General features: G+C 37.4%; 47 protein-coding genes and 1 pseudogene (2 of these 48 cut by a window edge). 15 read left to right on the top strand and 33 right to left on the bottom strand.

All coding sequences use genetic code 11. From position 1 onward, the window contains the following. Positions 1-2089, top strand: partial view of an EAL domain-containing protein gene (locus ACFIJ7_RS02970; RefSeq protein ID WP_375644570.1) — the 3' portion only. The gene continues 797 nt to the left of window position 1, outside the view; the window shows 2089 of its 2886 coding nt (coding positions 798-2886); its start codon lies beyond the left edge, outside the window; its stop codon occupies positions 2087-2089. Positions 2090-2131: 42 nt separating this feature from the next. Here ACFIJ7_RS02970 and ACFIJ7_RS02965 read toward each other — a convergent pair whose 3' ends face one another. Continuing rightward, a complete protein-coding gene (locus ACFIJ7_RS02965) occupies positions 2132-2716 on the bottom strand; it encodes a YqgE/AlgH family protein (protein ID WP_012754832.1) in 585 nt (194 codons plus the stop codon). Between the two features lie 71 nt (positions 2717-2787). Here ACFIJ7_RS02965 and ACFIJ7_RS02960 point away from each other — a divergent pair, with 71 nt between their 5' ends. Continuing rightward, a complete protein-coding gene (locus tag ACFIJ7_RS02960) occupies positions 2788-3666 on the top strand; it encodes a protein-disulfide reductase DsbD domain-containing protein (RefSeq protein WP_375635764.1) in 879 nt (292 codons plus the stop codon). A 27-nt stretch (positions 3667-3693) separates the two neighbouring features. On the opposite strand, the gene rnhA is transcribed toward ACFIJ7_RS02960, so the two are convergent. The 4 genes from rnhA to cyoE all read right to left on the bottom strand — a co-directional run bounded on the left by rnhA (position 3694) and on the right by cyoE (position 7299). Next, a complete protein-coding gene (gene rnhA, locus ACFIJ7_RS02955) occupies positions 3694-4161 on the bottom strand; it encodes a ribonuclease HI (protein ID WP_375635765.1) in 468 nt (155 codons plus the stop codon). A gap of 5 nt (positions 4162-4166) precedes the next feature. Then, a complete protein-coding gene (locus ACFIJ7_RS02950) occupies positions 4167-5126 on the bottom strand; it encodes a homoserine kinase (RefSeq protein ID WP_375635766.1) in 960 nt (319 codons plus the stop codon). Next, a complete protein-coding gene (gene ispH / locus ACFIJ7_RS02945) occupies positions 5126-6181 on the bottom strand; it encodes a 4-hydroxy-3-methylbut-2-enyl diphosphate reductase (protein WP_375635767.1) in 1056 nt (351 codons plus the stop codon). The genes ACFIJ7_RS02950 and ispH overlap by 1 nt, the downstream gene beginning before the upstream one ends. A gap of 182 nt (positions 6182-6363) precedes the next feature. Further along, positions 6364-7299, bottom strand: coding sequence for a heme o synthase (cyoE, locus tag ACFIJ7_RS02940; RefSeq protein WP_375635768.1), 936 nt, complete (start codon positions 7297-7299; stop codon positions 6364-6366). Between the two features lie 311 nt (positions 7300-7610). Between cyoE and ACFIJ7_RS02935 the strand changes: the two genes are divergently transcribed. After that, complete coding sequence (locus tag ACFIJ7_RS02935) at positions 7611-8186, top strand: invasion associated locus B family protein (protein ID WP_375644569.1); 576 nt, start codon at positions 7611-7613, stop codon at positions 8184-8186. A gap of 109 nt (positions 8187-8295) precedes the next feature. Beyond that, the gene (tldD, locus tag ACFIJ7_RS02930) at positions 8296-9720 is read left to right on the top strand and encodes a metalloprotease TldD (RefSeq protein ID WP_375644568.1); all 1425 of its coding nucleotides are present in this window, start codon (positions 8296-8298) and stop codon (positions 9718-9720) included. A gap of 545 nt (positions 9721-10265) precedes the next feature. Here the strand turns inward: tldD and ACFIJ7_RS02925 are convergent. The 8 genes from ACFIJ7_RS02925 to ACFIJ7_RS02890 all read right to left on the bottom strand — a co-directional run bounded on the left by ACFIJ7_RS02925 (position 10266) and on the right by ACFIJ7_RS02890 (position 18888). Next, entirely contained in the window at positions 10266-11519 is a 1254-nt protein-coding gene (locus ACFIJ7_RS02925) for a class I SAM-dependent RNA methyltransferase (protein WP_375644567.1), read from the bottom strand. Further along, positions 11516-12259 (bottom strand): TlyA family RNA methyltransferase, encoded by a 744-nt coding sequence (locus ACFIJ7_RS02920; RefSeq protein WP_375644566.1) that lies wholly within the window; start codon positions 12257-12259, stop codon positions 11516-11518. Before ACFIJ7_RS02920 ends, ACFIJ7_RS02925 begins: the two co-directional genes overlap by 4 nt. Before the next feature lie 16 nt (positions 12260-12275). Further along, positions 12276-14183 (bottom strand): 1-deoxy-D-xylulose-5-phosphate synthase, encoded by a 1908-nt coding sequence (gene dxs, locus ACFIJ7_RS02915; protein ID WP_375644565.1) that lies wholly within the window; start codon positions 14181-14183, stop codon positions 12276-12278. 237 nt (positions 14184-14420) lie between these two features. Continuing rightward, positions 14421-14675: an exodeoxyribonuclease VII small subunit gene (locus tag ACFIJ7_RS02910; RefSeq protein WP_273787907.1), complete on the bottom strand. Its 255-nt coding sequence runs from the start codon at positions 14673-14675 to the stop codon at positions 14421-14423. A gap of 7 nt (positions 14676-14682) precedes the next feature. Further along, positions 14683-15786: a 3,4-dihydroxy-2-butanone-4-phosphate synthase gene (gene ribB / locus ACFIJ7_RS02905; RefSeq protein WP_375644564.1), complete on the bottom strand. Its 1104-nt coding sequence runs from the start codon at positions 15784-15786 to the stop codon at positions 14683-14685. A 15-nt stretch (positions 15787-15801) separates the two neighbouring features. Next, positions 15802-16890, bottom strand: a complete 1089-nt coding sequence (aroC, locus tag ACFIJ7_RS02900; RefSeq protein WP_375644563.1) for a chorismate synthase — start codon at positions 16888-16890, stop codon at positions 15802-15804. 148 nt (positions 16891-17038) lie between these two features. Next, positions 17039-17857 carry an enoyl-ACP reductase FabI gene (gene fabI / locus ACFIJ7_RS02895; protein ID WP_273787904.1) on the bottom strand — a complete coding sequence of 273 codons (819 nt, stop codon included), beginning with the start codon at positions 17855-17857 and terminating at the stop codon, positions 17039-17041. 128 nt (positions 17858-17985) lie between these two features. After that, the gene (locus tag ACFIJ7_RS02890; RefSeq protein ID WP_012754817.1) at positions 17986-18888 is read right to left on the bottom strand and encodes a DnaJ C-terminal domain-containing protein; all 903 of its coding nucleotides are present in this window, start codon (positions 18886-18888) and stop codon (positions 17986-17988) included. Between the two features lie 293 nt (positions 18889-19181). Between ACFIJ7_RS02890 and pdxH the strand changes: the two genes are divergently transcribed. After that, positions 19182-19805 carry a pyridoxamine 5'-phosphate oxidase gene (gene pdxH / locus ACFIJ7_RS02885; protein ID WP_273787902.1) on the top strand — a complete coding sequence of 208 codons (624 nt, stop codon included), beginning with the start codon at positions 19182-19184 and terminating at the stop codon, positions 19803-19805. 252 nt (positions 19806-20057) lie between these two features. Here pdxH and ubiA read toward each other — a convergent pair whose 3' ends face one another. Continuing rightward, complete coding sequence (ubiA, locus tag ACFIJ7_RS02880; protein WP_375635778.1) at positions 20058-21062, bottom strand: 4-hydroxybenzoate octaprenyltransferase; 1005 nt, start codon at positions 21060-21062, stop codon at positions 20058-20060. Positions 21063-21152: 90 nt separating this feature from the next. On the opposite strand from ubiA, the gene purD reads away from it, so the two are divergent. After that, positions 21153-22427: a phosphoribosylamine--glycine ligase gene (gene purD, locus ACFIJ7_RS02875; protein WP_375635779.1), complete on the top strand. Its 1275-nt coding sequence runs from the start codon at positions 21153-21155 to the stop codon at positions 22425-22427. A 1162-nt stretch (positions 22428-23589) separates the two neighbouring features. On the opposite strand, the gene ACFIJ7_RS02870 is transcribed toward purD, so the two are convergent. The 7 genes from ACFIJ7_RS02870 to ACFIJ7_RS02840 all read right to left on the bottom strand — a co-directional run bounded on the left by ACFIJ7_RS02870 (position 23590) and on the right by ACFIJ7_RS02840 (position 30450). Then, positions 23590-24117: a DUF6101 family protein gene (locus ACFIJ7_RS02870; protein WP_012754813.1), complete on the bottom strand. Its 528-nt coding sequence runs from the start codon at positions 24115-24117 to the stop codon at positions 23590-23592. A gap of 144 nt (positions 24118-24261) precedes the next feature. Further along, on the bottom strand, positions 24262-25671 hold the full coding sequence (locus ACFIJ7_RS02865) for an FAD-binding oxidoreductase (RefSeq protein ID WP_375644562.1): 1410 nt from the start codon (positions 25669-25671) through the stop codon (positions 24262-24264). Then, the gene (locus ACFIJ7_RS02860; protein WP_375635781.1) at positions 25656-26636 is read right to left on the bottom strand and encodes an L-threonylcarbamoyladenylate synthase; all 981 of its coding nucleotides are present in this window, start codon (positions 26634-26636) and stop codon (positions 25656-25658) included. Before ACFIJ7_RS02860 ends, ACFIJ7_RS02865 begins: the two co-directional genes overlap by 16 nt. Further along, entirely contained in the window at positions 26633-27274 is a 642-nt protein-coding gene (locus ACFIJ7_RS02855; RefSeq protein ID WP_375635838.1) for a ribonuclease HII, read from the bottom strand. The genes ACFIJ7_RS02860 and ACFIJ7_RS02855 overlap by 4 nt, the downstream gene beginning before the upstream one ends. Before the next feature lie 198 nt (positions 27275-27472). Further along, complete coding sequence (locus tag ACFIJ7_RS02850; protein WP_375635782.1) at positions 27473-28381, bottom strand: 4-(cytidine 5'-diphospho)-2-C-methyl-D-erythritol kinase; 909 nt, start codon at positions 28379-28381, stop codon at positions 27473-27475. 240 nt (positions 28382-28621) lie between these two features. Further along, positions 28622-29470 (bottom strand): S49 family peptidase, encoded by an 849-nt coding sequence (locus ACFIJ7_RS02845; protein ID WP_375635783.1) that lies wholly within the window; start codon positions 29468-29470, stop codon positions 28622-28624. A 191-nt stretch (positions 29471-29661) separates the two neighbouring features. Further along, positions 29662-30450, bottom strand: a complete 789-nt coding sequence (locus tag ACFIJ7_RS02840; protein ID WP_375635784.1) for a tRNA1(Val) (adenine(37)-N6)-methyltransferase — start codon at positions 30448-30450, stop codon at positions 29662-29664. Positions 30451-30630: 180 nt separating this feature from the next. On the opposite strand from ACFIJ7_RS02840, the gene ACFIJ7_RS02835 reads away from it, so the two are divergent. The 4 genes from ACFIJ7_RS02835 to glyS all read left to right on the top strand — a co-directional run bounded on the left by ACFIJ7_RS02835 (position 30631) and on the right by glyS (position 36753). Continuing rightward, positions 30631-31707, top strand: coding sequence for a polyprenyl synthetase family protein (locus ACFIJ7_RS02835; protein ID WP_375644561.1), 1077 nt, complete (start codon positions 30631-30633; stop codon positions 31705-31707). 95 nt (positions 31708-31802) lie between these two features. After that, positions 31803-33497 carry a tetratricopeptide repeat protein gene (locus ACFIJ7_RS02830; protein ID WP_375635786.1) on the top strand — a complete coding sequence of 565 codons (1695 nt, stop codon included), beginning with the start codon at positions 31803-31805 and terminating at the stop codon, positions 33495-33497. 92 nt (positions 33498-33589) lie between these two features. Next, entirely contained in the window at positions 33590-34531 is a 942-nt protein-coding gene (locus tag ACFIJ7_RS02825; RefSeq protein ID WP_375644560.1) for a glycine--tRNA ligase subunit alpha, read from the top strand. After that, positions 34531-36753 (top strand): glycine--tRNA ligase subunit beta, encoded by a 2223-nt coding sequence (gene glyS, locus ACFIJ7_RS02820; protein WP_375644559.1) that lies wholly within the window; start codon positions 34531-34533, stop codon positions 36751-36753. The genes ACFIJ7_RS02825 and glyS overlap by 1 nt, the downstream gene beginning before the upstream one ends. Before the next feature lie 124 nt (positions 36754-36877). Here glyS and ACFIJ7_RS02815 read toward each other — a convergent pair whose 3' ends face one another. From ACFIJ7_RS02815 to ACFIJ7_RS02780, 8 genes are all read right to left on the bottom strand, one after another. Then, positions 36878-37372: a F0F1 ATP synthase subunit B gene (locus ACFIJ7_RS02815; protein WP_375638709.1), complete on the bottom strand. Its 495-nt coding sequence runs from the start codon at positions 37370-37372 to the stop codon at positions 36878-36880. 11 nt (positions 37373-37383) lie between these two features. Then, a complete protein-coding gene (locus tag ACFIJ7_RS02810) occupies positions 37384-37950 on the bottom strand; it encodes a F0F1 ATP synthase subunit B (protein ID WP_375644558.1) in 567 nt (188 codons plus the stop codon). Positions 37951-38081: 131 nt separating this feature from the next. Beyond that, a complete protein-coding gene (locus tag ACFIJ7_RS02805) occupies positions 38082-38312 on the bottom strand; it encodes a F0F1 ATP synthase subunit C (RefSeq protein ID WP_005773968.1) in 231 nt (76 codons plus the stop codon). A gap of 54 nt (positions 38313-38366) precedes the next feature. Beyond that, the gene (locus ACFIJ7_RS02800) at positions 38367-39125 is read right to left on the bottom strand and encodes a F0F1 ATP synthase subunit A (RefSeq protein WP_375635839.1); all 759 of its coding nucleotides are present in this window, start codon (positions 39123-39125) and stop codon (positions 38367-38369) included. 7 nt (positions 39126-39132) lie between these two features. Beyond that, positions 39133-39567, bottom strand: coding sequence for an AtpZ/AtpI family protein (locus tag ACFIJ7_RS02795; protein WP_375638711.1), 435 nt, complete (start codon positions 39565-39567; stop codon positions 39133-39135). A gap of 1078 nt (positions 39568-40645) precedes the next feature. Continuing rightward, positions 40646-42070 carry a ribosome biogenesis GTPase Der gene (gene der, locus ACFIJ7_RS02790; RefSeq protein ID WP_375644557.1) on the bottom strand — a complete coding sequence of 475 codons (1425 nt, stop codon included), beginning with the start codon at positions 42068-42070 and terminating at the stop codon, positions 40646-40648. Positions 42071-42074: 4 nt separating this feature from the next. Further along, positions 42075-42746, bottom strand: coding sequence for a tetratricopeptide repeat protein (locus ACFIJ7_RS02785; RefSeq protein WP_012754797.1), 672 nt, complete (start codon positions 42744-42746; stop codon positions 42075-42077). A gap of 582 nt (positions 42747-43328) precedes the next feature. After that, positions 43329-45101, bottom strand: coding sequence for an SLC13 family permease (locus tag ACFIJ7_RS02780; protein WP_375635792.1), 1773 nt, complete (start codon positions 45099-45101; stop codon positions 43329-43331). 379 nt (positions 45102-45480) lie between these two features. On the opposite strand from ACFIJ7_RS02780, the gene ACFIJ7_RS02775 reads away from it, so the two are divergent. Both ACFIJ7_RS02775 and nhaA read left to right on the top strand, forming a co-directional pair. Continuing rightward, the gene (locus ACFIJ7_RS02775; RefSeq protein WP_375635793.1) at positions 45481-47187 is read left to right on the top strand and encodes a hypothetical protein; all 1707 of its coding nucleotides are present in this window, start codon (positions 45481-45483) and stop codon (positions 47185-47187) included. 146 nt (positions 47188-47333) lie between these two features. After that, a complete protein-coding gene (nhaA, locus tag ACFIJ7_RS02770; RefSeq protein ID WP_375635794.1) occupies positions 47334-48692 on the top strand; it encodes a Na+/H+ antiporter NhaA in 1359 nt (452 codons plus the stop codon). Positions 48693-51117: 2425 nt separating this feature from the next. On the opposite strand, the gene ACFIJ7_RS02765 is transcribed toward nhaA, so the two are convergent. Beyond that, positions 51118-52374 carry an aspartate kinase gene (locus tag ACFIJ7_RS02765; protein WP_012754793.1) on the bottom strand — a complete coding sequence of 419 codons (1257 nt, stop codon included), beginning with the start codon at positions 52372-52374 and terminating at the stop codon, positions 51118-51120. A 189-nt stretch (positions 52375-52563) separates the two neighbouring features. Here ACFIJ7_RS02765 and ubiG point away from each other — a divergent pair, with 189 nt between their 5' ends. Further along, positions 52564-53307, top strand: coding sequence for a bifunctional 2-polyprenyl-6-hydroxyphenol methylase/3-demethylubiquinol 3-O-methyltransferase UbiG (gene ubiG / locus ACFIJ7_RS02760; RefSeq protein ID WP_375628238.1), 744 nt, complete (start codon positions 52564-52566; stop codon positions 53305-53307). A 20-nt stretch (positions 53308-53327) separates the two neighbouring features. Here the strand turns inward: ubiG and grxC are convergent, their stop codons facing one another. Together grxC and ACFIJ7_RS02750 are read right to left on the bottom strand one after the other, a co-directional pair. Then, complete coding sequence (gene grxC, locus ACFIJ7_RS02755; RefSeq protein WP_273787883.1) at positions 53328-53582, bottom strand: glutaredoxin 3; 255 nt, start codon at positions 53580-53582, stop codon at positions 53328-53330. Positions 53583-53629: 47 nt separating this feature from the next. Next, positions 53630-54415: a ComF family protein gene (locus ACFIJ7_RS02750; RefSeq protein WP_012754790.1), complete on the bottom strand. Its 786-nt coding sequence runs from the start codon at positions 54413-54415 to the stop codon at positions 53630-53632. A 197-nt stretch (positions 54416-54612) separates the two neighbouring features. Here ACFIJ7_RS02750 and ACFIJ7_RS02745 point away from each other — a divergent pair, with 197 nt between their 5' ends. Next, a complete protein-coding gene (locus ACFIJ7_RS02745) occupies positions 54613-55491 on the top strand; it encodes a methyltransferase (protein WP_375635795.1) in 879 nt (292 codons plus the stop codon). A 7-nt stretch (positions 55492-55498) separates the two neighbouring features. Here ACFIJ7_RS02745 and ACFIJ7_RS02740 read toward each other — a convergent pair whose 3' ends face one another. Further along, a complete protein-coding gene (locus tag ACFIJ7_RS02740) occupies positions 55499-56854 on the bottom strand; it encodes an L-cystine transporter (RefSeq protein WP_012754788.1) in 1356 nt (451 codons plus the stop codon). Positions 56855-57586: 732 nt separating this feature from the next. Between ACFIJ7_RS02740 and ACFIJ7_RS02735 the strand changes: the two are divergent. Further along, positions 57587-57671 (top strand): annotated as a pseudogene (locus tag ACFIJ7_RS02735) (type ISP restriction/modification enzyme); its annotated part runs 1094 nt beyond the window's last position; the annotation flags it as partial.

Raw genomic sequence — 57671 nt, 5'->3', positions numbered from 1 at the left:
TACCTATCTCAGCCTTAACCGCTGGCATTATCATTTTAGTTACGGTGCTATCGCTTGGACCATTGCCTTTTGCAGTCTAGGAGCCTTTGCTATTTATGATCCAATCAGAGCAGCTGGAATTGCGCGTTTGTCTTTTGGTCTTACCGCTGTGCTTGGTATAATATTAATCATCTATTTCTCAATCAGAAGCTATGACCGCGCCATTATGCTTATCCCAACATGGTTGCTCATTAGCTTTTGGTGTGTTGGAGCCTATGCCTGCATAGCTGGATATTTAAACAATGATATTATCCAGCCAGCATTAGCGGGAGGATTAGTGCTCATTGTTCTTCTCATCAGCTTTACTGTCCTGCAACAAACTTTTTCTAATGACGCTTTCCATGAAGGAATATTTTCCGATCTTGAACAACAAGTACTCGCAGCAAAGGGAGCTGGAAATATTATTTGGGATTGGAATATTGAGCGTGACCGTATTGTTGTACATCCAAACATGGCAACCCTTTTTGGTACTGAAATTCATAACCTCAATGGACCTATGCGCAACTGGATTTCAGCCTTGCACCATGATGATCGTGAACGCTTTCAAGCCGTATTAGATATCATTCTTAAAAATAAAAAAGGGCGCATTGATCAAATTTTTCGGCTTTCTTCCGGTGGTGGTTATTATCATTGGTTTTCTCTTCGTGCACGTCCGGCTATGCAAAAAGATGGGAAAATCACACGTGTCATTGGAACCATTGTCAATATTACTAACCACAAAAAATCCGAAGAACGCTTATTGCATGATGCAATCCACGACAGCTTAACCGGCCTTCCTAACCAACAAATTTTCTTCGATAGACTACAAAATTATACCTCTTTGGCGAAAGCAAATATCAAAATTAGACCGACTGTCTTTATGATTGATTTTGACAATTTTCGCCAAATTAATCGCAAATTAGGCATAGCAGTTGGGGATACTGTACTGCTTATAATCGCACGTCGTTTAAACCGTCTCATTAATTTTCAAGACACCTTATCGCGCCTTTCAGCAGACCGCTTTGCAATTATTTTACTCAGTGAAACTGAACCACAAAAAATTGCAGCATTTGCAGATCATTTGCACAAAACAATTTCAGCACCTATTTCACTTTCAGAAAACAAAATAATCCTTTCAACGTCTATCGGATTGGTTACATGGAGTGAAAGCCGATCGACGGCTAAAGATATTTTTAATGATAGTGAATTAGCGATGATTCGTGCAAAACAAATGGGTGGAAACCATATTGAACCTTTTCGTCCTAATTTTCGCACTTTGGGTCTCGAACATAATACTCTGGAGAAAGATGTTCATTATGCCATAAAACGTAATGAGATAAAAATCCTCTACCATCCTATTCTTAATTTATCAGACGGACATATTATTGGTTTTGAAACAATTGTAGAATGGCATCATCCCACTTATGGAAATTTAAATGTCTCTGATTTCATAAAAATCGTAGAAAACGAACAAATTGTTATGAATTTGTCACAATTTATCATCGATAATGCCATTATCGATCTTATAAATGTACAAGAAAAGTTTTCCCAACAATCTTTCTTTATTTCAATTAATTTACCAAGCGCAGAAATGATTCATCCTCGTTTTATCAGTCAATTGCGCGCCGCTTTGCTTCGTCATCCGCTCCACAAAGGACGTTTGATGATTGAAATATCTGAATTTGTCTTAAGAAATAATCCTGAACAATCAGCGCACTTTCTCGAACAAATTAAAACACTTGGAATGAATCTCGCACTCGATAATTTTGGAACAGGTTATTCGTCTCTGACCTATCTCGTACGTTATCCATTTGATATGGTTAAACTTGATCGTTCACTTATTTCAATCGACTCCCTTAAGAAGAAAATTGTTCTCAAGTCTATCATTAATATGGCAACAGATCTTAATTTGCAAATTATCGCAGAAGGTGTTGAAAATGAAAAAGAAGCGATCTTCCTCCGTCAAGAAGGCTGTAAATATGTTCAAAGCACACTTGTAACGAAACCGATTGCCATAGAAGAATTAATTACGCTCGTTCAGAGCCATTTCCCTTATAAAGTAAAAACATAAGGGATAAAATAACGTGTAAAGTTAAAAAGCTTAGAAAAAACTCTATGCATGTCCCATTTCAGAAGCAAGATAAGTTGGATCGATACCCATGCGTGTTAAACTTTTATCATACTTGCAGCTTAAATCGCTTTCAAAAAGAAAACTAGGTGATGTAGAACTGATTAGCCAACCATTTGTAGAAATTTCTGCCTCAAGTTGCCCCGCTTTCCATCCAGCATAACCTAATGCTACCAGTGCATGTTGCGGACCTTGTTCGCAACTGATCGCTTTTAATATATCAATTGTCGCAGTAAAACAGACCTTATCTGCAATAAAAACAGTTTCTTCACAAGCATAATCATCTGAATGAAGGACAAAACCACGCGAAGGATCAACAGGACCACCATAGCGAACTGGAAACTGTTTTATTGGTTCAGAAAGACTTTTTTTTTGGCCACTGTCTATGACTCCCAAGTGAAGCAAAAGCTCTGGAAAATCAATATGATGCAATTGATTGAGAATAATGCCCATCGCACCGGCATCAGAATGCGCGCAAATGTAAATAACAGAACGAATAAAGCGTTTGTCATTCATCCCAGGCATTGCTATGAGTAATTGTCCACCTAAAAAGCCATTACACCGCTTCATTAATTTGTTATTCTCCATAATTTACATGATAAAAGTTTGTTCATTTAGTACACTAGGAAAATAAAACTCCAATGAAAAAAAGTCATATATTTACAAATTTACAAAATATCGCAACTTTCTTTTATAAAAATCTTTTAGTTACTTTAAGCTTAACATTCATAGTTTTAGAATTACTTAACATTCCTGTAAATGCTCAAAAAGGACAAAAACTCCAGCTTTTCGCAACATCTTGGTATGAATCAGATGGTGGTCGTATCCGATTAGCGATCACCGAACCTTCTCTTTCTGGAATAAGAGAAGGCATTATTGAGATTGTGCTTAAACCAGGATGGAAAACTTACTGGCGTAATCCAGGTAATTCTGGCATGGCACCGTTTTTTAATTTCAACCAACAGGTTTCTTATGAAATCTTTTATCCTACCCCACAGCTTTTTGAAACAGAAAATGATTGGTCATTAGGCTATAAAGATAAAGTAATATTGCCCTTCAATCTTTCTGGTTCAAGCAAAAATTTAAGTGGTGCTTTCACTCTTGGATTATGTAATAAAATCTGTCTTCCATTTACTGTTAACTTTGATTTTTCGCCATCTGCTCTTAAAAATAAACATCTTCCTGCTTCCTTCTTAAAAAATGCCCAAGATTCTTTGCCCCGCATGATGCAGAATGCACTAAAAATAAGTGCCGAAAAAAATAACAGTACCCTTCTTATAAAAATACAAAATAACAACAAAACCACTCCTTCCTCTCTCTTTTTAGATGGAGGAGAAATGCAAATTGGAGCAGCAAAAAAAGTCAGTGATAACGCAGAATATACACTCTTCAGTGCTCCACTCTATTTCGCTCCAGAAGAAATAAACCAAAAAATTTTTTATACAGTTTCTTTTAAAGATTACGCCTTAAGTGGAACATTCATATTCCATACGCAGCCAACCCCTCTTGTGACTCCGTAATAAAAGAAAAAAGCTATCAAACAGCAATTATGCTGTAAAATGTCCATTTTCGCGATATTGAGTAATTGCTTTGCGAGCAAGGGCATCTGCGCGTTCATTTTCTGGATGTCCCGCATGCCCTTTTACCCAGTGCCATCTGACTGTATGACAAGAACAAGCATCCTCAAGAGCTTGCCATAGCTCCATATTTTTAACAGGCTTTTTTGATGCGGTGCGCCAATTATTCTTTTTCCAATCTTCAATCCACTTAGATATACCGTTACGCACATAAACTGAGTCTGTATAAAGGTCGACCAAACAGGGCTCTTTAAGCGCCTTTAATGCACAAATTGCCGCCATGATTTCCATTTGATTGTTTGTCGTATGGACCTTACCGCCATAAAGCTCACGTTCATGACCATTCCAGCGTAAAATTGCTCCCCATCCTCCAATTCCAGGGTTCCCTGAGCAAGCACCATCTGTATAAATTTCAACGACTTTTTGTTGAGTTGCCATAAAATTTAAAAACCTAATTCACTTAGCGAATTTACATTACTGAAAAAACAAAGCTTGTGCCAATACTCCCATGGATCTTTCTTAATAACAAAGCTATTAGGCGGTGTATTAAACCAATCATAAAGACGTGTGAGTAAGAAACGTAAAGACGCACCACGAGCTAACAAAACAATCTTGTCCAATTCTAAAGGGATCAATGGTCTTATTTTTTGATAATTTTCCAATAACTTACGTGCTTTGGCCAGATTATAGGAATGATCAGGCTCAAAGCACCAAGCATTTAAACAGATCGCTAAATCATAAGCAAAAAAGTCATTACAAGCAAAATAGAAATCTATCATCCCAGAAAGACGATGATTCACAAAAAAGACGTTATCATTAAATAAATCTGCATGGATAATGCCTATTGGTAAATTGAGCGGCCAATTTTCCTGTAAAAAAGCCAATTCAAACTCAATTTTTTGTCCAAATTCTTTTAATAATGCATCTTCTTTTGTTTGACAACGTTGCCACAATACCTGCCAATCCATAACAGAAAGAGTATTTTTACGACTGAGTGTAAAATCCTGTCCTGCTAAATGTAATTGTGCGAGCCCCGTCCCCACTTCACCACAATGATCTATAGTGGGCTGGCGGACCCACTCTCCTTCCAGAAAAGTAATAATAGCAGCAGGGCGTCCTGCTAATTCACAGATCATCATTCCATCATTTTGAATAACAGGTTGAGGACAAGGAATTCCACGCTGTCCTAAATGCTGCATCAAGCGACAAAAAAAAGGTAAATCATCTTTTGAAATACGTTTTTCATAAAGTGTTAAAATAAATCGCCCTTGTGTTGTCTCTAACATAAAATTAGAATTTTCAATCCCCTCCTCTATACCTTGATAAGACAAAAGTGACCCTATTGCATAACGTGTTAAAAACACTTTTAAATCATTTGAATGAATATCTGTATAAACGGCCATTATTCTGCTTTCGTTGTAGACATGTCTGTATTCTGATTTTCATTTTTTGCATTATTTGCTTGACCATTGACGAAAGCCATATCTTGAGACGTTAAAATGACGTCACGTAATTCGCGACTCACTAAAAATTTTTCCGTTTCTACCGCTGTTTCAGCTAATTCTATTGTGACATCATAACGCTCACGAAACGCTGAAATAATTTCATCAATAATAATTTCAGGAGCCGAAGCCCCTGCTGAAAGACTGACAATAGAAAGAGCTTTTAGGTTTTCAAAATTAATTTCATCAGCGCGCTGAACTAAAATAGCTTGCCGCGCACCAGACTTTTCGGCAACCTCTACTAAACGTCGTGAATTAGAAGAATTTGGCGCTCCAACAATCAAAAACAAATCACTCCCCTTTGCTGCTGCCTTAACCGCATCTTGTCGATTCGTTGTAGCATAGCAAATTGACTCAGCCGCTGGGGCCGCTAATGTAGGGAAACGTTGTTGTAATATATCGAGAATTCCTGCAGTATCTTCAACAGAAAGCGTTGTTTGTGTAACAAATCCTAATTTATCTGGATCATTGGGTTGGTAATGCAAAGCATCTTCTATCGTTTCAATAAGCGTCACAGCCCCTTCTTCAAGCTGTCCCATTGTCCCTATCACCTCAGGATGACCAGCATGACCAATCAATATAACATGACGACCATGACGTTGATGTCGTATCGCTTGTTTATGAACTTTCGAGACCAACGGACATGTTGCATCGAGATAAAACAAATTATAGCATCGTGCTTCTTCTGAAACAGATTTTGGTACACCATGAGCAGAAAAAACAACCGGTTGATTGCGATGTTCTTCTGGAATCTCATCAAGTTCTTCAACAAAAACGGCTCCCCGTTGTTGTAATCCCTCAACCACGTAGCGGTTGTGTACAATTTCATGACGAACATATACTGGAACACCATATTTTTTTAATGCAAGGAGAACAATCTGGATAGCACGATCAACCCCTGCACAAAATCCACGTGGACCACAAAGACGTATCGTTAAAGGGGGAAGTCCAGACATAAATCATCCTTAATCTCTACAGTTTTAGCTATATATTCAAACAACCTATCGTTATACACGAATAAGCAATGTAAAAAAACTGGCAATACCATCTTTTGCATAAGAACACACTCTATCGTGTTTTCTTACAATATGTTCTTGCAACAAAGCTCTTTTAAAATTTGTTCTTTCATTTTACGCGACTAAAGAGCGATAAAATACCAAACAAGAGATTCAATCAAAAGAACTCCAAAGATAGCTGCCAAATAAAGTAATGAAAAGAAAAACAGTTTTTTTGCCATCAAAATAGTTTCATTATGTGTATCAGCTTTCCACAAACGATAGGCAAAATAAACAAAGATAATGCTTAAAATTGTTGAAAAAATACCATAAAAAATTCCACCAAGACCAGTAAAGCAAGGAGCAGCTGCGCATAATGCCATCAAAATAGTATAAAATAAAATCTGTTTTTTTGTTGAATGTTCACCTCGTACATTAGGCATCATAGGGATACCTGCTGCCTCATAATCAAGAGATGAAAATAAAGAAAGAGACCAAAAATGAGGGGGGGTCCACATAAAAATGATTAAAAATAATAAAAAGCTATCAATACTCACTGTCCCTGTTGTCACGGCCCATCCAATCATTGGTGGAAAAGCCCCAGAAGCACCACCAATAACAATATTTTGTGGTGTGATACGCTTTAACCAAATTGTATAGATAACAACATAAAAGAAAATCGTAAACGCAAGAAAAAATGCCGCAAACCAATTAATGAAGCTCCCCATAACCAATACCGAAAGCATAGAAAGAACCATGCCAAAAATAAATGCTTTTCGGGAACTGATTTTACCCATAGGAATAGGACGCTTTTTGGTCCGTTCCATCACGGCATCAATGTCAGCATCATACCACATATTCAGTGCTCCCGCACCGCCACCACCGATAGCAATACATAAAATCGCTAAAAAACCATACAACGGATTGATAGGAACAGGCGATACAAGCAAACCAACCAGAGCCGTAAAGACCACAAGAGACATAACACGTGGCTTTAATAACGTGATATAATCACCAATACCGGATTTTGGTGGCGTTGATTTACCATTCACAACCGATAACTCTCCTGAAACTGACATTCCGCTCAAAGCCCTTTTCCATTTCTGTCATTCACAAACCAATATTATCTGACAAATATTATCTAGCGTATGGAAATGATCAATTAAGACCAATCGTATTTTTGAGAAAATATGAAATACCTCGTTCGCACGTATCCCCTAAAAATAGATGGAAATATTGGCAACAAAAATACATTTTTTCAATCAACATTCTCTCCTACATTACAAATGTATCATAAAAATATATCCTATGGATTAATATATTTGGGTAAATACTGATTTTGTGTTATAGTTTTTATGTGGGGAATTCATTTTTTTATGTAAATCTATGCATGGTTGTGTGTGTGTTGAGTCGGATAGGATTTTCTGTGATACTTCATAAATTACTCAAAAAAAGTTTTTTTATTGGTGCTGTTCTTTACACACTTTATAGTAGTTTTATCAATCATGCATTTGCACAAACACCCTATGCGCAAAATGTCCCTGCTCCACAAACCTATGGTGCATGGACAAAAGTTTGTGCTCTACCGCCAGGTACACCTAACATGCAGTGTGAAGTTGTACAAAACGTTCATACACAAGGTCGTCATGATATTACCTTGCGTGTTACATTTTATAAACTTCCTCAAAAGCAAGGTGCTTTGATGCGTGTTTTTGTTCCAATTCGCGTTGAATTACGTCCTGGCGTTGGAATTAAAATTGACGATAAAAATATGGGCAGAATGGAATATCGTCGTTGTCTTGGTGATAATTGTGTTGCTGAAGCCTTTCTTAAAGAAGACATATTGCAGCTCTTTTTAAAAGGAAAAATGGCAACCTATTTTATTTTTACAACTCCTGAACAAGGGATTGGAGGTTTCGTTGACCTTCATGGTCTTGCCGACGCCTATACAACCTTACCTACATGAATGAAATCGATACACTTTAGACGATTAAAATCTCATTGTATATTTTGAAAGCTTCTTAAATTAGATTAATAAAAATCTTCTAAGTCCCCATAAAAATAGGATAATTCTTATGAAATCGCTGATTGATCATTTTGATATTACTTCCTCTAAAGTGCAATCACTTGTACAAGAAACGCTTCATCATGCTGATGACGGTGAGCTTTACCTTGAGTATACAGAAAGCGAAGCTCTTTTATTTGATAATGGACAGCTTAAAAACGGCTCTTTCCATCAAGATATGGGATTTGGTCTGCGTGTCGTTGCTGGAGAAGCTACCGGATATGCATATTCTAGTGAATTATCAGCTGCTGCACTCAAACGTGCCAGTGAAGCAGCTAAAGCTATTACCTATAATAATCATGCAGGGACTTATAGCATAGCACCTCAACAAACAAACAAGAGACTTTATCAACCGCATAATCCCCTTGATGCTCCATCATTTGAAGAAAAAAGTGCTCTTTTGCAAAAAATTGATGCCTATTTACGTGCTAAAAATGATAAATTGCATCAAGTGACTGCTTCTCTTTCCGGCTCGCTACAACATGTTGAAATTTTACGTGCAGATGGTTATTTGGTTCGTGATATTCGTCCCCTTGTGCGGCTTTCTATATCTGTAGTCGCAGCTGAAGGCAATCGACGTGAAAATGGTTTTTATGGATGTGGAGGGCGACAAGCATTTGACCAATTTATTCATGAAGACAATTGGAAAAAAGCTGCGGATGAAGCCTTACGTATGGCTTTAACAAATTTAGAAGCAGAAGCAGCACCTGCAGGATCTTTTGATGTTGTCTTAGCCAATGGATGGCCTGGCGTTATGCTCCATGAAGCCGTAGGTCATGGTTTAGAAGGTGACTTTAACCGTAAAAAAACATCCGCTTTTGCTGGACTTTTAGGACAACAAGTTGCGGCAAAAGGTGTTACAGTTGTTGATGATGGAACAATTCCACAATGCCGTGGTTCTCTCACTGTCGACGATGAGGGGACCCCTTCAGGATATAACGTCCTTATTGAAGATGGAAAGCTCGTTGGTTTTATGCAAGACAGGCTTAATGCACGGCTTATGGGAGGTAAATCAACTGGGAATGGACGGCGTGAATCTTATGCTCATGCACCAATGCCACGAATGACCAATACAATCATGCTAGGAGGAGATAAAACACCTGAAGAAATCCTTTCTTCACTCAAACATGGTATCTATGCTGTTTCATTTGGTGGAGGACAAGTTGATATTACTTCTGGAAAATTCGTCTTTGAATGTACTGAAGCATACCGAGTAGAAAATGGTAAAATTGTAGCACCAATCAAAGGCGCAACTCTTATTGGAAATGGACCGGATGCTATGAAACGTATTACAATGATTGGTAATGATAGTAAACTTGATAATGGTATCGGTCTCTGTGGAAAAGCTGGCCAAAATGTCCCTGTTGGTGTTGGTCAACCTCATCTTCGAATCAATAATATGACAATCGGTGGAACTGCGCTTATAAAGGAATAAGCGTTCTCATTCCTTCCCAATATTGCCTCCTTCTCGTCTATCACGACCACTTTGTGAGGGGGGGGGTACAATGCGTTGATTTATAAAGATAATCTATCGTTTTTCATATTGAATTAGAACCTTGAATTCCATAAGATTCTCTCATTTCAAATCTGTTCCATGTTGAATCAATCAAAATCTTTCGTTTGTACGTTACAGGTGGGGGGAGTTATATGAATAAAAACTGTAAAAGACAGGACCAAAGATTCCTCTTATGTCCCCTCTCAAGTACCAAGAGTTGTAGAAACATTGAGAGATGGCAAATATAACACTAGCACCGGCTTGTTCAGATACATCTTCTTCGTAATACATTAGTCTTTTGTGTGGGATAATTTACCTTTTATATTTCATAATAAAAAAGTTTAAAATAAAAAACACTTTCTACATTCAGTGCTCTTAATTCAACGAGCAAAAGGTTATTATTATAGAGAAATTTTGGAGAGATTTTTATAATAATACTCAAGTAAACTTTTAAAAAAGTCTTCATGGCATTAAAAAATTTTAGGCTAAAGCTTCCAAGCTTTCTTTTTTTTCTTTTTGCTCAAAACAGCAACAATTTCGACATGTGGTGACCATAAAAATTGATCAATCGGTATGATTTTTTCTACTGTATACCCCCCTGCAACAAGAAGAGATAAATCACGAGCAAATGTAGTAGGATTACAGGAAATTGCCACAACACGTGATACTGTTGTCTTCGCTAATTCACGTACTTGTTGCTCTGCACCAGCACGGGGAGGATCAAAAACAACACTCTCAAAACACTCAAGTTCCTTTACAGAAAGGGGATGTCGGAAAAGATCACGTTTTTCACAAGTGACCGTTTTTAAACCAGTTGCAAAACGTGCTGCTGTATTTAGATTTCTTAATGCATCTTCATTATCTTCTACTGCATGAACATTCATCTTTTTTGCCATACGCAAGGTAAATGTTCCTATCCCTGAAAACAAATCAACAGCATTCTTTGCTTTTTGTAAATGAGTCAAAATAATATTGCCCATTATATTTTCAGCTTCGCAAGTTGCTTGAAGAAAACCACCAGAAGGAAATTCAACACGGACATCTCCAAAGTAAATCTCTGGTTTTTCTCGTTCAACCAAAACTTCACCGTCAACAGATAAACGTATAATCCCATATGAAAGAGCAGCACTGATCATTTTCTGACGAAGTGATTCATGGTGTACAATGCAACCGCTTAAAGCAACATCTAAACCATTTTCAACACGTGTTATTGTAACATGAAACCGTTTGGCAGAGCTGCTTAGAAAAGCACAGAGCTCTCTAATATTATGCAACTGAGAAATAAGCTCTGGACGGCTTACTGGACATTCCTCAAGAGCTACAATCTCATGAGAGAGATAACGGTTAAAACCAACTTTTTGCCCCTGTGGGGTCATAGATGCTGTTAGAGTAATCCGCCGTCGGCTATAAGGTTTACATTCTATTAAAGGCGCAACAACATTATTAAGTCCATACTTTTTAAGCGCATCAACAACCAATTGTTGTTTCCATACGCGATAAGCATCCATATGCCAATGCTGAAGAGTACACCCTCCACATTCTCCAAAATGCTGACAAAGAGTATCAATGCGTTCTAATGATTTTTCTTTTAATGCTATACATGTTGCATATTTTCCATGAACAGTAATTTCAGCACACTCTCCTGGTAAAGTAAAAGGAACATAAACGAAGCCGTGAGACGTCCTAGAAGTACCATACCCATTTGCTCCGATATGGTCGATTATGACATTGTCACTCACTCTTGTTTTTCTCCGAATAGTAAATATTCCACGTTGCCATCACCACCTGTAATAGGGGAAGAAATTAAACCTTTTGCACTCCACCCTGTTTGTGTATTTAACCAAACAAAAAGCGCCTCAGCAGTTTCTTTAGCTATTGATGGATTTAATATTCCCCTCTTGCTAAAGCGTTTACGACCAACCTCAAACTGAGGCTTTACCAGTAAAACAGCTTGGGCACCCTTCTTGGCTAAAGACAAAACGGGAGGCAATGCAAGTTTGAGAGAAATAAAGCTAACATCTGAAACGATAAGATCAATTTCTCGCCCACCTAAATGTTTATGTTGAAAATCTCTAACATTCAAGCCTTCTAATAACGTTATAGCACTGTTGCCCAATAAACGTTTATCAAATTGATGATGCCCAACATCAACGGCAATTACATGAGCCGATCCACGCTCTAAGAGAACTTGTGTAAAACCACCTGTTGATGCACCAACATCAATGGCCGTCACTTTATCTGTTATAATCGGAAATGCATCAAGTGCAGCAATCAATTTTAACGCTGCCCGAGAAACATAATTCTGCGCTGGATCACAAACAGCAATCTCTGCATCATCAAAAACGATTTGCCCAGCTTTAAAAACGATTTCGCCGTTAACTTTAACAGTTTGACGCATAACAGCATCACGTGCGCGTGAACGTGTCGTAAAAAAGTTTTTTTCAACTAAGAGAATATCGAGCCTTTTTCTGGCAGCCATATCATACTCGAATTTTTTATCCTGTTCGAATCTCGCGGCCTAAAGCAGCAAAAACCGTGTTGACAATACCCATAGCATCAAGTCCGATACGTGAAAGAACTTTTTCTGGTGCACCATGATTCAAATACTCATCAGGAAGTTTTAGTGTACGAGCTTTCAAACCATGCTCTAAGAGCCCTTCTTGCGCTAAAAATTGTAATATGTGCGCTCCAAAACCACCGATTGCCCCTTCTTCAATTGTCACCAATACTTCATGCTCACGTGCCAAACGACACATCAAATCCTTATCTAAAGGTTTCGCAAACCGTGCATCTGCAACCGTCGTAGATAATCTTTCAGCCTCCAATGCATCAGCAGCTTGTAACACTTCTGACATCCGCGTTCCAAAACAAACCAAAGCGATCCTATTTCCTTCACGCAGAACACGCCCTTTTCCAATTTCTAATAACTCACCACGTTGCGGTAAATCTATACCAATGCCCTCACCACGTGGATAACGAAAAGAAATTGGTCCCTGATCATAAGCTGCAGCTGTACGCACCATATGCATCAGTTCAAGCTCATCAGAAGGTGCCATAACAACAAACCTAGGAAGAGTGGACAAAAAAACAATATCAAAACTTCCAGCATGTGTTGCACCATCTGCCCCCACAAAACCTGCACGGTCAATAGCAAAACGTACCGGTAATTTTTGAATTGATACATCATGAATAATTTGATCATAAGCACGCTGTAAAAAAGTAGAATAAATTGCAACAAAAGGCTTGTACCCTTCACAAGCAAGTCCTGCCGCAAAAGTTACGGCATGTTGCTCAGCGATACCAACATCAAACATTTTTTCAGGAAATTTTTTCGCAAAAGAATCAAGACCTGTCCCTGTTGGCATCGCTGCTGTTATGCCAACAATCTTATCATCATGGCGAGCTTCTTCTATTAAAGCTTTAGAAAATACCTTGGTATAGGGTAGAATATTACTTGATGCTTTAACCTGTTTTCCTGTCGTGACATCAAAACGATTAACACCATGATATTTATCAGGTGAGGCTTCTGCAGGTGGATATCCCTTTCCCTTATGTGTGACAACATGCACCAAAACAGGACCACTAGGATATTCACGAACATTTTTTAAAACAGGCAATAAATGCCCCAAATTGTGCCCATCTATGGGGCCAAGGTAATAAAAGCCAAGCTCATCAAATAAAGTTCCCCCAACCAAAAGTCCACGCGCAAATTCCTCTGAACGACGCGCCTTATCCAAAAAAAACTTTGGCAATTTTTCGCTCAACATCTTTACGCGTTCACGCAAATGACGATAAGAAGGACGAGATACTAATCGTGCAAGATGTGCACTCATAGCACCTGTAGGTGGTGCGATAGACATATCGTTATCATTAAGAACAACAATCAAGCGTGCATCCAAAGCACCAGCATTGTTCATTGCTTCATAAGCCATGCCCGCAGACATTGCACCATCACCGATGACAGCTATGATATTGCGTCTTGTCTCTGCTTTCAAAGCACTTGCCACCGCCATGCCAAGCCCCGCTGAAATAGAAGTAGACGAATGACCCGCTCCAAATGGATCATACACACTTTCTGAACGTTTTGTAAAACCTGATAATCCGCCCTCTTGACGTAATGTGCGAATTTTTTCTCTACGCCCCGTTAAAATCTTGTGTGGATAGGTTTGATGACCAACATCCCAAATAATCCTATCCTCTGGTGTATTAAAAATATAATGTAATGCAACAGTGAGCTCAACAACACCAAGTCCCGCCCCAAGATGACCACCTGTTACAGAAACCGCATCAATTGTTGCAGTCCGCAACTCATCAGCCAACTGTACCAAATCAGACTCAGGCAATGCCCGCAAATCTTGCGGAAAACGAACACTGTCAAGCAATGGTGTTAAGACCTGAGACAAAAAAAAACCTTTCTATTATCTTAACTCAAGAAAACGCAACGATAAAAATATATCTTCTCTACTCTTATTTACAGTTTTGCATCTTTTTTACTGAAAAATGTTCTTTTCTATTTGAGATGAGCTATAATTTCCTCATTTTTTACTTATTTTATAAAAAAGAAATCAATCGATTTAATTTTCTATAAAAAAGGTTATTATATCTCCTCGTTTCACAATAAATATCCAAAATATTTAATATTATTTAGCATCAAGTGGTTCTACTCCTTCTGGAGAACCGTCTTCTGAAAGCTGTATTTTTTCAACTTTAGCTTCAGCAACTCTTAAGAGTTTTTCACAATGCTTTTTAAGCGCTTCACCGCGTTCATAAATATCAATGGATTGTTCCAAAGGTACATCGCCACGTTCCAAATTTTCGACAATAACTTCAAGTTGCTTAAGCGCTTGCTCAAAGCTTAAGGTCGTAATATCCCCCTCTTGTATCTCTTTTTTCATATGAACCTCAAAAAATATCTGTTCTGGATATACGAATTCCAAAACCTTCTAAACCTACATAATGATGCTCTTTAGCAGCATAAACAATAACAGAGCCTATTCCTAGATATTTTAAAATTTGTGATCCTAAACCAATTTTGCGCCATTCTTCTTCGCGTTCAATTGCCTGCACATGGTTTTCTGAACTGTCTCTTGCCATATTTTGAATATCAATAGTTGATTGCATAACAGATCCTTTACGCAAATAAATAAATACGCCACGTTTTTCTTTTTCCATCATACGCCGCATCACCACCATAATATCTGAAGATTGACAAAAAACGTCATTTATAATGTTTTCATGATGTAAATACACAGGAATATCCTCACCCTCACGGACATCACCAAAAACAATTGCAATATGCTGAACGGCTTCCCAAGGGAATTGATAACTTTGAACAATAGCGGGACCTACAGATGTTTCAATAGGCATTTCTCCAACATGCTTGATCAATATTTCCTTACGTTGGCGGTAAGCAATTAAATCTGCAACCGTTATCATATGTAACCGATGTTCTTGTGCAAATTTCATGATCTGATCGCCATGTTTAACGCTGCCATCATCATTGACCAACTCACCAATAACACCAACTGGTGGCAAACCAGCTAATTTACATAAATCAACAGCGGCCTCCGTGTGACCTGAACGCATGAGCACCCCCCCTTCATGCGCAATCAAAGGAAAAATATGTCCTGGACGGACAAAATCGTGAGCACCAGCATTTGGATTAGCAAGATTACGAACTGCCAATGTGCGGTCATGTGCAGAAATACCCGTTGTTATCCCATGTTTAAAATCCACAGTAACAGTAAATTGCGTCCCATGTGCAGAGTTATTATCTGGTACCATAGGAGCAAGATTAAACCGTTGTGCTTCTTTTTTTGGCATAGGTGTACACACAATACCTGTTGTGTGACGAAGAATAAACGCCATCTTTTCTTCTGTACAATGCGCTGCAGCAACAGTTAAATCACCCTCATTTTCACGGTCATCATCATCTGTCACCACAACAATTTCACCGCGTTCAAAAGCTTTAAGTGCAGAAACAATTTTTTTTTCATCATACGCCATTGTTCACCTTTTCAATCACCCAATTTGACCGCGATGTCTTAGATAATGGTCAGCAATAGCACAAGCAACCATCGCTTCACCAACAGGAACGGCACGAATCCCAACACATGGATCATGACGTCCCTTCGTTATAACATCTATATCATGACCATCAACATCAATGGAGCGACGAGGCGTTAAAATTGATGAAGTAGGCTTTACAGCAAAACGTGCAACTATTGGCTGTCCACTCGATATTCCCCCTAAAATACCACCAGCATGATTGGATAAAAAAAGCGGTTTTCCATCATTTCCCATTCGCATTTCATCGGCATTTTCTTCTCCCCTCAGGCGGGCTGCCGCAAAACCATCACCAATTTCCACACCTTTTACCGCATTAATCGACATAAGTAACGATGCAATATCTTGATCAAGCTTTGCATAAATAGGGGCTCCTAAACCTGCCGGAACATTTTCTGCAACGATCTCAACAACCGCACCAACAGATGTTCCCTCTTTACGGAGTTTACTGATATAATCACTAAAAATGGGAACCATCTCTGCATCAGCTGTAAAAAAAGGATTATTATCAACCTCTGACCAATCCCACCGATCACGATTAATATTATGAGGACCAATTGCTATCACTGCTCCTCGTACAATCAAACCAGGAACGATTTTACGAGCAAATGCACCAGCTGCAACACGTGCTGCCGTCTCCCGTGCTGAAGCACGTCCCCCACCTCGAAAATCACGAATGCCATATTTAATATCATAAGTATAATCCGCATGTCCTGGACGATACTGATGAGCAATCGAGCTATAATCCTTCGAACGCTGATCTGTGTTTCGAATCAACAGAGAAATTGGTGTACCTGTCGTCACCAATGTTGTCCCATCGTCTTGAACAACAACTCCTGAAAGGACCTCTACTTCATCTGGTTCTCGGCGCTGCGTTGTATATTTTGATTGTCCTGGTTTGCGTTTATCAAGATAAGCTTGAACTTCTGCAAGAGTAAAAATAATTCCAGGTGGACAACCATCAATGACACAACCAAGAGCAGCACCATGACTTTCACCCCATGTTGTTACACGAAACAAATGACCAAATGTATTATGCGACATGAAAAAAGATCCGTTTCTCTGTCAAATATATACAACGACAACGTATGTTGTGTGCTATAAAAAAGGTAGCTCTTTGCTCCCAAATACCCTTAGCCACTTTAAAGTTGGTCAAATTACTGCTGTCCAATAAAATCCTATAAACCAAACTTTATTCTTTAACGACAGAAATGTCTGGTGCATCAACTGCTTTCATACCTATGATATTATAACCCGAATCGACATGATGGACTTCACCGGTAACAGAACGAGACAAATCTGAAAGAAAATAAAGCGCAGAATCACCAACCTCTTCAATTGTTACCGTACGACGTAATGGAGCATTATATTCATTCCATTTTAAAATATAACGAAAATCACCAATACCAGAAGCCGCTAACGTTTTAATTGGTCCAGCAGATATAGCATTAACACGAATATTTTGAGGACCTAAATCTACCGCTAAATATTTCACGCTCGCTTCAAGAGCTGCTTTGGCAACCCCCATTACATTATAATTGGGAACAACCTTTTCTGCACCATAATAGGTCAGTGTCAAGATTGACCCACCATCTGGCATCAATTTCTCTGCACGCTTCGTTAGAGCTGTTAGGGAATAAACGGAAATATTCATGGTCATCATAAAATTTGATTCGCTGATATCAATATAACGACCACTTAATTCGTCTTTATCAGAAAAACCAATAGCATGAACTAAAAAATCGAGTTTTCCCCATTTCTTCTCTATTTCTCTAAAGACCGTATCAATAGAGACACTGTCAGAAACATCACAATGTCCACAAACAAACCCCTTTAATTCTTCAGCCAAAGGCTCAACACGCTTTTTCATTGCTTCACCTTGATAGGTAAAAGCAAGCTCTGCCCCTGCGCTACTTGCCGCTTTAGCGATTCCCCAAGCGATGGAGCGATTATTGGCCAACCCCAAAATTAAACCACGCTTACCGTACAATAAACCATTACCCTTAGCCATCAGCACTGCCCCATTGTTACTTAAAATTAATATTATTCATCTGCCTATGACACAGGTCAACTTTTTCTTCAAGCAATTGGTTTAAAATCAAACAAAAACTACGCTTTTGTATATAAAAAATTTTAAAATTAATCTTGTTGCATTTGCAAAAACTGTTCTAGCGCGGCATTTTCACCTTCCGGCAACATAATGCGAACATGCACATAAAGATCATCTCTTGTACCATTTTTTAAACGAAGCCCTTTTCCTTTCAACCGTAAAACGCGATCAGAACTTGACCAAGCAGGAATCGTTAAAACCACACGTCCCTCCAACGTCTCAACTTCTTCTTTTGCTCCCAAAACAGCATGTTTAAGAGAAACTGGTAAATCAAGATGAAGTGCTCTTCCTTCAACCCGAAAACGAGGATGTTTTTGAATCTGAATGGTTATCAACGCATCTCCTGCTTGCCCGAGAGGTACCTCTTCTCCCTGACCTTTTAAACGAATAGTCTGTCCGTCTTCAATATAATCTGGAAGTTTAATTTTTAACTTTTTTCCATTTGGAAAAACAGCTTCCACCTTTTCTGCGCCAACCATCTGCTCTAATGTTATGGCAAGATTAGCACGAACATGTGCTCCTTGTTGGGGACGGTTATAGTGTGTGGAATTCGAAAAGCTACTACCTCCTCCAAACAGATCCCGAAAAATATCACTCGCATCAAAACCTGCACCACCTGAAGAGGAAAAATCAAATCCCTTTGCTCTTCCTGAAAAGGGATTTTGTTTATTGCTAAAATTTTCACCAGTACCATAAGCTTGATAAAGCGGTTTTCCTTCCATATCAATTTCACCGCGGTCAAATTGTGCCTTTTTATCCTTATCACCTATAATTTCATAAGCTTGATTAATTTCAGCAAATTTTTCTTTAGCCTTTGTATCATCTTTATTATGGTCTGGATGATACTTCTTTGCTAATCTTCTAAATGCCGATTTAATCTCTTGCGATTTTGCGGTACGTGCCACACCCAGAATCGTGTAGGGATCACGCATATTGCCCTCTTTTCAATTTTTTCGTTTTCAAAATATCAACTGATCCGTTGCTCAATATCCCTTATATCTTCATCAGTCTATTCTAGAGAATAATTTCTTCTTTCCTTTTTATATGTCTATCAATAAACTAAAATACCAGATAAAATGAGACATTTATTTAATATAGCTCATTGTAGCCTATGCTAAAGTAAAAATAATTAAACTACCATAGAAATACACAATAGCATTGGCTTTTTGATGATAAAGTAAATGAGAAAATGCCTCGCCCATGCTCACTGATATTTGGAGAAACTATGAGCAACAAAATACCAACAGATGATCATTTTATGAAAATGCAAAAACCTTTTGAACTTTTCGCAAAGTGGCTTGAAGAGGCAACGATAAGTGAAATAAATGATCCAAATGCTATGGCATTAGCAACAGTTGACGAAACAGGACTCCCTAATGTTCGTATGGTTCTCCTCAAAGACTACAGTCCCCAAGGCTTCGTCTTCTATACCAATTATGAAAGCTGTAAAGGACAAGAAATTTTAAAATCAATGAAAGCATCTTTAGGTTTTCATTGGAAATCGCTCCGTCGTCAGGTCCGAATTAGAGGAATTGTTGAAAAAGTAAGTCAACAGGAAGCCGATGCCTATTTCCAATCGCGACCACGTGGTAGTCGAATTGGTGCATGGGCATCTAAACAATCTCAACCTTTAGACAATCGTTTTGTGCTCGAAAAAGCAATTGCTCAATATACTGCGCGTTATGCTCTAGGCAATATTCCACGACCACCTTATTGGTCTGGGTTTCGTGTTAAACCCCTTTCTATAGAGTTCTGGTGCGATCGCCCATTTCGTTTACATGATCGTCTGCTTTTTACACGCGATTGTGTTGAACACAGCGATTGGAAAAGACAAAAACTTTATCCCTAATCCTTCAAACTTCATCGTTATAAAGATTTTTTCTTCCCAACAGTTAAACAAGTATTTTTTATTTGAAAAATTCTAAAAGAAGATGATTTATTTTATTTAAATAGAAGAAATTCATTTTCACTGTAATTCATTTTCACTGTAAAAGTTGATTGGTAATATTTTCTACTGTATTGCTTAAAACAGATTAGCAACAAGCTTATTTAAAAGAAAATACTGTATTCAGCAGAAACTATGATTTTAGCTAACTTATTTTTAGACCGCAGGATAAAATATCGTCCATATACCCCCACATACCAAACCAGCAAAAATCACAAAACCAATAAGCGAATTAGATTTGAAAAGCCTGAGGCATTGTGAACTGTCATCTATATCAATGACTTTAATTTGAATAAACATATGGATGCTTGCCACAAAAATCCCCAAAAAACTAAGAACAGGGACTCCAGCTAAATAAAATGCTAAACTAACGAACACCACAAAACCACCATACAAAAATACTAAAGCACGCTTGGTTCCTTTACCAAAGAGAAGGGCCGTAGAACGGACACCAACAGTAGCATCATCTTCTTTATCTTGATGTGCGTAGATTGTATCGTATCCTATGGTCCACAAGATTGATCCCACATAAAGCAAGATTGGTGCCCAGCTTAAACTTCCAAAGACAACAGCCCACCCCATTAATGCCCCCCAATTAAACGCAACGCCTAAAAAAAACTGCGGCCAATATGTTACGCGTTTCATAAAAGGATAAAATGCAACAGCTATCAATGACGAAATACCTAGAAAAAAACTAAACCTATTAAATTGTGATAAAACGACTAAACCAACCAAACATTGCATAAGTATAAAAACTCTTGCTTGAAACCGACTCACATGACCTGTCGGCAATGGGCGAGAACGTGTCCTTTCTACCTGAGCATCAATTTTATGGTCAATAAGATCATTCCAAGTACATCCTGCCCCTCGCATAGCAATAGATCCCAGAAAAAAAAGAAAAAGATACCAAACCCAGTGAAGAAACATTGATAAAAGAGTATCATAATGCATGTTATAAGAGAAAAAAGCCATTGTTGTTGACCAAAAACAAGGCCACATCAACAATTGCCATCCGATAGGCCGATCCCAACGCGCCAATTGCGCATAAAACCATAAAGAACAGGGAAGGAAATTGTAGACCCATTGTTTGGAAGATGCATCCATAACCCGTCCCTGACTCTCACAGGATTGAACATGCGCGATATTTTTATTTTTTTTCATCAAATGATTTACCTTTGGTCTTGCGATAGAGACATTTCATTCTTATGAGAAGGAGATGAGATTAATCATCTTTTATGAGAGGAGCAAGCAATGAATATTCTTCTTATTGGCTCAGGTGGACGAGAACATGCTTTAGCATGGAAAATAGCTGCATCACCACTGCTAACAAAGTTATATTGTGCTCCTGGAAACCCTGCAACAACAGAATTTGGTGAAAATATTAATTTAAACATTGATGACCATCCCCTTGTTATTGATTTTTGTAAAAAACATTCTATTGATCTTGTGATTGTAGGACCAGAAGCACCATTGGTTGCGGGTATAACAGACTCTCTTAATAGCGCTAACATCTGTGTATTTGGTCCTACTCAAAAAGCTGCTCAACTAGAAGGTTCTAAAGCTTTTACAAAAGATTTATGTCGTAAGAATAACATTCCTACAGGAAGTTACCAATGCTTTAATGATGCCTCTAAAGCTAAAGCTTACATTCATCAACAAGGTGTTCCCATTGTTATTAAAGCTGATGGCTTAGCAGCTGGCAAAGGTGTCGTGGTTGCAACAACTATGGAAGAAGCATTTAACGCAGTCGATGCCTGCTTCAAAAGTGCATTTGGAGATGCAGGAAACAAAATTGTTGTAGAATCTTTTCTTGAAGGTGAAGAAGCAAGCTTCTTCTGCCTTTGTGATGGTAAAGTTGCTCTTCCTTTTGGTTCTGCTCAAGACCATAAACGTGTAGGTGATGGCGATATTGGAGCAAACACCGGTGGTATGGGTGCTTATTCACCAGCGCCCATCATGACCCAAGAAATAGTGAATCGTACCCTCAAAGAAATTGTTGAACCAGCTTTAAAAAGCATGAAAGAAATGGGCGCCCCCTTTAAAGGTATTCTCTTCGTCGGATTAATGATAACGCAAAAAGGACCCGAATTAATTGAATTTAACGTACGATTCGGTGATCCTGAATGTCAAGTTTTAATGATGCGCCTCAAAGATGACATTTTGCCAATTTTTCTTGCTGCAGCTCAAGGAAAACTTGAAAATAAGCCTCTTCGGTGGTCTGAAAAAACTGCTCTCACCGTTGTTATGGCTGCCAATGGTTATCCAGACTCTCCCCAAAAAGGTACTGTTATCCGTAACGTTGATAAAGTAAACAATCTTCCCGATGTGAAAGTTTTTCAAGCTGGTACAGTATTGCGTGATGGAGAACTCATTGCAAATGGTGGACGTGTCCTCAACATAACAGCAACAGGAAAAACGATTACGCACGCACAAAAACGTGCTTATGAAGCTGTTGATTGTATTGATTGGCCAGAAGGTTTTGTTCGTCGTGATATCGGATGGAGAGCCATTGCGCGAGAAAACTAAATCCTTTGAATATTCTTTTTTCCGATTTGATTATTTTATATAAGAGCATGATACACAAATTTTCTTACTGTTTTACGTTGACCATAATTTTGAAAAAATGAGTGTGCTTTCCTTTGAACAATCAAATATTGTAAATAGGATATCTACTCATGATAAAATAGGAAATTTCTCTGAATATAACACTGTGATATAAACTGATCATTTTACTGTTGTATTTAATTTAAACGTATTTTCTCATCATCTTTATAAATACTTTCTTTCTTATAAAACCCTGAAGAAAAACATATATACTATCATTTCTCTTATTTATTGCGTTTTTTAATGAAATTCCGCTTTTACGAAAAATAAAATGCCAAAAAAAAGATACTGATGTTATTCACGTACAAATTCTTAAACAATATCTCTCATGCTCGTCACTCCCATTTTACGACACTACCTGCAAATAGTATAAATCCATTCTGCCATCTTTCTGAAATAAAGATAAAAACCGATACTATCATTGTATTTTCCAACTCCCAATATTACGATAACCCTTTCTATCTAAACGCTTTATCAGAGAGTGTTTACTCTTTTTTAATGATTTTTATCCACACTCTACCCCTTCTTATAACGTGCAAAAAAATGATTTTGATTATAGGAGAGAGATGAAGTAAGAATATTTTGCAATATTCAAAGCTCTCATTCAACATGGAGAAATGATTTATAAAAAAGTAAAAAACACTTCCAGCAATCTGCTCGTGTTTTAATGATGTGGCAAAAACCAAAAATTACACCGCCAAAAAAACGGTTTCTATTGTTATGAAAGCCGTTTTTACCTCTCCGAGAAAAGCGTTTAACATAACCGATTCCTGCTGCCAATGTATGGTGTCAAAAAACTCTCATTTACAATCATTGACTTCCTCTTTGCCTTAAAGAACCAAAAGTCACACCAAATCCCATCTGTAAACGTCCGGATTCTCATTGAGCGGGTTCCTCTTGGTTCCTACTCATATGCTTCACTTACACAAAGATCGACAAGCAAACTTAAGAATATTCGCCATGTCCTCTAAAAATACTTCATGTGTGAAGTTTACACGCCTTATATTACCGCCCCAAACAACGATGTTTTACGGCACAACAAGATAAATGCTTACGGTAGTACAAAAATGAATGCATATTAATATTACTGGAGTGCAATTCGATTCGCAATCACCAAACGCAAGCCTAACGGATTGCTATAACGAAGTAAAAAACGCTTTTGTTTAGAATGTGCTGTTGTACCAAAAAAACGATGTAAATCAGAACGATCTTTTACAACCAGAATGCGATTATCTTCATTGATCATAAGCATGGGGAGTCCATAAGTATCCGCCCATAATCGCCAATCCAGAAGAACATTATTCAAATCTCTGGAAACCAAAAGCGGTATACAAGCTTCCTCATCGGCATGAAGTAATTCTAATGCAACAGCTCTTTCTCCTGAACGCGTTTTCACGGTACGTGCTGCAATTCCTTGGAAATGATAAGGGGGTATTAAATGCGATAAGCTTGAAGGCATATCCGTTTTAAAAGAAACACCACGCTCATTTAACGAACAAATAACCTGATTACCCGTTTTGGATGAAAAATATGTCGTCGTTTGTGGCAAATGGCACGGATCTAACCGAAATTCAAGCACCGCTTTTGCCTGATTAAAGCATTGATTAGCCATATACATTATCCCAATTTATCTTAAATAACATACACCCTTTAGCAGCTTTTTCTCATTGGATTATTAAAAGTTTGAATAAAAAACAACTGGTTTCTTTTTTGGTTATTAAAATCTAAACAAAAATACATGATCACTATTCTTGAATTATAATACTTTTCCGGGATTCATTATCCCTAAAGGATCGAGCGTTTTTTTAATCCCTTGCATAATATCCAATGCGACAGGCGATTTAAAAGAACGAAGTTCTTCGCGCTTAAGCTGACCAATTCCATGCTCAGCAGAAAATGCACCTCTATAGTCCATCACTAAACTATGAATGCGATGATTCATTTTTGACCATAACTGCAAGAACACCATCGTATCAGCTCCTACAGGTTGTGTAATGTTATAATGTAAATTTCCATCGCCCATGTGTCCAAAACAAATCACCCGTGCTCCTGGAGCAATATCTTCAACAATAAGCGCTGCCTCAGCAATAAAATCAGGAATAGAAGCAAGTGGGACCGCAATATCATGCTTAATGGACCCTCCTGCTAACTTTTGTGCATAGGATATACTTTCACGCAACTGCCAAAAAAAATCTTGCTGTTTTAAAGATTGTGCAACAATTGCATCTTCTATCACCGCATTCTTTAAAGCTTCTTCTAAAATAATACTCAGTACTGATAACGCCTCATCATCGCCTTGCAATGATGAAATGTTCATTAATACATACCATTCATGCTTCCGCTGAAGAGGAGGCTTCTCACACATCTTATAATCTAAAGCCATTTGCAAACTGAGATTTCCCATGAGCTCAAAACCTGTCAACATCCCTCCTCCATATTTTTGAGCCAGAGATAAAAACTCTAAAGCCTTCGCCGGACTATATAATCCCACCAAAGCAACAGCTTTTCCTTTTATTTTTGGAAACATCTTCAAAACGGCTGCGGTTATAACACCTAATGTGCCTTCTGCACCAATAAAAAGATTTTTCAAATCGTAACCGCTATTATCTTTTTTAACAAAACGCAAATCATCTAAAATACGGCCATCCGGTAAAACAACTTCCAAACCAAGACAAAGATCACGCATATTGCCATAGGCTAAAACAGCTGTCCCTCCAGCATTCGACGAAAGATTTCCCCCTACTTGACAAGAACCTTCAGAAGCCAAAGAAAGAGGGAAAAAACGACCTGATTCATCCACTTTTTTCTGTAAATCCTGTAAAATAACACCTGCCTCTACAACAACAAAATTTCCCTCAAGATTTATAGTTCTAATCTTATTTAATCGTTCCATGGATAAAAGAACGCTCCCTCCTCTTTCATCTGGTTGTTGTCCCCCCACAAGCCCTGTATTTCCACCCTGTGGCACAATCGGTGTGCGTGTTTTGCTCGCTAGCTGCATAATCGATGAGACCTCTGCGCAAGAAGATGGACGTAAAAGTAAAGGTGTTTTTCCATGAAAAAGCCCACGCTCTTCAAGCAAATACGGTGCAATCAACGCTTGATCTGTTATAGCATGCTTAGCACCAACAATTTCTCTAAACCCCTCAATTAATTTCTGCTCCATGTTTGTTTCTCCTTTGGAGCCGCAGCCCGTATAAGACGATCATTGATCGCCTCCCCTAATCCGTATGATGGAATAGGTTCTACTGCGATACATCTCACTTTAAATGAATCTAATTCCTTCATATATTGAAATAAATGAAAGGCTGCCTCTTCCAACTTTCCATCTTCGCTAAGATTTAAAATAGAAACGGCATTTTCAGCCCCCATAACGCGCTTTGAACCAAATGCTAAAAGCGCTTCACCATTTTCCACCTTTTCTACATTCAAACGAATCGTAGCATTGGGAGCATAATGCGACTTTAACATCCCTGGAGCTTCAATCGCCGCCCTTTGATCTATCCGTTTTAAAGACTTCCCCACAATTTCTTCAATTTTATCAGCCGCAAGCCCCCCTGGACGCAAAAGATAAATATTTTCATCACAAATCTTAATAATCGTTGATTCAAGCCCTATTTTAGCAGGTCCTCCGTCCAATATCAAAGGAACAGATTCCCCCAAAGATGCAAAAACAGCCTCAGCTGAAGTAGGGCTAAGACGCCCCGACTGATTCGCACTAGGAGCAGCAAGTGGTCGGCCAAAATGTTGTACTACTTCCGCAAAACGACTGTCTGGAAAACGAACAGCCAAGGTATTCAAACCAGAGGTTGTTAAAGGATGAATATTATGCTGTTCCTTTAAAGGCAAAACCAATGTCAAAGGCCCTGGCCAAAATTCCTCCATTAATTGGCGTGAAAGAAAGTCAATTTTCACATAACGTTCCGCCATTTCGATGCCGCTGACATGCACAATAAGAGGATTAATTTGCGGACGACTCTTTGTAGAAAAAATAGAAGAAATTGCCCTCCCATTGGTTGCATCGCCCGCTAATCCATAAACAGTTTCCGTTGGTAATGCTACTAACTTCCCTTGTTTAAGAAGCGCTATTGCCTCTCTTATCGAAGCACTATTGAGTGGTAGAATCGTCATGACACACCATTTCTATAACACTCTTTTAGTGGTGCAAAACTATAACGATGTAATCCTATAATTGGTCCATATTTATCAAGAGCTGTACGATGCGCTAGTGTTGCATAACCTACATGCTTCTCTAAACCATACCCTTTATAAACTTGTCCTGCACACTCCATCATCCTGTCACGCGTTACTTTCGCAATAATAGATGCGGCTGCAATTGAAACCGAACGCTGATCGCCCTTAATCAACGCCATTGCAGGACAGGACAACTCAGAAGGAATATCACGTCCATCAACAAGGACATAGTGGGCTGGAATGGCTAACCCTATAATACAGCGACGCATTGCTTCTAAAGTTGCTTTTCTAATATTAGATTGATCAATTGTACGAGCACAAAGACTAGCGACTGAAACCGCTAATGCACTTTGCAAAATTTCATGATAAAGTCTATTTCGTTGGAGAAAAGAAAGTTTTTTTGAATCATTTAACCCATTAGGAATATGGTCTTTATCCAAGATAACTGCTGCCGTTACCACAGGTCCAGCGAGAGGCCCCCGTCCTACTTCATCAACACCTGCTATATGAAAAAAACCCTGTTTTTGCAAATCCAATTCGCACGAAAAATTTGGTTGAAGCGGAACATTAAACATCTTTGATAAATCACAATACAACAAACATACATCTATTTCTGTAGCCTGATCATTTTTTGCAAGCATTACAGTTTTAAATGGCTCTCCAAACATTATGCGAATTCTTGCACAAAAGATAAAAAAATACATTTCTTTGGTTACCCTCTTTCACTGTGTATAATAAAATCAGGACGAAATAAAAGCTTTTATATTTATTTATCAAATATTTCCTAAAGTCATGATAGGTTTTACAAACCAATTTGGGTGCATTGATTTGATAAAAAGAGCTGCTTGTTGCGCTGTTTGTTTATTTTTAAAAATGCCAAAGCAAGTTGCTCCCGTTCCAGATATACGGGAAAAAAGAGCCCCACATTCATCTAATACAGATAACACTTCAGCTAACTGAGGTGCTATTTTTAATGCAGAAGAAAAAAGATCATTACGCGTTTCTTGTAAAGCTTCAACCAATGAATCAACACTCTTTAAAGAATCTGTATTAATTTTTAAAGAAGGATTATGACGCTTCTCTAACGCTTTAAAAACAGTTTGTGTTGAAATCTCTTGTCCATGATTAACCAATACTATTGCAAGAGAACAGGCTCCTTTTAGTTGTATCATCTCTTGACCAATTCCTTTGACCAAAAGTGGCTGCTGATATTCTAATGCATAAAGGCACATGGGAACATCAGCACCAAGAACTAAGCTCATTTTTGCTAATTCTTGGTAAGAGCAATCAAGATTCCACTGTTGACGCAACATGCTTATAACCCCAGCTGCATCACCTGAGCCACCACCAATGCCTGAAGCAACAGGTAATGTTTTTACAAGCCGAAAAAAAGCAGGTTGAGCACATTCAGGAAAAGTCTTATGCATAAAATCCCGTGCGCGAATAACCAAATTATCTAAATGAGACACAAGGCCTTTTGCAAACGGTCCCGTCAAAACAAATTGATTATTTTCGCAAGGTGCATAGTGTAGACAATCACCGCTAAGACTAAAATAAACCAAACTTTCTATTAAATGATACCCATCAGAACGTTGCCCCACAACATGTAGAGCTAAATTCAATTTAATAGGTGTAAATAAATAGGAATGTCCTTGGAACGAAGCTTGTACATTTGATATCATATGACGTAATATTCACCTACATAGGGTTCTTTTACAAATTCCCCCTTTTATCCATACTTTTATTAGCACAAACCCTATAAACAGCTTGGAATATTCTTAATCGTTTTCTAAACAAACAATAAATATAAAGAGCACTCATACAAAATAAACGACATGTTCTCATTCGTATCATTTCAAGCCTTTTTTCTTCTAGAATCTGTTTTTAGATAACAATCCCTCTGGCTTGAATAATCCTTTCCATTACAAACCATAACGCTGCCAAAGTGCTCGCTCTTCTGCTGCCATCAATGCACTGTCAACGACTGTATAAACCGTATGTGCCGTCACTCCTGAAGGCGTTTTAGGTCCTAAGAAACTTTTTGGAGGCATAATAAGTCGAAGTTTTGCATCATTACCAAAGCGCTCCTTAATAACAGAACGTACATCATTCAATCCATCAACCAGACCAAGCTCAACGCTTTGTTTTCCACTCCAAAACATTCCTGTAAAGAGATTCGAATCATTTGATAATTTTTCAGCACGGCGTTCTTTAACCAAATCGATAAAAGTTTGATGCACTTCAAGTTGGAGAGATTTCAAATGCTCGATATCCGCCTTTTTTTCTGGCTGAAATGGATCTAATGTAACTTTGTTCTTTCCTGCTGTGTATACACGCCGTTCGATACCAATTTTCTTCAAAAGTTCCGGAAAACCAAAGGAAGCTGAAACCACTCCAATGGAACCAACAATTGAAGAAGGATCTGCAAAAATTTCATCCCCCGCACAAGCAATCATATAACCACCGGATGCTGCAATATCTTCAATAAACACAAGAACCTTTTTATTTTTTTCTTCTGCCAAGTCACGAATACGCTTGAAGATAAAACGCGATTGTACAGGTGAACCACCAGGAGAATTAATAATAAGTGCAACAGCCGGTGACTTTTTGTGTGCGAAAGCCTTCTCTAAAAGATTTGCACACCTACTGAGGGAAAGGGTACGAGATATAGACGCTGATGAATCCATAATTGCTCCTTGAAGGCGCACCACAGGAATTTCAAGTTTATCGGAAGAAAAACGACGTGGAATAAAACTTTTAATAAAATCCATCAAAACAAAATCTCCTTATAAATTAAGAACAATTAAATAGGAAAGGACAACAAAGAGGAAGAACGCGATAATATCCAAAAGCGCCAATCAATCCCCACATTACAAGCAGAAATATAATTTCACCCAAAGTCAAACCTCCCTAACAACAAAGTTTCGACTTTAAATAATAAACTAAAAAACACAAGATACTATTAGAAAAGTTCCCACAAGCTTATATATCCATTATTAATTGCATCAACTTGGGGTGAAAAAGTATGGTCATTACCTTCATGTATAACCAATGCCGGTAAAATAGATAAAGCTGCTCTGCTTCCTCGTTTTGCGTAAAATAAAAGACGAATTGCAGCTGTTTTCGCACGTGCATGCACAGGAATTATACAAATATCACCAAAACGCCCTTCTAAAGCACGCAAGATATCTGTCAGCGATTGTGGACGTGCAATGAGCCCTAAGTATCCACCTGGCTTAACAATGGCCGCTGCACTCCGCAACCAGTTATCAAACATCGCTTCAGACATAACATGTGCTTCAGATTTTTGTTTATCAGGTGTCTTGCGATCAGTAGGATTATTAAAAGGTGGATTCATAATCGCAAAATCAAAGCTATTATCTATCAAACCTGCTTTTATACGGGCATTCCCTTTGAAGGTAACATCTGCTTCTAGCAAACAAACTCGGCTAGCAAATTGTTCATTTTGTTTTAGCATAAGCGTTTTTTGAGCGTAAGATACCATAAAAGCTGAACGTTCAACTAAAGTAACATGAACTTTCAGACAACGCGAAGCAACAGCCAACCCTGCAGCTCCAGCACCTGCGCCTAAATCAACAACCTTGCCCTTTAAATTACTTGGAACCAAACTAGCCAATAACATCGCATCCATTCCAGAACGATGACCATATTTATGGGGTTGAACCAAATAAAATTTTCCGCGGTGAAAACTATCAATTGTTTCACCACTCTGATTCGTTGTTTTATCCATTTAAAAGCCTAATGTTCACCTTTATAAACTGCATTTTTGCCATTCAGCTGCTATTTTAAATTTTTTTATTATTTCATAACAACAAGATTACACTCACTAAAGAACATTTATTGCCAATAACATTCCAAGCTTACACTTCAAAGCGCCATCAAAAGCTTGAGTCAAACACAAACCCCCTTTATGCTAGTAAATAAAGTAAATTTTATATATGTCCATTGCAATACTCTAGGAGTAAACACATTGAGCGCAGCTATCAAACCAGAACAAATAAGAAATAATCAAATTTCTCTTCAATCTCTTGTCAATCTTACTCAAAAAGATATGGAGCGCGTAAATCAATTTATTCTCTCTATGGCAAAATCAGAGGTTGAGATGATCCCTGAAATTTCCAACCATCTTATTTCATCAGGTGGAAAGCGATTACGCCCAATGATTACGCTCGCTTCTGCTCATATGTTCGGTTATCAAAGTGACGGGCATATAAAACTCGCAACAGCTGTTGAATTTATGCATACAGCAACATTACTACACGATGATGTGATTGATGAAAGTAATTTGCGACGTGGAAAATCCACGGCACGGATGATTTGGGGGAATCAAGCAAGCGTACTTGTTGGTGATTTCCTGTTGGGTCAGGCTTTTAAAATGATGGTCGATGTCGGTTCCATAGAAGCGCTCTCTGTCCTAGCGAACGCTGCTGCAATTATTGCTGAAGGAGAAGTTATGCAACTTTCTGCTGCAAAAAATATCAAAACCAGCCCTTCAGACTATCTCAAAATCATCAATGCCAAAACAGCCGCACTTTTTTCAGCAGCCGCTGAAGTAGGACCGATTGTTGCTGGCTATGGACATAAAGAGCGTTCTTCATTACGTGAATATGGAACATCTTTAGGTTTAGCTTTCCAATTGATTGATGATGCACTTGACTATAGCGGTAGTGCTCAAAGCTTAGGAAAAAATATAGGGGATGATTTTAGAGAAGGAAAAATAACAATGCCTGTTATTATCGCATATGAACGTGGAAATATAGTAGAAAAAAATTTCTGGAAACAAGCACTTGAAGATGGCAATAACAATAATGAAGCCTTCGCATACGCGCAACACTTAATAGAAAAGTATGATAGTATCACAGATACAATAGAACAAGCACGCATCTACGGAAAACATGCAATTGATGCTCTTATTCCCATGAACGAAAATCTTGCTTACAATGCTCTCGTTGAGACTGTTGAATTTTGTATTGCGCGCGTAAACTGAATTCTTTGCAAGAATCGCAGTATTTCTCAATAAAGTAATGAGATATGATCTATAAACAACACCATCGATTGATTATCTTGAAAAGGATTAGCTCCATGTGCTCTGCAACGGTATCCCGAATTTTTACCCTCTTTATCGTGGGTATCATGCTGATGCCATTCCCCACCTACAGTAAAATAAGCACCGCAATTCATACAAGCTCATTTACAGGTGCTTATTTAGCTGGAAGGGTTGCAAATCATGAAAATAAAACAGAACTTGCTATCAATTACTTTAAACAAGCACTCGTTTATCAACCTGATAACATTGAAACACAAAAAGAGCTCCTTGAAGCTATGCTCTCGGTCGGAAACTTTAAAGAAGCTGTCCAACAAGCCCAAAAACTCAAAGAGCAAGATGTTATAACTCCCTTTGTTTCCTTAACTTTGTCAGTAGAAAGTCTCATCAAAAAAGACTATAAGAATGCCAATTTTCTTCTACAATCAAAAGAACCTCCGAAATCCAATAATCCAATACCTGAACTCATCGGTGCTTGGATTAAATTTGGATCTGGACAAAAATCTCAAGCAATCGCTGATCTTAAGAAACTCAAAGGTCCTGTCTGGTATGACCTTTTTATATCTTATCATCTAGCACTTATGAGCGACCTTGCAGAACAGCCAAAGGATGCAAAAAAATATTTCATTAAAGCACTTAGTAACAAACAGGGGACTCTTATCGCTCCTAATACCTATGAACGTATTATCATAGCCTATGCCTCATTCCAATTGCGCCATAATATGCGTAACCAAGCTCTTCAAACAATCCAACATGGCGAACAAATGTTGTCAGGTCGAGAAGTCCTTAAAAACTTTCGAGAAAAAATTGAAAAAAACTCTTTCTTAGAGAGAGTTATTAAAACACCTCAACAAGGAGCAGCCGAGGTATTATATAATTTTGGAACAGCCCTCAACCACAAAAACTCAGGGCGAATCGCACGTATTTTTAAGCAATTATCTTTCGCCTTATACCCTCAAAATGACGCAACACTGTTTCAGCTCGCACACATTTCTGCTAAATTGAGTGATCCTCATAAAGCAATTAAACTTTATCGCGCTTTATCCCCTAAATCTCCTTATTATAAAGATGGACAACTTCATCTTGCATTCCTTCTTGCCAATAACAATAATTACAAAGAAGCAATAAAATTACTCACATTGTTAAATGAAAAATTTCCCAATGATCGTAATATTTTGATAACGCTCGTTGCTTTTTATATGCAGGACAATAAATTTCTTGAGGCCATTAAAACTCTAGACACCGCTATTGCCCAGATAAAAAACTTTCAGCAGGACGATTGGAAACTCTTTTATCAGCGTGGTATTGCTTTTGAACGTTTAAAGCAATGGCCAAAAGCAGAAATTGATTTGAGAAAATCGCTTGAATTTTTTCCAAACCAGCCGCAGGTTCTTAATTATTTAGCCTATTCCCTTGTAGAACGTGGTGAGAAGCTTGAAGAATCGCTCCGTATGCTGCAAAAAGCTTCCGCTTTGCAAACTCACAACAGTCATATTCTCGATTCTTTAGGGTGGGCTTATTATAAGCTAAAAGAATATAATAAAGCAGTGCAAATATTAGAAAATGCTGTCAGATTACAACCTGAGGACCCAACACTGAATGATCATTTAGGTGATGCCTATTGGAAAGTTGGACGTAAACGTGAAGCAATCTTTCAATGGAACCACGCAATTGACGGAAAACCAGAAAATTCTGAACAAATTCAAGAAAAGTTGAAATTTGGTTTGCAATAAACGATGCTTAACCATAAACCACATGAAATAATAAACAGAGAAACTAAAATTACTTTGGTTTTTTGTTTAGTCCAATATAAAGAGTATAAAGCGTGAAACTGCCTGAACATCTTAACCCTAAACGTTCTTTTCAGGGACTAATCTTAACTTTGCAAAATTATTGGGCACACTATGGATGTGCAATTTTGCAACCTTACGATATGGAAGTCGGAGCTGGGACTTTTCATCCAGCAACAACATTACGCTCCCTAGGTCCACGCCCTTGGAAAGTTGCTTATGTCCAACCCTCCAGACGTCCAACAGATGGCCGATATGGTAAGAATCCAAATCGTTTACAACACTATTATCAATTCCAAGTGCTTCTCAAACCCTCTCCGCTCAATCTACAAGAACTTTATATAAAGTCGCTACAAGCTATCGGGCTTGATACAAAAATGCATGATATTCGCTTTGTTGAAGATGATTGGGAAAGTCCCACCCTTGGTGCTTGGGGGCTTGGATGGGAATGCTGGTGCAATGGGATGGAAGTCTCTCAATTTACTTATTTTCAACAAGTTTGCGGCATTGAATGTGCTCCAGTTTCAGGGGAGCTTACATACGGTCTTGAGCGTCTAGCGATGTATATCCAAGGGGTTGATAACGTCTATGACCTTAACTTTAATGGTTTGGAGGGAGAAAACAAAATAAGTTATAGAGATATTTTTTTACAGGCAGAACAGGAATACTCATATTACAACTTCGAATTTGCTGATACAAAATTGCTACATCAGCATTTTATCGATGCAGAACGCGAATGCAGGGCACTTCTTGATGCTGGAAAACCAAATAAAGAAAATATATTACATCGCTGTGTTTTTCCTGCCTATGATCAATGTATTAAAGCGAGCCATATCTTTAATCTTTTGCAAGCACGTGGCGTTATTTCTGTAACCGAACGACAAAATTACATTCTTCGCGTTCGTGATCTCGCGCGCCGTTGTGGGGAAGCCTTCTTACTCACAGAAGCTGGACAAATATATACTGGAGAAGCCTAATGTCTGATCTTCTTCTTGAACTTTTCAGTGAAGAAATCCCCGCACGTATGCAACGAAAAGCTGCTGCTGATCTCAAAAAATCTGTTACAGATCAACTTGTGAATGCTGGATTGATCTATGAAGCTGCTCGTGAATATTGGACACCTCGTCGGCTAACATTGGACATACGCGGACTTTCTATACGCTCAAAAGATATCCATGAAGAACGAAGAGGTCCTAGTATAAAATCACCACAGCATGTAATTGATGGTTTTCTACGTGCAACAGGATTAAACGATATTTCTGAAGCACATATTGGACATGATGATAAAAAAGGTCATTTTTATATTGCTAAAATTGTTAAAAAAGGTCGAGCTGCAGAAGAAATTATTGCCGATATTTTACCGAATATTATCCGCAACTTTCCGTGGCCGAAATCTATGCGTTGGGGAAAAGATTCAGCACAAAATGGTGCTCTGAAGTGGATTCGACCTTTACAAAACATTCTTTGCGTCTTCGGACCAGAAATTGGTGAAACACATGTTGTTCCGTTTACAATTGGTTCTCTTAAAAGCAATAATTTAACTTATGGTCATCGTTTCTTAAGTGATGGAAAGCCATTTCAAGTGCGCCGCTTTGATGATTATGTTACTCAACTTGAAACCCATAAAGTCATTCTGGATGCCGAGAGACGAAAGAATATTATTTTAGCTGATGCCCAAAATCTCTGCTTTGCCAACGGCTTAGAACTGGTTCAAGACAATCCCCTCCTAGAAGAAGTTGCTGGTCTTGTTGAATGGCCTGTTATCCTGATAGGTGATTTTGACCAATCATTCCTTGATATTCCTCCAGAAATTATTCGCTTGACCATTCGAGCCAATCAAAAATGTTTTGTTACCCGTAAACAAGGAGAAAAAGTAAAACTTTCTCATCATTTTATTCTCGTTTCTAATATTCTTTCAAATGATGAAGGCAAAGAAATTTCAAAAGGAAATAGTAAGGTTGTCCGTGCCCGTCTTTCTGATGCACTTTATTTTTGGCAAACCGATCAGCGTGATTTGCCTGATATTCAACAATTAGAATCTTCTATAAAAAAATTTGATCTTGATATAAAAAAACCTCTCGATCAAAGAATGGCGCGACTTGATCATTTGAATGTAACTTTTCATGCTAAATTAGGTACGCAAGGTGCAAGAATAGAACGCATTGCTACACTCGCACAAGAAATTGCACCTTTGATACAGACAGATCCTCTTTTAGCAAAACGTGCAGCAATCCTTGCAAAAGCTGATTTGCAAACAGAAATTGTCGGAGAGTTTCCTGAACTACAAGGGGTTATGGGGCAAAAATATGCCCTTCTTCAAGAGGAAGATCCTCGCGTAGCTGTAGCAATTGAGGACCATTATAAACCTCAAGGACCAACAGATCGTCTTCCACAAGAACCGCTTGCTATAACCGTTATGCTCGCCGACAAAATTGACATGCTCGTTGGCTTTTGGCTCATTAATGAAAAACCAACGGGCTCAAAAGATCCCTATGCGTTAAGACGAGCAGCACTGGGAGTTATTAGGCTTGTACTTTCGCGAGATTGGAAAATCAATCTTATGCCACTGTTTCAGTTAGCAATGAATCTTTTCTTACAACAAAAAAATAAATATGAAATCTCTCAAAGAGAAAATTCACAATTGCTGAATCTGCTTCCAGAAAAAACAGAATATATTTTATCAGACCTGTTATTCTTTTTTCATGACCGTTTGAAAATCTATCTAAAAGAGGAAGGTGCTCGTTACGATGCCCTTGAAGCCGTTTTAAATAAAGATTCTGATGATTTTTTATTGGTTGCACGTCGTGTCGAATCGCTTATCGCTTTTATCAATACCCATGATGGAATGAACTTTGTAGCCTCTGTAAAACGTACTGCCAATATTCTTGAAAATGAATTTCAAAAAAGCACAACAATAGCGAATGAAATTAATCCTGAGCTCTTTGTCGAGAAAGAAGAAAAGCAGCTCTATCGTGCAATCTGTGAAGTAGAAAAACAGGTTCTAGCTCCCATCAATGCGACAAATTTATCATTTGCACTCAGTGTGCTAGCGCCACTTGGAAAATTGATTGATATATTTTTCGAAAAGGTATTGGTGAATGATAAAAAACCCGATGTTCGTGCTAACCGTCTTGCTCTTCTCAAACGTATTCACATTATTACACAATCGATTGCGGACTTTTCAAAACTTGTCATTTAGAATCAAAATGTCCTATTAATTGATAAAAATAATGAAGATAAATTTTTCTTTTTTATGACTTTTATTAATTAATATTGAGAAAATTATGCAACCAAAGAGGACATTTTTTATCTCTCAAATATCATTAATTAAGATATGTTTTCATTTTGATAAATGATTCTTTCTCAAGAGACTCTTTAATAAGTTCATCTGCCTTGTTAGAATCTAATTCCTTTGCAATAAGGATACGTGCTGTAGAAATTGCCAAATCAATAGCCGATGAAGAAACCATGCGTATCGCATCCGCTTCTGCTTGAGCAATTTTTTGCTCTGCCAATTTATTGCGGTTTTTTACATATTCTTCTGCTTTTGTACGAGCCTCAGCAATAACAGATTCAACTTCATGTCTTGCTGCTGCAATAATTTCTTGCGCATCTTTTTCTGCTTCTGCATGTTTGCGTTGATATTCAGCCAATATTTCCTGTGCCTCTTCACGAAGACGCAGAGCCTCATCCAGCTCATCTTTGATACGCTTCGCGCGCGCATCAAGATGGTGTATAACCCTCTGTGGAATTCGGAAATAGACTAAAAGAGCTAAAAAAAGAACTAACCCAACAAATGCCCAAAAAGTATCAGTCATTTTTGTCTTCCTCAATAATCCGCAGTTTTAACAACTGAACGAACAGCCTCTTTGCTGATATCAACGTCAATCAATTTTTTCACAATTTCAAGAGCCACTTCTTCAGCGATAGAACCAACATTTTGCATCGCTTTATCCCGAATTTTTGCTATCTGTTTTTCAGCATCTGCGAGTTTTTTTTCTAAACTCTCTTCAATTTCTTTCCGTTCAAGCTCTGCTTTTTCTTTTAATTCTTCACTAGCTACCTGCGCTATAGCATGCGCTTTCAAACGCGCTTCTGCTAATTTCCGCTCATAAGTTTCAACAACAATGTCTGCTTCCTGCTTCATGCGCATTGCCTGATCTAAATCAGATGCGATTCGATCTCGCCGCGTTTCAATAACACCACCAATACGTGATACAATTACACGAGAGATAAAAAGATAAAAAAGTCCGAAAGAAATCGCCAACCAGAAAAAATGCGAACCAAAATGTACAAAATCAAAAGGCGGAAACACGCGATTTGCATGTTCTGCCACCTTTTTAATATGTTCTATCGACGTTTCAGTGTTCTGTGCATAAGCGCTTGAAACAAACATCTTCTTTCATCCTTTAAATAGCTTATTAAAGCCCTCTATAACCGATGATAACTGACTGACATCTTTCTGGTTAAGAGCTAAAAGGGTAAATCTTTCCTCATGCAAGAACAGATATACCCTTTTGATGATGATTAAACCCCAAAAAGAAGTAGTAAAGCAATGAGCAGTGAAAAAATTCCCAAAGCTTCTGTTACAGCAAAACCAAAGACAAGACGTCCAAACTGACTATCCGCTGCTGATGGATTTCGTAATGCACCAGAAAGATAGCTACCAAAAATATTACCAAGTCCTAAAGCTGTTCCAGCCATACCAAAGCAAGCAAGACCAGCGCCAATATATTTTGCTGCAAGCACCATTTCCATGTTATTCTCCTTTAAAGCGAAATTGCATTATTCGACGGAAAACCGCCAGTTCTATTAATGTCCTGGATGAATTGCATCATTAAGATACATACAAGTTAAAACCGTAAAGACGTAAGCCTGAAGAAATGCGACCAAAAACTCAAGAGCAGTAATCGCTACAGTCATAATAAGCGGTAAAACCGAACCACCCACACCTACGAGTCCTACCCCAATCATTGAAACAACAAACCCAGAAAACACTTTGAGCGTAATATGACCAGCAAGCATATTCGCAAAAAGACGAAGAGAAAGACTAATTGGACGGGAGAGAAAAGAAATAACCTCAATCATTGTCACCAGAGGCAAAACCACAACAGGAACTCCACTGGGAACGAACAGTTTCAAAAAACTGACCCCATGCTTATAAAAGCCATAACCAATCACCGTCAAAATTACCACCATTGCTAACGAAAACGTGATCATGATCTGCGATGTAACCGTATAAAAATAAGGAAAAAGACCAATAAAGTTAGCAACCAAAATAAAAGTAAACAGAGAAAAAACTAAAGGAAAAAACTGCATTCCCTGTACACCAGATGATTCCCGCAGAGTCGATGCTACAAACTCATATGCCATTTCCGAAAGAGACTGCATCCGCGTTGGAACCAATCCACGACTTGATGATGAAATGAAGAGAAAAATAGAAGTTATAACAACCGTGAGAACTGTAAACAATGATACATTTGTAAACGATAAATCCATATTTCCTATGGAAATCTTAATCAGCCTTGAAACCTCAAACTGATGAATAGGATCTGGAGCGTGCGCTGTCACTTCAACCTCATTTATCGGACCTCTCATTGGCCCCTTTATCTTGTTTATCTTGGCGCAATACGCCTTTTTTTCCTAATTGACTGGAGGAAACATACCCCACAGACCGAAGAATACTCACTACACCAGCAGCAAATCCAAAGAAGAGAAAAAATACCAATCCCCAAGGATACGAACCTGCTAACTTATCAAACCCTAACCCTAAAATAACACCAACTATAACACTCGCCAGAAACTCACTGGAAAGCTTAATTGCATTTGCCATCCCTCCTTGTGATTTTTCTCGCTTATTCTTATGCTCCCGCTTCTTTAATGCCCGCTTGCGCACTAAAGCTACGCTTAAGTTCCTACTACGACATTCCAAATCCTCTGAATGAAGACACTCTCCTTGCTTTTCCTCTTCAGCCTCCTTACGGCTTATAACGGGTTTCTCGCCCATCGCCATCATTGGCTCCTTAATTAAAAAGCAAAGTAAGAATGCATTTCATAAAACCGTGTGCATCATATTGTTCCCGAATTTATTCGTCAAGATACTAAAAGAAATCTATCACAAATTATCGTATAAATTTTATTGTATAAATAACGTATTTTTTAATTTACATCTTTCTTAAAAAGATATTCTGAGCACCTAAACCGATTTCACGACAGCACCCGTGAATGTATAACGAAAAGTTCCCGTGAATGATATAAAACTCATAGAACAGCCACTTTTACGCTTAACAAAAGGTGTAAACTGATACCATCTTATTTTCCAGCTCCCAATGTTATATCAATTCTAGTTTTGAAAGAGAACATAGAAAGCTAAAAACAGTATGAGAGCGTTGTTTTGTTCCTTTTATTCAAATAAACTTGCACTTTTTATTTTATGAAAATGATTAATGGTTTTTATATGATCCTATTCGCAAAGTATTTTACATATGCCATCACAGAACCCATCACTCAATGAGCTTGAGGGTATTAAGAGAGGTTCCTTTAAATACGATAAATCTAAAATTTCAAATAGGTCAAGCCAATAGAACACAATAAAATTTAAATAAAATCACCATACTACTTTATACAATTTTAATCCACTTTTTTGAATTTCGCCCTTTACAATTGAATATCGGTAGATTCAGCAAATATTTTTGCTTTTTATTTAGACAAACTATCGTAAGCAAAAGCGCTTATTCATAATCTTTATTTTTATAAAACGATAATTTAATGCTTCTTTTCAAACGAGCATCATAATTGTATTTCCCTACCCTCATATTTGCATCTATTCTTGCATTTAAATAACCCATTAAGAGGATGATGTACTCTTTCTTAAATACTCCCTATTAAACTCTTCTCATAACATGCAAATAAATGATCTTTATCAAGATGAGAGAACTCTATTCAATAGCGCTCATGGTAAATGATTATCAATAAAATTAAAACTTTAGCAAATAAAAATTTTTTCTTTTATGAAAAGAACGATCATTGAAAAAACTTATTTTTAAGATTCTCAAGTATAGATTTCATCACTTAAAAAAATTAAAGAGTTATCATTTCTTTTTGGAACGTGTCGCAAAAGGATTATCAGAGGCTCGTAATGATATGCGAACGGGTATACCAGACATATCAAATGTTTCACGTAACCCATTGACAAGATAGCGCAAATACGACTGTGGCATACTTTTGGGGCGCGAGCAAGAAATCATAAATCCAGGAGGACGTGTCTTAACCTGTGTGATGTATTTAACCTTAAGTCGACGTCCAGAAACCGCAGGAGGTGGATGATGTGCAACAACAGTTCCAAGCCATTGGTTCAATTTAGCCGTCGAAATGCGACGATTCCATACACGGTGCATCATCATGACATTTTCCATCAGTTTATCAATCCCTTGACCATATTGTCCTGATAAAGGAACAGCTCTCAAACCACGAACTTGAGGAAGAAATCGCGCACATTTTTCATGCAAATCAATCAATGTGGTCTGACTATTTTCAATAAGGTCCCACTTATTGAAAGCAATAACTGGAACACGCCCTTCACGAATCACAAGATCAGCAATTTGTAAATCTTGCTTTTCAAAAGGTATCGTTGCATCAAAAACAATGACCACCACTTCTGCAAAACGAATAGCACGTAAAGTATCTGCAACAGATAGTTTTTCTAATTTTTCTTGAATTTTCGATTTTCGACGTAAACCTGCAGTATCAAAAAGTTTAATATGACGACCACGCCATTCCCAATCTACAGAAATAGAATCACGCGTAAGTCCTGCTTCTGGTCCTGTTAACAAGCGCTCTTGTTTCAACATACTATTGATAAGAGTGGATTTTCCTGTATTGGGACGCCCTGCAATTGCAATCCTAATGGGCTTACTTTCATCGTAAATAAGCTCTTCTTCTTCCAAATCGTTTACATCATCACCAACAGATGCAAGCTGTATCGTAATATCTTCTTCTTTGTTGTTGCCAAAAGCATGCTCTGACCCCACAGCATCTATAATTGCATCACGCAGATCACTAAGTCCCAAACCATGTTCAGCCGATATTAGGCACGGCTCCCCCAAACCTAATGACCACGCCTCATACTCTCCTCCTGTTGCCGCTCTTGACTCAGACTTATTAGCAACAAGCACAATTGGCTTTCCTGATTTGCGAACCAATGAAGCAAAATTTAAATCACTTGGTGTTATCCCGCTCTTTGCATCAAATACAAATAAAATAAGATCCGCTTCATCAATCGCAGCTTTTGTATGAGAACGCATACGCCCCTCAAGTGTATGATCACCTGCTTCTTCCAGCCCAGCCGTATCAATCACATCAAAACGTAGATCTTGAAGTTTTGCCGCATGAATGCGTCGATCACGTGTTACACCAGGCTTATCATCAACCAAAGCCAATTTTTTCCCAACCAAACGATTAAATAGTGTTGACTTCCCAACATTGGGACGACCAACGATAGCAATGGTAAGGCTCATCGATTTATTCCTTATTTGCCTTGCCCTCAGCTTGTATCAGCTCAAGCATTATTCGAGCCCGATCTGTTATTTTTGAACCCAAAGCACCTTTTTCAGAAATTTTCTTAAAATAATAAACCGCCTCATCCATTTTATCCGCCTTATAAGCAGCTAAACCTAAAGCCTCTCTTGCAGACATATGCATAGGATCGGTATCACTTGTCATATCTTTGATACGCTTTTCAACATCAGCTAATGTCCCTGTATCAACTAGGATATAAGCCGCCCGAATTTTTGCAACTTTCTGCAAAATCTCTGGTGCTTTCTCATCCGCTGCAACAGAATCAAAAATCTCCACTGACTTAATAATGTCACCCTTCTCCATGAGTAAAGAAGCCTCACGTAAACGAGCAAGAAAAGGATACCCCCCAAAATGAGAGGTTTTAACAGTTTCTAATTGCTTTATCGCTTTATCAAAATGACGTGTATCCGCAAAATCAAGACTTTTTACAAATGCATCACCAATATAACCGGCTTTCTTTATTTGCTGATGATGGTAAATTTGATAAGCAACTATCATGAGTATAAAAAGAATAGCTGCTCCAATAATTGAAAAACCATACCGCCTCCAAAAAGCAAGCGCCTTTTCCTGACGAAATTCTGCATTCACTTCAGCAATAAAACTATCATACGACATATATCATACCTTGAAAAAAGTTACTTTCCCTGTGCTTTTACGCATAAATGGACAAAGATGGTAGTCCTAATTAACTAAAAATCTTTAAATTGCTCGTTTATTTATTTTAAATCAACAGTAGCCAAATCAATCGGATTTTTGCAACAGTCTTAATCGAAAATGATGTAACCGCCCTGTTTGTTCACATTACAGCTTTTATATATTGTTTTGAGTCTTATAAAAAATTCACTGTTTTAATATTTATCATGATTGCCTATCATCTCAAGCGGACTTTCTCCCCATTATATAGAGAGATAATCTTTTAAAGTCTTCAACGCAATCGTTGATAATATTGGATTATAGAATTATAATAGAAAAGACAATTCTTTTAAAAACTTGAACAAAAAATAAATTTCCACGAACACCTACTAAAACCAAATAGATGAATCTTATCTGTATCAAAAATACCGAAGTACCATAATAAAAGTGTGGTATAATTTCAAATCTTCAGTTAAAGCTCTTTATACAAAATGTATCCCTTCAACTTATCTTTATACGATTAACAACCTTTTGTAATTGATCCTTAAAGTTTCTAAAAATATCCTATTGTAGGGGCCAAACCCACATAAGCATTGGAACAGCAATAATAACGATCAACACCGCCAATGGAGCACCCAAACGTGGATAATCACTAAAACGATATCCTCCTGGTGCCATCACGAGCATATTACTTTGATGTCCAATAGGTGTAAGAAACTCACAGCCCGCACCAATTGCAACAGCCATCAAAAAAGCTTCAGGCTTATAATGTAGGGAATGAGCAAAACTTGACGCAATTGGTGCTACCATCATCACTGTTGCTGCATTATTCAAAAATGGCGTGACCAACATAGCTGTCACCAACATAAGTGCTAAGGCACCAGATGGCGGGAAAAATATTGCCAATTGGCTCAGCCATTGACCAATGAGATCCGTACATCCTGTTTTCTCTAACGCTTCACTTACTGGAATAAGAGCCGCTAATAGTACTAATATTTGGCCATCTAATGCCTGATACAGATCACGCGCGGGCAAAACGCGAAAGATAACCATTGCAGCAGCAGCAGAAAAAAAAGAAAACGCAACGGGAACAATATGAAAAGCTGTAAAAATAATTGCTATAAATAAAACAGCTAAAGAGATGAAACCATGTCGTAAATTTCCAAACACAATATTTCGTTTTGCTAGGGGCAGGCATTTCAATTCTCTTAATAAATTTGGAATAACTGCATCCTGTCCTTGCAAAACAATCACATCGCCAAGATGGAAAATAATATCATCAAGTCTTCCCCGCACCCTTTCATGTTGACGACTTAATGCAAGCAAATTTACATTATAGTGATCAAATAGGGAAAACTCTTTCGCACTAATACCAATAAGAGGTGAATTATGGGTGATGACTGCTTCAATAATATCGATGTCACTGTCCTTATCACCTGCAGCAATAGTTCGCCCCTTAGAAAACTCTAAACGAGCAGAGTTCATCACGCTATCTAACCCTGTATGCGACCCTTCCAGCAAAATAATATCATTTTCAGACAAAACAAAATCTGGTAACGGTGAAATAGATACTTTGTTTCTGATGATTTGAATCACCATAACGTCACCACTTGATGGCTTAACCAAATCAACAATATTTTTCCCTATAATCGGTGAATTTATTGGAATACGCACTTCTGCAACATAATTACGAATATCAATGGCATCATCAAATGATACACCTGAACGCACACGTACAGGCAAAAGCCAATAAAAAAAGACTAAATATACAACACCAGCCGCCGCAATAACCGCACCAACTGGTGTAAAATCAAACATAGTAAAAGGTGTTCCTGCTAAACGTTCTTGCATCGCTGAAATAACAACATTGGGAGATGTTCCTATCTGTGTCATAAGCCCCCCCAACAAAGAACCAAAGGCCATGGGCATCAAAAAGACAGAAGGAGAAACCTGAGAACGACGTGCAAACTGAAAAGCTATCGGAAGCATAATAGCCAAAGCACCAATATTTTTAACAAACATTGATAATACAACAACAGAAAGAACTAAAAAGGCTAATTGAAGACGCACAGATTTCACGTCTGTCCATATCCGTTGAATAATAAATTCCATTATACCAGAACGCGATACGGCCGTACTGACAACAAACACACTCCCCACGATAATAACAATATCATTACTAAAACCGCTAAAAGCTTCCTTCGGACTGACAAGACCAAGAGCACAAGCTATTAATAACGTACAAATAGCAACAAGATCATAACGAAATCGATCCCAAATAAAAACAACCATCATGAGACCAATGATCGAAAAAGCCATTATTTGATTTTCTGTCATAACACTCACCTCTCCCCATTAAATTATAATGCACAAAAACATATTTTTTATGTTTTAAATATTCCTATAAACAGCAGCAAGATAAAAACAGACATCGGAATATTTTAGGATAATTTTAAAATGATAAAAAATTATGATGCGCATAAACTTACCTCTCCTTATTATGCGTTATTATATTATGCGTTATTATGCGTTCTTTTCTATAAAGAGCTAAACTCAAAGAAAATTGATAAAAGTTGATAAAGCTCTATTGCAAAAAAGATGAGAATAACTCTAATATAGAGAGTAGATAATTGTTGAAACTGATACACGCTATATTTAAACCTTTGTCGTTGCTTAAAAGAATTTATCTTCACTCTCAATTCAAAGAGTGATAAAAATGAAAGAAGAAAGAATGCTCAATCTTAATAGTGGGTATCAAAGTAACCTCAGATATTGGCTCACTTGCATTATTGGATTTGTTGCTATTTTGGCAATTATAATTGTTGGTGGATTTTATATCGCAAAACCCTATCTTGACAGTTTTGTAAAACAAGAAATAGCCCGTCGTGGCATAAAAGCCCGAACATCTGAAGTAAGCATTCTAGGTAGAGTCAATTTGAAGAATGTGACATTACCTGTTCCAGCTGGTACATCACTTAGAATTGGTGCCATTTCTGCCCGTCCTCCCCTTTCCTTTATTCCCGGAACTTTTACATTTTATAATGTTGATTTAAAGCATAATAATATTCATGTGCAAATTCCCCAAATTTCTCTTCGGAGTGTATCCTTAAAAGAAAAAGATAGAACGATAACATCACGGCTTTTACAATCAATGATGCGTATTGAGCTTTCCTCAATTATTGCTCCCAATATACAACTTTCTATAGAAAATAAAAACAACCGAATAGAAACGGTTGAAGTCAAGAATTTCCAGCTTTCTGATTTTAAAAATGGCCATATCCGTTCAGTTAGTATTAAAAATATGGATCTTAAAACAGTTGCAGTAAATGGTGCCAAACAGATGCAGCTTATGGCTAAAAGTGATACAATAAAAGCCCATGATATCGACATCAACTATGCCTATTCTATCATTTTTGGAAAAAACAATGCTCTCAACCAAGGTAAAACCGTCACTGGCCCCATTTCTCTGAATAATGTAAGTGTCGATGTTTTAGAAGAAGCGGAAAAAAGCAGTTCTTTCTTCCTCGGACAGTTTAAAACATCTGGTTTAAAAATGAAGCCGCTTGAACAAACTCCTGAAAAATTGATCAAAGCTTATCTTAATGCAAGAAAAGAGAATAATAAAATCGCTGAAAAAATAGCACAAAATGGTCTTCTTCTAAACATACTGCTCGCCATTACCTCAGCGGATGCCAAAATTGATAATATCACCGTTGATATACCGCAGTTGAAAGCAACACTCGAATCACTCCAATTTAAACCAACCTTGTGGAAACAACCTATCCCCAAAAAGCTTTTTCTTTCTCTCAATAACCTTTCTGTTTTACCTAAAAAAATGAATGAAAAAGACTTAGAGTTCTTCAAAAATCTGAACTTTGAGCGCTTTGACATTTCAGGAAAAATTGATATTTCTTACGATGAAAAAAAACGTATGCTCCTTCTTGATGCAATGTCTTTCAATATGAGAGACGTTGGATCTGGGAACATATCAGCTAAGGTTATTGATGTTGATGAAAAGCTTTTTTCTGGTCAGCAAAATGTAATGATTGCTGCTTCTCAAGACTTTGGCATCAATGAAATTGATGTGCAATATAGGGATGCAGGTTTCATTGAGAAGCTTTTTTCTTATCTTGCGCAAAATCTTAATGACAACCAACATGATCTTAAAAAGGAGCTCTATGACGATTTCTATCTAATGATGACGCAGACCCCAAAAATGCTTCTAAAAAATCATGACGAAGCAGAAAAAATTTCAAAATCCTTAGGGGAATTTGCTAAAAATCCACAAACATTGATTGTTAAAATTAAAGCAAAAGATAATAAAGCGCTCACAATGGTTGATCTCGAATCTGCTCTACAAAATGATCTATCCAAGGCTTTAAACAAAGTACATCTCACTATTAAAAATGAAGCATCACCTTAAACATTTTGTGCTTTAAATATGATGATTTTGTCTATAAATTAAGAACTTTATTCCTCTTTTTGCTTTTATATGATACAGAAGGTATCATACAAAGTCATTTACACAGAGAATATAGAATCTAAAATTGTCGATGCTTGGAGTTGTTCATGTCTGATTTATCTTCAAATCGCCTACCTAATCGCGCTTCTCGTGTCACCAATCAAGCGCTTTCTGCGATCGAGCGTTTTCTCCATATTGAAGCTCTTAGTGGTATTGTTCTTTTATTAGCTGCTGCTGCTGCACTTATTTTTGCCAATTCTAAATATGCTGCTTTCTATGAATCTTTTTGGCATACACCTCTTGGCTTTAATTTGGGTCATTTCACTCTTTCATGGGATTTACATTTCTGGGTTAATGATGCTCTTATGACTATTTTCTTTCTCGTCGCAGGAATGGAAATTCGACGCGAAATTCATGAAGGTGCTCTTGCCGATTTTAGACAAGCAATTTTACCAATTGTTGCCGCAATAGGAGGCGTTTGTGTTCCCGCAATTATTTACTTTATCTTCAACTTTAACGAGGGGCATATACGCGGTTGGGCTGTGCCAACAGCAACAGATATTGCCTTTGCTCTAGGTATTCTTGCTCTTCTTGGAAAAAAAATTCCTTCTAATCTTCATATTATTCTTCTATCATTAGCGATTATTGATGATATTATCGCTGTTCTTATTATTGCTTTTTTCTACTCAACAAACATTGATCCTAGCGGTTTAATGATTGCAGGAGCAGGTATTGCTTTGGTGCTATTTTTTCAGTGGATCGGACTTGCATCAGCATGGCTTTACATTTTACCTGGTGCAATCATCTGGTGGGGTTTAATGGTAACAGGTGTTCACCCATCACTTGCTGGTGTAATCTTAGGAATGATGACCCCCGTTCTTCCTACCCGTACTCTTGTGGCGCCACTCACCATGCTCAGTAACGCTATGCAAATTCTTCAAGAAAAAAATACAAAAACAGATCTGCATCATATTTCAACCGCATTGAAAAAAATGCGCAAAGGACAACGGGCCATGATTGCTCCAGTAACACGCGTTCAAAAAGCGTTGCATCCATGGGTTGCATACGGTATCATGCCGGTCTTTGCCTTCGCAAATGCAGGAGTAAGTTTTGCAAACTTTGATCTTTCTTCTGACAAATCATTCTTGATTGTTTTGGGTGTTGTCATTGGTCTTTTCGTTGGTAAGCCTCTTGGTATTATCACAGCCAGTTATATAGCCGTAAAATCAGGGCTATGCCGCCTACCCCCTCATATGACATGGACAGGTGTTTTACTCATTGGTTTTTTAGCAGGAATTGGCTTTACAATGTCTATCTTTGTTTCAATGCTCGCTTTTAAAGATATTATTCTGCTTGATGCTGCAAAAATTGGGGTCCTTTGTGGCTCTGGTTTATCTGCTCTTATCGGTCTGGGATATGGATTTATTTATATTAAGCGCAATAAAGGAATTTCTCATAGTTCCTAACAAACTAACTGAAAATACATTTTTATGCAAAACTCTTAAAAAGTGATTTTGCTCATTTGTTGGATTCGGACAATATTTAATGTGAAATCCGTTGTCTCACCTCATCTTTACACTTATGAAGGAGAAAACTAATATCATCATACTATTTACTAGTCTCTAATGTCGCAACACCTTTGACACTTAAGAAGATTCATAAGAAATATTTTTATTCCTTTCTTCAATAATCTTTTATTCATACACTAACTCCAATCGTGATATACACAAGAATGATTTTAATTGTTTCAATATAAAAGGCTTCGTGGTTTCAGAGAAGCTGCCTTTCGTCGGGAAGTTATTCACTATAAAGAAGAATTTAATTATTATAAATCAATATCTTATCTTTAATTATACAAAACAGATAAGAATAAGCAAAATTCCGTAACCAGTTAAGTAATTCCATGGCTTATTTTTTCCCAATAAACCACCCTCCTCGTTACTGATTTTATTGCCGGTATTCTAAAAAACTTTAATTTTTATCTTCTTAAAAGGCACATTATTTTTTGGTAAAAATATTCGATTTATAATGATACTTTATCATTATAAATCTTGAATGGACTCCAAATATCGTAAGATTTGCTCATTTCAAATCTGTACATGATCAATCAATCAAGACTATTCCCTTACACGTCACCAGCCAAGGAGGAATATGGAGTCACATTATTTGAAGAAAGAAATAAGAATGCTTCATATCAACACAAGAGCTGTTCAACACGAAAACTAAAAATAAAATGATGACGACCAACTGACACCTTTGATCTAAGTAAAGGAGATGGTTCCCAATAAATTTTACGTTACGCCATCCACAAGCGCCGTAATGGGCTTGGGGAGAAATATTTATTTAAAACAAGCGCGTAAATTGGCAATATAATAGCGTTTTGTTTTACGTGAAAGGCATATACGATTTAAATAACGCAATAAACAAAACGTGAATCAATATATAATATCCATTATTTCAAAGATATTTCTGTCAATATCTTTGAAAGTTGTAAAGCAGAATTAAAAGGAAGTTGTAAAATGGAAACTGGTTTTCACTTTTATGGCTTCATATTCTCCCCCAATTAGGTTTTATCTCCATTTCAGAGGTTCCCCCAACAAGTATACGCAACACCCTTGTTCCTATCTGGCATACAAAAACAGGAGTTGCTCGTAGTCCCCTTATCCGTCTCAATATATATATCATCAAACGTGCATCTGCGCTGACATTAGATATTGATACAGGTAACAAAAAACAAAAGATTTATTGGGAATAAGTGTATTAATTACTGCACTTTGATAACATATCTTATATTCACTTCAAATGGATATCCCCATTCGAATGCATTATGCTATTAAAAAGTAATTACAAAACAAGAGAATACGTTTCACATTCATATACTGAATAAAAACAAATTGTGAGAAAAAATATTTAACAAAATTAGAATAATAAAAATGGCTATATTTCTTACAAGAAGAGTTTTAATTACAAAAACAACCATTTGAAAAATATGTAAACATGATAAGAAACTAGCACGATATACGGCACAAACGAAAGAATGTATTTCATGCGTGAGTGGCAGTATGACAAAGAAAATACTTGTAATAGAGTAGTTAAGGGAAGAAAGTTAACCTAAAGAACATATAGAGGTATCGAAAACTCTGAAAATCTTAGTCATAATTCAAAAAAAGATAAATAGACATGAGAAAAAATTTAAGTAATGAAATCATGAAAGCAGCACGCTATAACATTATCATTTAATTTTGATCTATCGTTACATGATTTTATGAAAAGTGCTTCTGAAGAGCTATAAGCCGTAAACGCATAAGATATAGTAATTCTACAACTTATAGCGCAACATAAATATTGTCTATAGAGATATATTTTTATTGCCTCATAATACGGAAAAAAATAAATTTACAAGATACACATAAAGCTATAAACAACCATTTGAGACAAGCTAAATATTTCTAGGAAATACATCTTCGATTCTATTTTTGATAATTCCGTCACTAATCCAATGAGCTCAAATTTCTCTAAGATTTATAATATTAAATCTGTATTCACAAGGCTGTCCCTCATGTCACATGCATCCTTTGAATAAACGCAGTGCCATTGTTCCTTATTCTATTAAAGCTTATTGTGAAGACTTCACTATCCCTCTCTATAGGCTTTAAAACGTTTATAGACGGCATATTTTATATCCCTTCTTAAACATTTTTTACCTAAACATCTTTCTCTTGTCATGTATAAGCAACCATTTTTAAATTCATCATGAACAAGTTTAAAATGAGAGAGTTTTGCTGTATTAAATATTCTATTTAAGTTAAAAATATAAATTGTCCTTAACAAAAATTATTAATATATATTAAAGCTTTATGTTATTGAAACTTTGTTAAAACTAAAAAATGCTCATCCCTTATCAAGTGCATAAACAGCATGTAATGTTCTAACCGCAAGTTCAGTGTAAGCACTATCAATCAAAATAGAAATTTTAATTTCTGAGGTCGTAATTGCTTGAATGTTAATACCCTTTTCAGCCAAAGCCTTAAATGCTGTAGCGGCAACACCTGCATGGCTACGCATTCCAATACCAATCACAGATACCTTGGCAAGATCACTTTCAAATTGGAGAACATCAAATCCAATTTCTTTGCGATTCTTCTCAAGTAGTGCAACGGCTTTTTCTACATCTGATGATGGTACAGTAAAAGTCATATCAGTTTTTGAGCCATCTTCAGAAATATTTTGCACAATCATATCAACATTAATGCGCTCTTCAGCCAAGGGACCAAAAATTGCTGCCGAAATCCCTGGACGATCGGCAAGCCGACGAAGGGAAATTTGCGCTTCATCCTTAGCAAAAGCAATACCAGTAACATTTTGTTGTTCCACGATTTCATCCTCATCGCAAATAAGTGTTCCAGAAGAACTCATTGGATCCTCCATGCCTAACGCATCAGGATCCTCAAAACTTGAACGCACAAAGGTACGAACCTTATGAACCATTGCCAATTCAACAGAACGAACCTGTAAAACCTTTGCACCAAGAGAAGCCATTTCCAGCATTTCTTCAAAAGCTACTTTTGGTAAACGACGCGCTTTCGGTTCTATACGTGGATCCGTTGTATAAACACCATCTACATCCGTATAAATATCACAGCGATCAGCTTGTACAGCCGCGGCTATAGCAACAGCACTTGTATCTGATCCCCCACGCCCTAAGGTAGAAATCCGGTTATCTGGAGCTAACCCTTGAAAACCAGCAATAACGGCAACCTGACCTTCCTGAAAACACTCGATTAAAAAAGATCCATCAATATCAGTAATACGTGCACGTCCATGCGCATTGTCTGTATGAATAGGAATTTGCCAACCAAGCCATGAACGTGCATTCACACCCATTTCTTGAAGTGTCAAAGCCAACAAACCTGAAGTAACCTGTTCACCAGAAGCAACCACAACATCATATTCACGAGCATCTCTATGCTTGGAGGAAGCATCACACGTCCACTGAACAAGCTCATTGGTTTTACCAGCCATCGCAGATACGACAACGGCAACCTCATTGCCTGCATCAATCTCTCTTTTGACATGCCGTGCAACATTATGAATACATTCAATATTTGCTACAGATGTTCCACCGAATTTCATGACAATGCGCGCCATTAATAACACTCTTACCTTTACATCTTTTATCTCAAACGGTAATGAGAATTAGATGCTGTATCAACTAACCATTTTCTCGACATAGCGAATATCTATCATTTGTGCAAGTTTCATTATGATTATATTAATTTCTCTTGACTTTGTATAAAATCTACTGGACTTGATCATTAAAAATAAAAGGCAGGCAACATGATAGATGAAACACAAACAACTATTGATCAAAGTGAAATTGATCATTTTTCACGTATTGCTACAGAATGGTGGAATCCACAAGGAAAATTTCGACCTCTTCACCAATTTAATCCAACACGCCTTGCTTACATCAGAGAAAAAATCTGTTTAGAGTTTAATCGTGACCCTTGTTCATTTACGCCCTTTGATAATTTGAAAATTCTTGATATTGGCTGTGGAGGAGGCTTGTTATGTGAACCAATGGCACGTCTTGGCGCTATGGTCGTAGGCGTTGATGCTGCACAAACAAATATTGAAGTCGCAAAAACCCATGCAGCTCAAAATGATCTTTCCATTGATTACCGCACGATGACAGCAGAAGCTCTTGCCAATGAAGGAGAAAAATTTGATATCATCCTTAATATGGAAGTTGTTGAACATGTCGCTGATGTTAATCTCTTCATAGCAGCTACAGCAAAAATGTTGAAACCACAAGGGTTAATGTTTGTCTCAACACTCAACCGCACGTGGAAATCATGGGGGCTTGCTATTGTAGGCGCTGAATATATTCTACGTTGGCTTCCTAAAGGAACACATGATTATAAAAAATTCCTAAAACCTCTAGAACTTAAAAATTTCTTATCAAAAAACGCCCTAACTATCATTGATGAGATAGGGATTACTTATAACCCATTAAACGACAGCTGGAATCGCTCAAAAGACATGAGCGTTAACTATCTCCTTCTCGCAAAACGGTCTTAAGGATATGTAATTTACAAATATTATACGCCTTGTAATAAAGAATTGAGCTTTCCCTCAGCCTCTAAAGCATAAAGATCATCACAACCGCCAACGTGATAATCACCTATAAAAATTTGTGGAAATGTATTACGTCCATTTGCACGCTGTACCATTTCTTGGCGAAGGGATGTGGAAGCATCAATATCTGTATACTTTACGCCTTTTTTATTAAGCAAATCACGTGCTTTTGTGCAATAAGGGCAGTTAGGGCGTGTATAAATTATTATCTCTTTCATAGTATTATCCTCCAATATTTTTTAATAATATTCACTTTAAATTCCTCTTACGAGGAGGGAAAAATAGAATCTTCTTTGAGAACACGCGAAAATGTTAGCACATCGACCTGTCGCGCACCTGCATATTTTAATGCAGCAGCTGCTGCTGTAACTGTTGCACCTGTTGTAAATACATCATCAATCAGCAAAACAGAACATCCTTTGAGATATTTTTTAACCTTATGCGAAACCTTAAAAGCATTTTTTACGTTAAGTTTTCTCTCTCTCGAAGAAAGACTAACCTGCGGACGGGTATGCCGACAACGAACAAGCCAACTCGGTTTTAAAAGCTTTTTTTGTGATGCTGCAATATAACGCGCAAGCTCAGCAGATTGATTATAACGTCTCTCCCAAAAACGACGAAAATGCAATGGAATGGGAATAATAACATCACAATCATCAATAACCTCGCGTCCAGCAAACATCATCCAGTTGGCCATAAATGATGCCAATTCTATATGATCACCATATTTTAAGCGCGTTACTAAAGCTCGTGCAAGCCCTTTATGAACAATAGCAGAACGGACACGTGAAAAAGGATGAGAATTACGAAGCGCTTCACCACTGAGAAAACCATCCCCCATATCACAAACAAAGGGAGTCCCCATAACAGGACAATAAGGTTTAGTGATAAATTGAAGGTCTTTCCAACATTCGGAGCAAATCGTGCCATAAGTAGAAACATTTTGCTTACATCCAGGACAAATTGGTGGATAAAGCACCGTTTTCAAGCGTTCAATGAACTTACTTAGTATATCCCCACTACTTAACGCCGCTTCTCGAAAATACAACATTATAAATTTAGGCTTTTACAAGTTTCCCTCAGAACAAAAGTTCCTTTGTATTTCCTCAATTTATAATTTTAATTCCTTTAAAAATTCTTACCTTCTATAAATTTATTTTTCTTTTATATTATAAACTTGACAGAGCTTGCACAAATAATGAACCTTTTCAAAATATATTCTTTCATAGATCGAAAGTGTTCCACAATATGTCGCATCCTTTAATTTTTGATCATAACCGCATTGAACAATTCCGAAAACGTGCCTTTCAAAAAGCAAAAAAAGGATACGACTTTTTACTCTCTCACATGGCAGAAGATCTCTATAAACGTCTTAGCACTGTTGATCGCCTCTTTACATTAGCTCTCGATTTACACAGCCATACAGACCTTGCTGCGCAAGCTTTAATGAAATCTGGAAAAGTTTGTTCCATAGAACGTATTGAGACCAATACGCTTTATCAAAGCCATGATAAAAAATTTCATTTACGTCATCGGGAATTTCTTGATTTACCTCAAAGTTACTGTGACCTTATTGTTTCACTTCTTTCATTACAATTGACCAATGATACCCCTGGTGTTCTAAGCCAGATAAAAAACACCCTTAAACCAGATGGCTTATTTCTTGCTGTTATGGCAGGAGCTGGTACATTAAGAGAATTGCGCGAAAGCCTTCTGCAAGCTGAAAGTGAAATTTATGGTGGAGCAAGCCCTAGGATCTATCCTTTTGCCGACATTCGTGATGCAGGCGCTCTTTTACAGCGTGTTGGCTTTGCCCTGTCTGTAGCAGACGTTGAAGATATCACAATACGTTATAATACAATGTTTGACCTTATGCACGATCTTAAAGCTATGGGAATGCAAAATGCACTCATCAATCGTTCACGACGCCCTGTATCCAAACGTTTTTTTCTCCGCGCAGCTGAAATCTATGCACAACGATTTAGTGATCCTGATGGACGTATTCGTGCACATTTTTCTTTCATTTGGCTCTCTGGTTGGGCTCCTCATCCCAATCAACAAAAACCCTTACAACCTGGTTCAGCGCAAATATCTCTTACAGATGTTTTACAACCCCAAAAAACATAACCTAAAATCATTTTTTAAAAATACTTTTATCTGTTGTCTGTAACATTTGACTGGTGATCGTTCCAGCTATCATTGAATCGCTCACGTTTAGAGCGGTCCGTCCCATATCAATTAGCGGTTCGATAGAGATAAGTACAGCAACCAAAGTAACAGGAAGCCCCATAATTGGTAACACAATCAATGCAGCGAAAATAGCGCCTCCCCCCACACCAGCAACACCAATAGAACTCAATGTCACAACCCCAATAAGCGTAGCAATCCAAGTAGGATCAAGAGGGTTAATACCCATAGATGGTGCAATCATGGTCGCAAGCATCGCTGGATAAAGACCAGCACAACCATTTTGTCCAATTGTTGCCCCAAAAGAAGCTGCAAAACTCGCAATGGGTTGTGGTACACCTATCCACTGTGTTTGCGCTTCAATATTCAAAGGAATACTTGCAGCACTTGAACGACTGCTAAAAGCAAATGTTAAAACAGGTAAAACCTTTTTGAAAAAACGAAAGGGATTAACCCCAGAAATACCAAGCAATACACCATGAATTCCAAAAATTAAAATAATACCGACATAAGAGGCAATGACAAAAACCAGTAAATTTAAAATATCTGCAATACGCGATATTGCTCCTACTTTCGTCATAAGTGCAAAAATACCATAAGGCGTCAAAGCAATCACAATACGGACTAACCGCATAATCCAAGCTTGTCCCACTTGAATAAATAAAAGCGCTTTTTCTCCTTTTTCTGGCTCATCTTTCTTTAAAAGAAGAACCGCTGCACCTAAAAATGACGCAAAAATAACAACACTGATAATTGACGTACGTTTAGCTCCACTCAACTCAGCAAATGGATTTTTAGGAATCATAGACAAAATCATCTTTGGTATATTCATATCTCCAAGTTTAGAAATATGACCTTCAAGAATAGCAGAAACATTTTGCCCTTCATGCACTAAACCATCGGCTGTTAATCCAAAAAAATTAATCACAAGAACACCAACCAATGCTGAAAGAGCCGTTGTAAAAAGCAATATTGAAATTGTTATTATACTCATCTTTCCAACAGCATAAACAGAATGTAAATGAGCAACTGCTGAAACAATAGAGATAAAAACCAGTGGCATAACAATCATTTGCAACAATAAGATATAGCCCTCACCAACAATGTTAAACCATTCAACGGATTTCAATAAAGTGCTTTCACCCTCTCCATAAATAAACTGCAAAACACTTCCAAAAATCAAGCCAAGGATAAGCCCTAGCATAACACGTAGTGAAAGACTCCATTGCATTCTCTTACTTTGAGAAACAAACAATAAAAAAATAACAAATAGAAATAAATTGACGAAAAAATTAAATGTCATTGTCTATGCTCACTTACTATTGTTATGATTGACGTCAATAATCTGCATAATTCAAAATCAATGCATGATATTTAAAATTAACATAAAGCTTACTAGGCTTTTACAAAATCATTATTTTTTTAATTTATAGATTAAAAGAGAATTTTTTATCTACTAATAACTGTTTAAAGAAAATAAATAAAATTATGTTCCTATTCTTTAAATTTATGCTCTCATAAAATAGTTAAAAAAGAGAAATATAAACAACATTCATTGCATCTTAATACCGAACAATTCCAGCATATCTTATCCTATCAATATCCTTACCTCTCTCTTTTGCTATTTGAACTGAAGCGAGCTTTTCAAGAAAGGATGAATTAACAATCGAACATTCATGATTTTTCTAGAAAATACCTTTCATAGATTCTTTCTTTGCTTTCAATGAACGCTTTTTTATTTTTCGAATTTTTTTTATAGTCATAAAAAAGACTTTAAAAGCCACAATGCCTATTGAACGACAATACATTGATTTATAATAAATAATTTACTATTTTGCATATTAAATGAGAGTCCCGAATAACGTAAGATTCTCTCATTTCAAACCTGTTTATCTTGAATCAATCAAAATCATTTTCTTGCACGTCACAAGCAGAGCTGGCGTGTGGATAAAAAATGTATAAGAAAGGTGTAGAAATACCTCTTATGAAACGTCTTAATGCAAGAGCTGTCGCAACATTGGAGGACGGAGCTTGGGCAGAAAATATAAATAATATGATTGCTTTTTATAATAGCGCAGTAAAACGTTTTAACGATACATATCTATATGCTGATCGAACAA

The organism is Bartonella sp. MR100HLJHH, from assembly GCF_042194215.1.
GTDB classification, from domain to species: Bacteria; Pseudomonadota; Alphaproteobacteria; order Rhizobiales; family Rhizobiaceae; genus Bartonella; species Bartonella grahamii.
The sequence above is the reverse complement of the archived record's forward strand: the minus strand, read 5'-3'. Positions and strand labels throughout refer to the sequence as shown.

Bases quoted from the DNA above. Each gene is read 5' to 3' on its own strand.
- ACFIJ7_RS02965 (WP_012754832.1), bottom strand. From the start codon at position 2,716: ATGAAGCGGTGTAATGGCTTTTTAGGTGGACAATTACTCATAGCAATG.
- ACFIJ7_RS02960 (WP_375635764.1), top strand. From the start codon at position 2,788: ATGAAAAAAAGTCATATATTTACAAATTTACAAAATATCGCAACTTTC.
- rnhA (WP_375635765.1), bottom strand. From the start codon at position 4,161: ATGGCAACTCAACAAAAAGTCGTTGAAATTTATACAGATGGTGCTTGC.
- ACFIJ7_RS02950 (WP_375635766.1), bottom strand. From the start codon at position 5,126: ATGGCCGTTTATACAGATATTCATTCAAATGATTTAAAAGTGTTTTTA.
- ispH (WP_375635767.1), bottom strand. From the start codon at position 6,181: ATGTCTGGACTTCCCCCTTTAACGATACGTCTTTGTGGTCCACGTGGA.
- cyoE (WP_375635768.1), bottom strand. From the start codon at position 7,299: ATGTCAGTTTCAGGAGAGTTATCGGTTGTGAATGGTAAATCAACGCCA.
- ACFIJ7_RS02935 (WP_375644569.1), top strand. From the start codon at position 7,611: ATGGTTGTGTGTGTGTTGAGTCGGATAGGATTTTCTGTGATACTTCAT.
- tldD (WP_375644568.1), top strand. From the start codon at position 8,296: ATGAAATCGCTGATTGATCATTTTGATATTACTTCCTCTAAAGTGCAA.
- ACFIJ7_RS02920 (WP_375644566.1), bottom strand. From the start codon at position 12,259: ATGGCTGCCAGAAAAAGGCTCGATATTCTCTTAGTTGAAAAAAACTTT.
- ACFIJ7_RS02910 (WP_273787907.1), bottom strand. From the start codon at position 14,675: ATGAAAAAAGAGATACAAGAGGGGGATATTACGACCTTAAGCTTTGAG.
- ribB (WP_375644564.1), bottom strand. From the start codon at position 15,786: ATGGCGTATGATGAAAAAAAAATTGTTTCTGCACTTAAAGCTTTTGAA.
- aroC (WP_375644563.1), bottom strand. From the start codon at position 16,890: ATGTCGCATAATACATTTGGTCATTTGTTTCGTGTAACAACATGGGGT.
- fabI (WP_273787904.1), bottom strand. From the start codon at position 17,857: ATGGCTAAGGGTAATGGTTTATTGTACGGTAAGCGTGGTTTAATTTTG.
- ACFIJ7_RS02890 (WP_012754817.1), bottom strand. From the start codon at position 18,888: ATGCGTGATCCCTACACGATTCTGGGTGTGGCACGTACCGCAAAATCG.
- pdxH (WP_273787902.1), top strand. From the start codon at position 19,182: ATGAGCAACAAAATACCAACAGATGATCATTTTATGAAAATGCAAAAA.
- ubiA (WP_375635778.1), bottom strand. From the start codon at position 21,062: ATGAAAAAAAATAAAAATATCGCGCATGTTCAATCCTGTGAGAGTCAG.
- purD (WP_375635779.1), top strand. From the start codon at position 21,153: ATGAATATTCTTCTTATTGGCTCAGGTGGACGAGAACATGCTTTAGCA.
- ACFIJ7_RS02870 (WP_012754813.1), bottom strand. From the start codon at position 24,117: ATGGCTAATCAATGCTTTAATCAGGCAAAAGCGGTGCTTGAATTTCGG.
- ACFIJ7_RS02865 (WP_375644562.1), bottom strand. From the start codon at position 25,671: ATGGAGCAGAAATTAATTGAGGGGTTTAGAGAAATTGTTGGTGCTAAG.
- ACFIJ7_RS02860 (WP_375635781.1), bottom strand. From the start codon at position 26,636: ATGACGATTCTACCACTCAATAGTGCTTCGATAAGAGAGGCAATAGCG.
- ACFIJ7_RS02855 (WP_375635838.1), bottom strand. From the start codon at position 27,274: ATGTTTAATGTTCCGCTTCAACCAAATTTTTCGTGCGAATTGGATTTG.
- ACFIJ7_RS02850 (WP_375635782.1), bottom strand. From the start codon at position 28,381: ATGATATCAAATGTACAAGCTTCGTTCCAAGGACATTCCTATTTATTT.
- ACFIJ7_RS02845 (WP_375635783.1), bottom strand. From the start codon at position 29,470: ATGGATTTTATTAAAAGTTTTATTCCACGTCGTTTTTCTTCCGATAAA.
- ACFIJ7_RS02840 (WP_375635784.1), bottom strand. From the start codon at position 30,450: ATGGATAAAACAACGAATCAGAGTGGTGAAACAATTGATAGTTTTCAC.
- ACFIJ7_RS02835 (WP_375644561.1), top strand. From the start codon at position 30,631: ATGCTAGTAAATAAAGTAAATTTTATATATGTCCATTGCAATACTCTA.
- ACFIJ7_RS02830 (WP_375635786.1), top strand. From the start codon at position 31,803: ATGTGCTCTGCAACGGTATCCCGAATTTTTACCCTCTTTATCGTGGGT.
- glyS (WP_375644559.1), top strand. From the start codon at position 34,531: ATGTCTGATCTTCTTCTTGAACTTTTCAGTGAAGAAATCCCCGCACGT.
- ACFIJ7_RS02815 (WP_375638709.1), bottom strand. From the start codon at position 37,372: ATGACTGATACTTTTTGGGCATTTGTTGGGTTAGTTCTTTTTTTAGCT.
- ACFIJ7_RS02810 (WP_375644558.1), bottom strand. From the start codon at position 37,950: ATGTTTGTTTCAAGCGCTTATGCACAGAACACTGAAACGTCGATAGAA.
- ACFIJ7_RS02805 (WP_005773968.1), bottom strand. From the start codon at position 38,312: ATGGAAATGGTGCTTGCAGCAAAATATATTGGCGCTGGTCTTGCTTGC.
- ACFIJ7_RS02795 (WP_375638711.1), bottom strand. From the start codon at position 39,567: ATGGCGATGGGCGAGAAACCCGTTATAAGCCGTAAGGAGGCTGAAGAG.
- der (WP_375644557.1), bottom strand. From the start codon at position 42,070: ATGAGCCTTACCATTGCTATCGTTGGTCGTCCCAATGTTGGGAAGTCA.
- ACFIJ7_RS02785 (WP_012754797.1), bottom strand. From the start codon at position 42,746: ATGTCGTATGATAGTTTTATTGCTGAAGTGAATGCAGAATTTCGTCAG.
- ACFIJ7_RS02780 (WP_375635792.1), bottom strand. From the start codon at position 45,101: ATGACAGAAAATCAAATAATGGCTTTTTCGATCATTGGTCTCATGATG.
- ACFIJ7_RS02775 (WP_375635793.1), top strand. From the start codon at position 45,481: ATGAAAGAAGAAAGAATGCTCAATCTTAATAGTGGGTATCAAAGTAAC.
- nhaA (WP_375635794.1), top strand. From the start codon at position 47,334: ATGTCTGATTTATCTTCAAATCGCCTACCTAATCGCGCTTCTCGTGTC.
- ACFIJ7_RS02765 (WP_012754793.1), bottom strand. From the start codon at position 52,374: ATGGCGCGCATTGTCATGAAATTCGGTGGAACATCTGTAGCAAATATT.
- ubiG (WP_375628238.1), top strand. From the start codon at position 52,564: ATGATAGATGAAACACAAACAACTATTGATCAAAGTGAAATTGATCAT.
- grxC (WP_273787883.1), bottom strand. From the start codon at position 53,582: ATGAAAGAGATAATAATTTATACACGCCCTAACTGCCCTTATTGCACA.
- ACFIJ7_RS02750 (WP_012754790.1), bottom strand. From the start codon at position 54,415: ATGTTGTATTTTCGAGAAGCGGCGTTAAGTAGTGGGGATATACTAAGT.
- ACFIJ7_RS02745 (WP_375635795.1), top strand. From the start codon at position 54,613: ATGTCGCATCCTTTAATTTTTGATCATAACCGCATTGAACAATTCCGA.
- ACFIJ7_RS02740 (WP_012754788.1), bottom strand. From the start codon at position 56,854: ATGACATTTAATTTTTTCGTCAATTTATTTCTATTTGTTATTTTTTTA.